This window comes from Pseudescherichia vulneris (assembly GCF_902164725.1).
In the GTDB taxonomy this organism is placed as follows: Bacteria; Pseudomonadota; Gammaproteobacteria; order Enterobacterales; family Enterobacteriaceae; genus Pseudescherichia; species Pseudescherichia vulneris.
Window position 1 is genome coordinate 1,691,327 of the sequence record NZ_LR607338.1, and the last position, 42,688, is coordinate 1,734,014.

At 57.4% G+C, this 42,688-nt stretch carries 35 protein-coding genes and 6 tRNA genes; 9 read left to right on the top strand and 32 right to left on the bottom strand.

The window, feature by feature from the left end; all coding sequences use genetic code 11:
• From lnt to miaB, 5 genes are all read right to left on the bottom strand, one after another.
• Positions 1 to 1,529 (bottom strand): apolipoprotein N-acyltransferase (lnt, locus tag FN633_RS07090; RefSeq protein ID WP_154058852.1); only part of this gene is annotated, 1,529 nt, incomplete at its 3' end.
• A gap of 22 nt (positions 1,530 to 1,551) precedes the next feature.
• Entirely contained in the window at positions 1,552 to 2,433 is an 882-nt protein-coding gene (corC, locus tag FN633_RS07095) for a CNNM family magnesium/cobalt transport protein CorC (RefSeq protein ID WP_154057233.1), read from the bottom strand.
• A gap of 80 nt (positions 2,434 to 2,513) precedes the next feature.
• Positions 2,514 to 2,981, bottom strand: coding sequence for an rRNA maturation RNase YbeY (ybeY, locus tag FN633_RS07100; protein ID WP_042392058.1), 468 nt, complete (start codon positions 2,979 to 2,981; stop codon positions 2,514 to 2,516).
• The gene (locus FN633_RS07105; protein WP_042392059.1) at positions 2,978 to 4,030 is read right to left on the bottom strand and encodes a PhoH family protein; all 1,053 of its coding nucleotides are present in this window, start codon (positions 4,028 to 4,030) and stop codon (positions 2,978 to 2,980) included. Before FN633_RS07105 ends, ybeY begins: the two co-directional genes overlap by 4 nt.
• Positions 4,031 to 4,125: 95 nt before the next feature.
• On the bottom strand, positions 4,126 to 5,550 hold the full coding sequence (gene miaB, locus FN633_RS07110; RefSeq protein ID WP_154057234.1) for a tRNA (N6-isopentenyl adenosine(37)-C2)-methylthiotransferase MiaB: 1,425 nt from the start codon (positions 5,548 to 5,550) through the stop codon (positions 4,126 to 4,128).
• A 140-nt stretch (positions 5,551 to 5,690) separates the two neighbouring features.
• On the opposite strand from miaB, the gene ubiF reads away from it, so the two are divergent.
• Entirely contained in the window at positions 5,691 to 6,866 is a 1,176-nt protein-coding gene (ubiF, locus tag FN633_RS07115; protein ID WP_154057235.1) for a 3-demethoxyubiquinol 3-hydroxylase, read from the top strand.
• An 86-nt stretch (positions 6,867 to 6,952) separates the two neighbouring features.
• Here the strand turns inward: ubiF and FN633_RS07120 are convergent.
• The 10 genes from FN633_RS07120 to nagB all read right to left on the bottom strand — a co-directional run bounded on the left by FN633_RS07120 (position 6,953) and on the right by nagB (position 13,005).
• Positions 6,953 to 7,027 (bottom strand) — tRNA-Gln (locus FN633_RS07120).
• 37 nt (positions 7,028 to 7,064) lie between these two features.
• Positions 7,065 to 7,139: transfer RNA gene (locus FN633_RS07125), tRNA-Gln, on the bottom strand.
• Between the two features lie 51 nt (positions 7,140 to 7,190).
• Positions 7,191 to 7,264: transfer RNA gene (locus FN633_RS07130), tRNA-Met, on the bottom strand.
• Between the two features lie 55 nt (positions 7,265 to 7,319).
• Positions 7,320 to 7,394, bottom strand: a tRNA-Gln gene (locus tag FN633_RS07135).
• A gap of 22 nt (positions 7,395 to 7,416) precedes the next feature.
• Positions 7,417 to 7,501 (bottom strand) — tRNA-Leu (locus FN633_RS07140).
• Positions 7,502 to 7,510: 9 nt separating this feature from the next.
• Positions 7,511 to 7,587: transfer RNA gene (locus FN633_RS07145), tRNA-Met, on the bottom strand.
• A gap of 240 nt (positions 7,588 to 7,827) precedes the next feature.
• The gene (gene asnB, locus FN633_RS07150; protein ID WP_154057236.1) at positions 7,828 to 9,489 is read right to left on the bottom strand and encodes an asparagine synthase B; all 1,662 of its coding nucleotides are present in this window, start codon (positions 9,487 to 9,489) and stop codon (positions 7,828 to 7,830) included.
• 316 nt (positions 9,490 to 9,805) lie between these two features.
• Positions 9,806 to 11,026 (bottom strand): DNA-binding transcriptional regulator NagC, encoded by a 1,221-nt coding sequence (gene nagC, locus FN633_RS07155; RefSeq protein WP_154057237.1) that lies wholly within the window; start codon positions 11,024 to 11,026, stop codon positions 9,806 to 9,808.
• An 8-nt stretch (positions 11,027 to 11,034) separates the two neighbouring features.
• Positions 11,035 to 12,183, bottom strand: a complete 1,149-nt coding sequence (nagA, locus tag FN633_RS07160; RefSeq protein ID WP_154057238.1) for an N-acetylglucosamine-6-phosphate deacetylase — start codon at positions 12,181 to 12,183, stop codon at positions 11,035 to 11,037.
• A gap of 21 nt (positions 12,184 to 12,204) precedes the next feature.
• Entirely contained in the window at positions 12,205 to 13,005 is an 801-nt protein-coding gene (gene nagB, locus FN633_RS07165; protein WP_154057239.1) for a glucosamine-6-phosphate deaminase, read from the bottom strand.
• 326 nt (positions 13,006 to 13,331) lie between these two features.
• On the opposite strand from nagB, the gene nagE reads away from it, so the two are divergent.
• Together nagE and glnS are read left to right on the top strand one after the other, a co-directional pair.
• Complete coding sequence (gene nagE / locus FN633_RS07170) at positions 13,332 to 15,284, top strand: PTS N-acetyl glucosamine transporter subunit IIABC (RefSeq protein WP_154057240.1); 1,953 nt, start codon at positions 13,332 to 13,334, stop codon at positions 15,282 to 15,284.
• A gap of 170 nt (positions 15,285 to 15,454) precedes the next feature.
• Complete coding sequence (glnS, locus tag FN633_RS07175; RefSeq protein WP_154057241.1) at positions 15,455 to 17,122, top strand: glutamine--tRNA ligase; 1,668 nt, start codon at positions 15,455 to 15,457, stop codon at positions 17,120 to 17,122.
• A 65-nt stretch (positions 17,123 to 17,187) separates the two neighbouring features.
• Here glnS and FN633_RS07180 read toward each other — a convergent pair whose 3' ends face one another.
• From FN633_RS07180 to FN633_RS07205, 6 genes are all read right to left on the bottom strand, one after another.
• On the bottom strand, positions 17,188 to 18,237 hold the full coding sequence (locus tag FN633_RS07180; protein WP_154057242.1) for an ABC transporter permease: 1,050 nt from the start codon (positions 18,235 to 18,237) through the stop codon (positions 17,188 to 17,190).
• Between the two features lie 18 nt (positions 18,238 to 18,255).
• Positions 18,256 to 19,785 (bottom strand): sugar ABC transporter ATP-binding protein, encoded by a 1,530-nt coding sequence (locus FN633_RS07185; RefSeq protein ID WP_154057243.1) that lies wholly within the window; start codon positions 19,783 to 19,785, stop codon positions 18,256 to 18,258.
• Between the two features lie 10 nt (positions 19,786 to 19,795).
• On the bottom strand, positions 19,796 to 20,407 hold the full coding sequence (locus FN633_RS07190) for a DUF2291 family protein (protein WP_042392080.1): 612 nt from the start codon (positions 20,405 to 20,407) through the stop codon (positions 19,796 to 19,798).
• Between the two features lie 45 nt (positions 20,408 to 20,452).
• The gene (locus FN633_RS07195; protein WP_154057244.1) at positions 20,453 to 21,388 is read right to left on the bottom strand and encodes a D-ribose ABC transporter substrate-binding protein; all 936 of its coding nucleotides are present in this window, start codon (positions 21,386 to 21,388) and stop codon (positions 20,453 to 20,455) included.
• A gap of 77 nt (positions 21,389 to 21,465) precedes the next feature.
• Positions 21,466 to 22,407, bottom strand: coding sequence for a transketolase family protein (locus FN633_RS07200; RefSeq protein WP_154057245.1), 942 nt, complete (start codon positions 22,405 to 22,407; stop codon positions 21,466 to 21,468).
• A complete protein-coding gene (locus FN633_RS07205) occupies positions 22,400 to 23,254 on the bottom strand; it encodes a transketolase (RefSeq protein WP_154057246.1) in 855 nt (284 codons plus the stop codon). Before FN633_RS07205 ends, FN633_RS07200 begins: the two co-directional genes overlap by 8 nt.
• Before the next feature lie 327 nt (positions 23,255 to 23,581).
• On the opposite strand from FN633_RS07205, the gene FN633_RS07210 reads away from it, so the two are divergent.
• From FN633_RS07210 to FN633_RS07220, 3 genes are read left to right on the top strand one after another with little or no spacing between them, the layout of a single operon-like run.
• The gene (locus FN633_RS07210; RefSeq protein ID WP_154057247.1) at positions 23,582 to 25,087 is read left to right on the top strand and encodes an FGGY family carbohydrate kinase; all 1,506 of its coding nucleotides are present in this window, start codon (positions 23,582 to 23,584) and stop codon (positions 25,085 to 25,087) included.
• A gap of 21 nt (positions 25,088 to 25,108) precedes the next feature.
• Positions 25,109 to 25,906: an SDR family oxidoreductase gene (locus FN633_RS07215; protein WP_042392090.1), complete on the top strand. Its 798-nt coding sequence runs from the start codon at positions 25,109 to 25,111 to the stop codon at positions 25,904 to 25,906.
• A gap of 18 nt (positions 25,907 to 25,924) precedes the next feature.
• Positions 25,925 to 26,707, top strand: coding sequence for an SDR family oxidoreductase (locus FN633_RS07220; RefSeq protein WP_425049146.1), 783 nt, complete (start codon positions 25,925 to 25,927; stop codon positions 26,705 to 26,707).
• Positions 26,708 to 26,772: 65 nt separating this feature from the next.
• Here FN633_RS07220 and fur read toward each other — a convergent pair whose 3' ends face one another.
• From fur to ybfF, 4 genes are all read right to left on the bottom strand, one after another.
• Positions 26,773 to 27,231, bottom strand: a complete 459-nt coding sequence (gene fur / locus FN633_RS07225) for a ferric iron uptake transcriptional regulator (protein WP_042392094.1) — start codon at positions 27,229 to 27,231, stop codon at positions 26,773 to 26,775.
• Positions 27,232 to 27,521: 290 nt separating this feature from the next.
• On the bottom strand, positions 27,522 to 28,052 hold the full coding sequence (fldA, locus tag FN633_RS07235) for a flavodoxin FldA (RefSeq protein WP_042392096.1): 531 nt from the start codon (positions 28,050 to 28,052) through the stop codon (positions 27,522 to 27,524).
• 149 nt (positions 28,053 to 28,201) lie between these two features.
• Positions 28,202 to 28,495 (bottom strand): LexA regulated protein, encoded by a 294-nt coding sequence (ybfE, locus tag FN633_RS07240; RefSeq protein ID WP_042392097.1) that lies wholly within the window; start codon positions 28,493 to 28,495, stop codon positions 28,202 to 28,204.
• 130 nt (positions 28,496 to 28,625) lie between these two features.
• The gene (gene ybfF, locus FN633_RS07245) at positions 28,626 to 29,399 is read right to left on the bottom strand and encodes an esterase (protein WP_154057249.1); all 774 of its coding nucleotides are present in this window, start codon (positions 29,397 to 29,399) and stop codon (positions 28,626 to 28,628) included.
• 170 nt (positions 29,400 to 29,569) lie between these two features.
• Between ybfF and seqA the strand changes: the two genes are divergently transcribed.
• Together seqA and pgm are read left to right on the top strand one after the other, a co-directional pair.
• Positions 29,570 to 30,115 carry a replication initiation negative regulator SeqA gene (gene seqA, locus FN633_RS07250; protein ID WP_154057250.1) on the top strand — a complete coding sequence of 182 codons (546 nt, stop codon included), beginning with the start codon at positions 29,570 to 29,572 and terminating at the stop codon, positions 30,113 to 30,115.
• A 24-nt stretch (positions 30,116 to 30,139) separates the two neighbouring features.
• Positions 30,140 to 31,780, top strand: a complete 1,641-nt coding sequence (gene pgm, locus FN633_RS07255) for a phosphoglucomutase (alpha-D-glucose-1,6-bisphosphate-dependent) (protein WP_154057251.1) — start codon at positions 30,140 to 30,142, stop codon at positions 31,778 to 31,780.
• Positions 31,781 to 31,837: 57 nt separating this feature from the next.
• Here pgm and speF read toward each other — a convergent pair whose 3' ends face one another.
• The 7 genes from speF to kdpF all read right to left on the bottom strand — a co-directional run bounded on the left by speF (position 31,838) and on the right by kdpF (position 42,038).
• Positions 31,838 to 33,997, bottom strand: coding sequence for an ornithine decarboxylase SpeF (speF, locus tag FN633_RS07260; RefSeq protein WP_154057252.1), 2,160 nt, complete (start codon positions 33,995 to 33,997; stop codon positions 31,838 to 31,840).
• Between the two features lie 254 nt (positions 33,998 to 34,251).
• Entirely contained in the window at positions 34,252 to 34,929 is a 678-nt protein-coding gene (gene kdpE, locus FN633_RS07265) for a two-component system response regulator KdpE (protein WP_154057253.1), read from the bottom strand.
• On the bottom strand, positions 34,926 to 37,613 hold the full coding sequence (kdpD, locus tag FN633_RS07270) for a two-component system sensor histidine kinase KdpD (protein ID WP_154057254.1): 2,688 nt from the start codon (positions 37,611 to 37,613) through the stop codon (positions 34,926 to 34,928). Before kdpD ends, kdpE begins: the two co-directional genes overlap by 4 nt.
• Entirely contained in the window at positions 37,610 to 38,191 is a 582-nt protein-coding gene (gene kdpC / locus FN633_RS07275; protein ID WP_154057255.1) for a potassium-transporting ATPase subunit KdpC, read from the bottom strand. Before kdpC ends, kdpD begins: the two co-directional genes overlap by 4 nt.
• A 12-nt stretch (positions 38,192 to 38,203) precedes the next feature.
• On the bottom strand, positions 38,204 to 40,252 hold the full coding sequence (gene kdpB / locus FN633_RS07280) for a potassium-transporting ATPase subunit KdpB (RefSeq protein WP_154057256.1): 2,049 nt from the start codon (positions 40,250 to 40,252) through the stop codon (positions 38,204 to 38,206).
• Positions 40,253 to 40,269: 17 nt separating this feature from the next.
• The gene (kdpA, locus tag FN633_RS07285; protein WP_154057257.1) at positions 40,270 to 41,949 is read right to left on the bottom strand and encodes a potassium-transporting ATPase subunit KdpA; all 1,680 of its coding nucleotides are present in this window, start codon (positions 41,947 to 41,949) and stop codon (positions 40,270 to 40,272) included.
• Positions 41,949 to 42,038, bottom strand: coding sequence for a K(+)-transporting ATPase subunit F (gene kdpF / locus FN633_RS07290; protein WP_042392117.1), 90 nt, complete (start codon positions 42,036 to 42,038; stop codon positions 41,949 to 41,951). The genes kdpA and kdpF overlap by 1 nt, the downstream gene beginning before the upstream one ends.
• 334 nt (positions 42,039 to 42,372) lie before the next feature.
• Between kdpF and FN633_RS07295 the strand changes: the two genes are divergently transcribed.
• On the top strand, positions 42,373 to 42,579 hold the full coding sequence (locus FN633_RS07295; RefSeq protein ID WP_154057258.1) for a DUF2517 family protein: 207 nt from the start codon (positions 42,373 to 42,375) through the stop codon (positions 42,577 to 42,579).
• Positions 42,580 to 42,688 lie beyond the last annotated feature (109 nt).

The following is a 42,688-nucleotide window of genomic DNA, read 5'->3' on the forward strand; positions in this document are numbered from 1 at the left end:
CGCTGGCGCAGGCTCATCAACACTGCGCCAAAGCCGAACAGCGCGGTGAGGATCCACACCGGCCAGTTGCCCATACGGGCATACGGCGTCAACCCAGTGGTCGGCGTGACCTTGGTGGTCAGTACCTGGCGGGTGAACTGCGGCAGCATGGCCTGAATTTCACCCTGCGGGCCAATCACGGCGGTGATGCCGTTGTTGGTGCTGCGCAGCAGCGGACGCGCCAGCTCCAGAGAGCGCATCCGCGCCATCTGGAAATGCTGCCACGGACCGATGGACTTACCGAACCAGGCATCGTTAGAGATGGTCAGCAGGAAGTCGGTGTTCGGCCGGAAGTTATCCCGCACCTGCTCGCCGAGGATGATCTCATAGCAGATGGCCGGGGTCAGCTCGAAGCCGTGGGCCGAGAGCTGCGGCTGCACGTAGGGACCGCGGCTGAACGAGGACATCGGCAGATCGAAGAACGGGGCCAGCGGACGCAAAATAGACTCCAGCGGCACGAACTCGCCAAACGGCACCAGATGGTTTTTATTGTAGCGATTCGTGGAGTTGTAGTTATACGCGCTGTCTTTGCCCAGCGTAATGATGGTGTTATAGGTGTCGTAGCGGTTCTGCTTGTTCAGGCGCGCGTCGACGATGCCGGTAATCAGCGTCGTGTCCTTCGCCCGCAGCAGATCGTCCATCGTGCTTAAGAAGCGCTGCTGGTTGATCTCCAGATCCGGAATGGCAGACTCCGGCCAGATAATCAGCTGCGACTTGCCCATCTCCCGCTCGGTAGCGTCGAGATAGATATTCAGCGTATTCTCCAGCTGTCCCTCATCCCACTTCAGGGACTGCGGAATATTACCCTGCACCAGGGAGACCTGGGTGGTGCGATCCGTTACCGGAGTAAACCACTGGATGTAGCGCAGCGGGAAGGGAAGGGCAAAGAGCACCACCGCCACCGCCAGGGTGCGCCAGCTGCGATGAGCCGCCGCCAGCACCAGCAGGCCGCTGACCACCATCAGCAGGAAGTTGATCGCCTCAACGCCCATCACCGGGGCCAGACCCTTCAGCGGGCCGTCAATCTGGCTGTAGCCAAACTGCAACCACGGGAAGCCGGTTAACACCCAACCGCGCAGGAACTCGGTGAGCTGCCAGACCACCGGCGCAGCGATAGCTACGCGGATGACGCTGGTACGCGGCCAGAGGCGGGAGAGGATCCCGGCGAACAGACCGGTATAGAGCGACAGATAGGCCGCCAGCAGCACCACAAGAAAGACGTTGACTGGCCCCGGCATGCCGCCAAACTGGGCGATGCTGACGTAGACCCAGTTAATCCCGGTGCCAAAGAGACCCAACCCCCACGCATAGCCAATCGCCGCCGCCTGTAGCGGGCGACGGTTTAGCGTCAGCCCTTGCAGGCCGATAAGGGAGATAAGCGCGGCGGGCCAGAAGTCATAAGGAGAAAAAGCCAGCGTTCCGCTGGCTCCTAGTAACAGCGCCAGCAGCAAACGCATGCGCTGACGCTCAAACAGTGAGGCAAATACCATTTACATTACTCGTCCAGGTGGATTACTCGTCCAGTTTAGGCTGCGCTGCGTCTTCTGGCATTTTTACGTGAACCTGAATTATACGACGGCTGTCGGCCATGGCGACTTTGAACTGATAACCATCGATGTCGATGGATTCGCCTCGCGCTGGCAGATGGCCAAAGGCCTGCATCACCAGCCCGCCGATGGTGTCCACCTCTTCATCGCTGAAGTGGGTACCAAAGGACTCATTGAAATCTTCAATAGAGGCCAGGGCGCGCACCGTCCAGGTGTGACGGCTTAGCTGGCGGAAGTCGATATCTTCCTCTTCGTCGTACTCATCTTCAATTTCGCCGACGATCAGCTCAAGAATATCTTCGATGGTCACGAGGCCCGAGACGCCACCAAACTCATCAATAACGATAGCCATATGATAGCGCTGTGAGCGGAACTCTTTCAGCATCCGGTCAACCCGTTTGCTCTCCGGGACGACAACCGCCGGACGTAGCACTTTTTCCATGCTGAAGGCTTCGGCATCGCTGAGCATAAAGGGCAGCAGATCCTTGGCCATCAAAATCCCTTCGATGTGATCCTTATCTTCGCTGATCACCGGGAAGCGGGAGTGGGCAGACTCGATAATCACATCGAGGCACTCATCCAGCGTCTGGTTACGTTTCAGGGTGATCATCTGCGAGCGGGGGATCATGATGTCGCGAACGCGCTGGTCGGCAATATCCATTACTCCTTCGAGCATGTCGCGCGTATCTTCGTCGATAAGCTCGTTCTGCCCGGAGTCACGGATCAGCGCCAGAAGTTCGTCACGGTTTTTCGGTTCGCCGTGAAAGAGCTGGCTCAGTAAGAGGGAGAAGAATCCCTTTTTGCTGCTGTTAAGTGGGTCGCTACTGTGTGAATTGTCGTCGCTCATGGCGTCGTATGGGTTCTCATGTTAATAAATGTGTTGTCCGGCGCGCAAACTCAGCGCCAGACGGCTCAGAAGTAGCCAAGCTACTCCTTCTCGGCAATGTACGGATCCTCATAGCCCAGAGCAAGCATTATCTCTGTTTCCAGGCTCTCCATCTCTTCGGCCTCGTCATCTTCAATATGATCGTAGCCCAGCAGGTGCAGACTGCCATGCACCACCATGTGCGCCCAGTGCGCCTCCAGCGGCTTTTCCTGCTCGCGGGCCTCCTGCTCTACTACCTGACGGCAGATGATCAGGTCGCCGAGCAGCGGCAGCTCGATGCCCGGGGGTGCCTCAAACGGGAACGAGAGCACGTTGGTGGGCTTGTCCTTGCCGCGATAGGTCAGGTTAAGCTCGTGGCTCTCCGCCTCGTCCACGAGGCGGATCGTCACTTCGGACTCCTCCTGAAACTGCGGGATAACCGCGTTCAGCCAGCCCTGAAACTGTGCTTCGTCTGGCAGGCCGCTCGCGTCATCACACGCCAGCTGTAAATCGAGGATAACCGAACTCATTTTTGCTCATGCTCCTGGTGCTGGGCTTCACGCTTACGCTCGGCGGCCAGCTCGGCTTTACGTTTCTGCTCTGTCTCTTCCCACGCCTCATAGGCGGTCACGATACGGGCAACCACCGGGTGGCGTACCACGTCTTCGCTGTGGAAGAAGTTAAAGCTGATCTCATCCACCTCTGCCAGCACTTCAATAGCGTGGCGCAGGCCGGATTTGGTGCTGCGCGGCAGGTCAACCTGGGTGATATCCCCGGTGATCACCGCTTTCGAGTTAAAGCCAATACGCGTCAGGAACATCTTCATCTGTTCGATGGTGGTGTTCTGGCTCTCATCGAGGATGATAAACGCATCGTTCAGCGTGCGGCCGCGCATGTAAGCCAGCGGCGCAACTTCAATCACGTTACGCTCCATCAGCTTCTCGACTTTCTCAAAGCCCAGCATCTCAAACAGCGCGTCGTACAGCGGACGCAGATACGGGTCAACCTTCTGGCTCAGATCCCCTGGCAGGAAGCCGAGCTTCTCACCGGCTTCTACCGCCGGACGGGTCAGCAGAATACGGCGAACGTCCTGACGCTCCAGGGCATCCACTGCAGCGGCGACGGCGAGATAGGTTTTCCCTGTCCCTGCTGGCCCCACGCCAAAAGTGATGTCATGGTCGAGGATATTGGCAATATACTGCGCCTGGTTTGGCGTACGCGGTTTGATCACGCCGCGCTTGGTTTTGATATTGACCGCTTTACCATACTCCGGCACGCTCTCGGCGCTCTGCTCAAGCACGCGGGCCTCTTTGATGGCGAGATGGATCTGCTCAGGTTCAATATCCTGAGTTTGGCCGCGCATCGGGGCGGTATCAACGTAGAGGCTGCGCAGGATATCTGCTGCGGCATTCACGCTAATGGTGCGTCCGGTGAGTTTAAAGTGATTATCGCGGCGGTTAATTTCGATGCCCAGTCGACGTTCAAGCTGTTTGATGTTGTCGTCAAACGGGCCGCATAAACTCAGCAGACGGGCATTGTCAGCTGGTTCGAGATTGATTTCACGGGTTTCAGTATTCAATCGATTCCTCTTTTACCTGACGGGCCGGATGGAGTAAGGATATGGGGGCGATGGGCGGAAAAAACAAGGCCCGCCGGAGGGGCAGGCCGAGGGGATTAGGGCTGGTAGAGACCGACGCCCAGTTCGTTCTCTTTACGGGTGCGGGCAATCACCGATTCCGGCGTTTCGGTTACACGCAGGCCCATCTCCGCTTCGGTGCGCACAACGTTACCGCGCAATGAATTAGTATAGACATCGGTGATCTCAACGTCCACGAACTTGCCGATCATGTCCGGCGTGCCCTCAAAGTTAACCACGCGGTTGTTCTCGGTACGGCCCGACAGCTCCATAATGCTCTTACGGGAGGTGCCCTCCACCAGGATACGCTGGGTGGTGCCGATCATTTTGCGGCTCCAGGCCATCGCCTGCTGGTTGATACGCTCCTGCAGAATGTAGAGACGCTGCTTCTTATCCGCTTCCGGCACATCATCGACCATATCGGCAGCTGGCGTACCCGGACGGGCAGAGAAGATAAAGCTGAAGCTCACGTCAAAGTTCACCTCGGCAATCAGCTTCATGGTCTGCTCGAAGTCTTGGGTGGTCTCCCCCGGGAAGCCGACGATAAAGTCGGAGCTGATCTGGATATCCGGACGCGCCGCGCGCAGTTTACGGATAATCGCCTTATACTCCAGCGCGGTATGGGTCCGGCCCATCAGGTTCAGGACGCGATCTGCGCCGCTCTGTACCGGCAGGTGCAGGAAGCTTACCAGCTCCGGCGTATCGCGGTAGACCTCAATGATATCGTCGGTGAACTCAATCGGGTGGCTGGTGGTAAAGCGGATGCGGTCGATACCGTCGATAGCGGCCACCAGCCGCAGCAGCTCGGCGAAGGAGCCGGTGGTGCCATCGTAGTTCTCGCCGCGCCAGGCGTTCACGTTCTGGCCCAGCAGGTTAACCTCACGCACGCCCTGTGCCGCCAGCTGGGCGATCTCAAACAGGATGTCGTCGCAGGGACGGCTCACCTCTTCACCGCGGGTGTAGGGCACCACGCAGTAGGTGCAGTATTTATTGCAGCCTTCCATGATAGAGACGAAGGCGGTCGGACCGTCGGCACGCGGCTCCGGCAGGCGGTCAAATTTTTCGATCTCTGGGAAGCTGATATCGACGATCGGGCTGCGGTTGCCGCGCACTGAGTTGATCATCTCCGGCAGGCGGTGCAGGGTCTGTGGCCCAAACACGATGTCGACGCAGCGAGCGCGCTGGCGAATAAGGTCGCCCTCCTGGGAGGCCACGCAGCCGCCGACGCCAATAATCAGATCCGGATTCTTCTCTTTCAGGAGCTTCCAGCGCCCGAGCAGATGGAATACTTTCTCCTGAGCCTTCTCGCGGATAGAGCAGGTGTTAAGCAGCAGTAAATCCGCCTCTTCCGCTACCTCCGTCAACTGATAGCCGTGAGTAGCATCCAGCAGATCGGCCATCTTCGATGAATCGTACTCGTTCATCTGACAGCCCCAGGTTTTAATATGGAGTTTTTTGGTCATCGACTTGCTCTATTAAACGCGAGGATTTCAGGCCGCGTATTGTAATGCTTTGGTCGGGCGCTGACCATAGTTCATCTCCCGACCCCATAAAATCGAAAATCCTGTAAACTTAAGGGAATTACAAATAAGGACAATTGACCATGGTAAATCAACCAACTGAAGTTGCCGTAGTTGGCGGCGGGATGGTCGGCGGCGCACTGGCCCTTGGCCTGGCGCAGCAGGGTTTTGCGGTCACGGTGATCGAGCAGGCCGCACCGCCCGCGTTTGACGCCAGTATAGCGCCGGACGTGCGCATTTCTGCGATAAGCACCGCATCTGTGGCACTGCTGCGCGGGCTGGGCGTCTGGGATAGCGTACTGGCGATGCGCTGCCATCCCTGGCGTCGACTGGAGACCTGGGAGTGGGAGAACGCCCACGTGGTCTTTGACGCCAGCGATCTTAAGCTGCCGCACCTCGGCTATATGGTTGAGAATAATGTGTTACAGCGCGCGCTGTGGGAGGCGCTGGAGGCCCATCCGCAGGTCACGCTGCGGGCTCCGGCGATGCTCAAGGCGATGCACACCCATGGTCATCAGCATGAGCTGGTGTTTGACAATGACGAGACGCTGCTGGCAAGGCTGGTGATTGGCGCAGACGGTGCAAACTCGCAGGTGCGGCAGTGGGCGGGGATTGGCGTTCACGCCTGGCAGTATCAGCAGTCCTGTATGCTGATCACCGTGGAGTGTGAAAACGCGCCTGGCGACAGTACCTGGCAGCAGTTTACCCCGCACGGGCCGCACGCCTTCCTGCCGCTGTTCGACCGCTGGGCATCGCTGGTGTGGTACGACACGCCGGCGCGCATTCGCCAGCTTCGTACCCTGACCATGCCACAGCTGCAACGGGAGATTGAAACCTTCTTCCCGGCCCGGCTGGGCAAGGTTACGCCGGTCGCGGCGGGTGCCTTCCCGCTGACCCGCCGCCACGCCCTACAGTATGTGAAGCCGGGATTGGCGCTGGTAGGCGATGCCGCCCACACGATCCATCCCCTGGCGGGGCAGGGGGTAAACCTTGGCTATCGCGACGTGGATGCGCTGCTAGAGGTGTTGATTAATGCCCGTAGCCAGGGCGAGGAGTGGGCCAGCCAGCGCGTGCTTAAGCGCTACCAGACGCGACGGATGATGGACAACTACATTATGCAGAGCGGTATGGATCTCTTCTACGCTGGATTTAGCAATAATCTTGGTCCGCTGCGGGTGCTGCGCAACATGGGGCTGATGGCTGCTCAGCGTGCGGGTATACTAAAAACCCAGGCGCTGAAGTATGCGCTAGGGCTGTAACGCCGGTGCCGGGACTGCCCGGCACGCTAATTTTAAATAAGTACAAAAACAAAAAAGCCCGCCGAAGCGAGCTTTTTTGTTTTATGTGGCTGGGGTACGAGGATTCGAACCTCGGAATGCTGGAATCAGAATCCAGTGCCTTACCGCTTGGCGATACCCCAACAGGGTGCGTTCGCGTGAGCAAACGTCTTTTTAAATTGGCTGGGGTACGAGGATTCGAACCTCGGAATGCTGGAATCAGAATCCAGTGCCTTACCGCTTGGCGATACCCCAACAATTTTTTACGTCATAAGCATCTTATGCAAGATACTCATCAGAATATAGTGGCTACTACGGGAATCGAACCTGTGACCCCATCATTATGAGTGATGTGCTCTAACCAGCTGAGCTAAGTAGCCAAATTGTACTGCTAGTTACTCAAGACAAACGTGATAACACGAGAGTCGAAAAAAATGGCTGGGGTACCTGGATTCGAACCAGGGAATGCCGGTATCAAAAACCGGTGCCTTACCGCTTGGCGATACCCCATCCGTGCAACGCTTACTGGGAATGGTGCGGGAGGCGAGACTTGAACTCGCACACCTTGCGGCGCCAGAACCTAAATCTGGTGCGTCTACCAATTTCGCCACTCCCGCAAAAAAAGATGGTGGCTACGACGGGATTTGAACCTGTGACCCCATCATTATGAGTGATGTGCTCTAACCAGCTGAGCTACGTAGCCATCTTTTTTTCGCGATACCTTATCGGCGTTGCGGGGCGCATTATGCGTATTGGGCCTTTCAGCGTCAACACCTTTTTCATCGAAAATTGCCGGAATGTGACTGTTTGGTTAGGTTGCGAACAGCCTGACGTATTATTCGGCAATTATTGGTTATATCTTGATTTTAATTGAGAGATAACAAGAGTAAAACCAACAGAAACGGGCCCCGCAGGACCCGTTATCATCATACGATTTTATCTGTTAATAGGCGGACTGGTGAACGCCTACCGCACGGCCTGATGGATCGTTCATGGTTTTGAACGCTTCATCCCACTCAATGGCTTTTGCGGAGGAGCAGGCGACGGACGGACCGCCCGGCACGCACTCGGCTGCGCTGGCAACCGGGAACAGCTCTTCAAAGACTTCACGGTACAGGTACGCCTCTTTAGAGGTCGGCGTGTTGTACGGGAAGCGGTAGCTGGCGGTTTCCAGCTGCTGGTCGCTGACCTGCTGTGCCGCCACCTCTTTCAGGGTGTCGATCCAGCTGTAGCCTACGCCATCAGAGAACTGCTCTTTCTGACGCCATGCTACGCTTGCCGGCAGGTAGGACTCGAAGCACTCACGCAGCACGTGTTTTTCCATTTTACCGTTGCCGCACATCTTATCCTGCGGGTTGATACGCATCGCCACGTCGAGGAAGTTCTTATCCAGGAAGGGCACGCGTGCCTCCACGCCCCAGGCTGACATCGCTTTGTTGGCACGGGCGCAGTCAAACATATGCAGCGCCTGCAGCTTACGCACGGTCTCTTCATGCAGCTCTTTAGCATCCGGCGCTTTGTGGAAGTAGAGGTAGCCGCCAAACACTTCGTCAGAACCTTCGCCCGACAGCACCATCTTGATGCCCATCGCTTTGATTTTACGTGACATCAGGTACATCGGCGTTGAAGCGCGGATGGTGGTCACGTCATAAGTCTCAATGTGGTAAATCACGTCGCGGATGGCATCCAGACCTTCCTGCACGGTGAAGTGGATCTCGTGGTGCACGGTACCCAGATGCTCAGCAACGGCCTGGGCGGCTTTCAGATCCGGCGCGCCTTCAAGGCCCACGGCAAAGGAGTGCAGCTGCGGCCACCAGGCCTCTGATTGCTCCTGATCTTCTACGCGGCGTGCGGCAAACTTTTTAGTGATGGCGGAAATGATAGAGGAATCCAGGCCGCCGGAGAGCAGCACGCCGTATGGCACGTCTGACATCAGGTGGCTCTTCACCGCATCTTCCAGCGCCTGACGCAGCTTGGCTTTGTCAGTCACGTTATCTTTTACCGCGTCGTACTCAAACCAGTCGCGCTGGTAGTAGCTACGGATCTCGCCGTCCTGGCTCCACAGGTAGCTGCCCGCCGGGAACTCTTTAATGGTACGGCAGACCGGTACCAGGGCTTTCATTTCAGACGCCACGTACATGTTGCCGTGCTCGTCGTAGCCCATGTACAGCGGGATGATACCGATATGGTCACGGCCAATCAGGTAGGCATCTTTTTCGCTATCGTAGAGTACGAAGGCAAACATGCCCTGCAGCTCGTCGAGGAACTCCGGGCCTTTCTCCTGATAGAGCGCCAGGATCACTTCGCAGTCGGAGCCGGTCTGGAAATCGTAGCGATCGCCGTACTCGGCACGCAGTGCCTGATGGTTATAGATTTCACCGTTAACGGCCAGGGCATGGGTTTTTTGGGCGTTGTAGAGCGGCTGTGCGCCAGCGTTGACGTCAACAATAGAGAGACGTTCGTGGCACAGAATCGCTTTATCGCTTGCGTATACGCCGGACCAGTCAGGACCGCGATGGCGCATCAGGCGAGAGAGCTCCAGCGCTTTCTTACGCAGTTCACCTGCATCCGTTTTAATATCCAGTACGCCAAAAATTGAACACATAACCTTCTCCATTAACCCTGTTAGTTTGCCGACGTTGCGTCATCGCGTTGTCTTATTGCTTGATTAAGAAAATGCCGCAAAGCAGGGGCGGGCGCAAGGGTTTTAGCAAGGTGAAATTAAAAAGTGCAATCACGATTGCCGAATAGTGAAAAAAGCACAGAGTTTCGCGCTGATTATTAATGATTATGCATTTTTAAGCCGCTTTTTTTGATGCAGGTTATCTTATGGATAGGTAAAAATGGAAAAACCACGTCATGAGACGTGGTTCGGTCTGGTAGGCTCGCGCAAGCGGAGTGCCGCCGGGCAATGAGCAGGGTTACTCCTCCAGCAGATGCTGTAGCAGCGAGCCGTTGAGCATGGCGCGCTTCACCAGCGCAAAGGCACCGATGGCAGAGCGGTGATCCAGCGTAGAACGCACCACCGGCAGGTTTTTGCGAAACGCCTTCAGCGCCTGGGTATTGATGCAGCCCTCGATGGCGGGCAGCAGCACCTTCTCCGCCTCGACAATCTCACCGGCAATCACAATCTTCTGCGGGTTAAAGAGGTTAATGGCGATAGCAATGGTTTTGCCAAGGTGGCGGCCAACATGCTCGATGACCTCGCAGGCTAGCGCGTCGCCTTTATTAGCCGCTTTACAGATGGCTTTAATTGAGCAGTCGTCCAGCGTGATGCGGCTCTGGTAACCCTGCTCCAGCAGGTGGCGCACTCGCTGCTCAATTGCGGCATTTGCCGCCACGGTCTCCAGACAGCCAAAATTACCGCAGTGGCAACGCTCTCCCAGCGGCTCGACCTGAATATGGCCGATCTCACCGACGTTGCCGTTGCGGCCAATAAAAATGCGTCCGTTAGAGATAATGCCCGCCCCCGTACCGCGATGGACGCGCACCAGAATAGAGTCCTCGCAGTCCTGGCTTGCACCAAAGTAGTGCTCGGCCAGCGCCAGGCTGCGGATATCGTGCCCGACAAAACAGGCCACCTTGAAGCGTTTCTCCAGCGCGCTCACCAGGCCCCAGTTCTCCACCTGAATATGCGGCATATAGCGGATCACCCCGCTCTCCGGATCCACCAGCCCCGGCAGGATCACCGAGATAGCAATCAGCTCGCGGGTCTTACGCTGGCAGGTATCAATAAAGGTGGCGATGGTGTTCAGCAGGGCGTGCTCTAACGTCTCCTGGGTGCGCTCCGGCAGGGGATAGTGCTCTTCCGCCAGCACCTTGCTGCTCAGATCGTAGAGCGTCAGGGTGGTATCGTGACGACCCAGGCGCACGCCAATGGCATTGAAATTACGCGTCTCGGTAATAATAGAGATGGCGCGGCGACCACCGGTCGAGGCCTGCTGATCGACCTCTTTAATTAAACCGCGCTCAATAAGCTGTCGCGTGATTTTCGTCACGCTAGCGGGGGCAAGCTGGCTCTGCTCGGCAATTTGGATCCGCGAGATCGGCCCAAGCTGGTCGATCAGGCGGTAAACAGCCGCGCTATTAAGTTGTTTTACGAGGTCAACGTTACCAATTTGAGCTTGTCCGCCTGATGTCATACTTTTACTTACTCAGTCATGACCTCGTTACCATTAACGATGGTCTTAATTACTTTAAAGTCGTGGGTAAACGCGGTCAGGTTCGCCACCATGCCGGGTGCGATGCTGCCTAACTGTTTATCAACGCCGATGGCGCGGGCCGGGTAGAGCGTCGCCATACGCAGCGCTTCATCCAGCGCAACGCCGACGTGCTCGACAAGATTAGCCACCCCTTCGATCATGGTTAATGCCGAACCGCTCAGGGTACCGTTCTCGTCTACACAGAGTCCATTACGGTAGTATATTGTTTTACCAGCAAAAATGAATTCGTCAATGACCGCACCCGCCGCCGCAGTCGCGTCGGTAACCAGGCAGAGCTTATCGCCCTTCAGGCGCTTCGCCATCCGAACGTTAGTGAAATCAACGTGTAAGCCATCAACGATAATGCCGCAGTAGACGTCAGCATCGTCAAGAACCGCGCCGGTAAGACCGGGTTCGCGCCCGGTGATGTAGGGCATGGCGTTGAAAAGGTGGGTAGCAAAGGTAATACCTGCGCGGAAACCGGCTTTCGCCTCGACAAGGGTCGAATTAGAGTGGCCGGCTGAAACCACAATCCCGGCCGCGGCCAGCTTGCGGATCACAGCAGGATCAACCATTTCCGGCGCTAAGGTCAGCTTGGTAATCACATCGGCATTGGCGCAGAGGAAATCCACCAGATCGCTGTCCGGGCGGCGCACAAAGTCAGGATCGTGGGTGCCTTTTTTCACTACGTTGAGCCACGGCCCTTCGAGATGCAGACCCAGCGCCTGGTGCGGATGCTTCGCCAGGTAGTCGCGCATCACCTGCACACCCTGTTTCATCAGGTCATCGCTGGTGGTGATGAGGGTCGGTAAAAAGCTGGTGCAGCCCGACCGTTCGTTGGCGCGCTGCATTATCTCCAGCGTCTCTACGCTGACGGCGTCGGCAGTGTCGTTAAACTGTACGCCGCCGCAGCCGTTCAGCTGGAGGTCGATAAAACCGGGGGCCAGATAAGCGCCATTGAGCGAGCGCTGCTCAATCGTTGGCGGCAGGTCTGCCTGCGGGCAGAGGCGGTCGATAAGACCATCAACGACAATCAGCGCGTGATCGTCCAGAACTTCATGGCCGCTAAAGATACGGCACTGGGTTAAAGCATACATAACAACCCCCGGGTAAAAATGTTACAGACCTTTGATATTTTCCGCTTCTAGCTCAGTGAAGTATTTGAGTGTCTTCACCTTTAGCTCCATGGTTGACGGTTCGTCGCACACTACTACCGCTTTCGGATGCAGCTGCAGACAGCTAATCGTCCACATGTGGTTAACGTTGCCTTCCACCGCCGCCTGCAGGGCCTGCGCCTTGACGTTGCCCAGCACGAGGATCATCACCTCTTCGGCATCCAGCAGGGTGCCCACGCCAACGGTCAGCGCATATTTCGGTACCTGATCGACATCGCCGTCAAAAAAGCGGGAGTTTGCCACGCGGGTGTCATGGGTCAAGGTTTTAATGCGAGTGCGGGAAGCCAGCGAAGAGGCCGGTTCGTTAAACGCGATGTGCCCATCGTTGCCTACGCCACCCATGAACAGGTGAATTTTACCGTAGGCGCGAATTTTTTCTTCATAACGGCGGCATTCTGCGTCAATATCCGGCGCATTACCATTGAGCAGGTTGATGTTTTCTGCGGGAATATCAACGTGATCGAAAAAGTTGCGGTGCATAAAGCTGTGGTAGCTCTCTGGGTGCTCTTTTGCCAGGCCGACATATTCGTCCATGTTAAAGGTCACGACGTTCTGAAAGCTAACCTGGCCCGCTTTGTGCATTTCTACCAGCGCTTTATAAGCGGTAAGCGGGGTGCCGCCGGTGGGCAGACCCAGAACAAACGGACGATCCGCAGTCGGTTTAAATGCGTTGATGCGGTTAACGATATGGCGGGCAGCCCATTTACCGACCTGTTCGGCACTCGTCAGGGGGATCAGTCTCATTGTTTACCTCTACAAAGGGTGAAATTAACATTGGCGAACGGCACTCTGTACGCTGTTAAGCGTAACTCAGATTGCGCTATAAGCGGCGGCAGTTCGCCTTGATTTTTTGAATCATAAAATAAGTTTTCGTTCTTAGCCAGTAACAAGGAGTGCAAATAACGATATTTGGTGATTGTAATCACAAAAAATGCGCGTTTAATTTGCGAGGCGAATTAAATTTCCACACACTTGAACAGTCTGCGTAAATCGACCGCGTTACAGGGTTAGTTTAACTATAAAAAATGGTTAGTGATGAGGCTCAGCGGAGTTTCATAGGGGGTATAAAAATGAATATTCTTGGTTTCTTCCAGCGACTGGGGCGGGCGTTACAGCTTCCTATCGCTGTGCTGCCCGTCGCGGCGCTGCTGCTGCGATTCGGCCAGCCCGATCTGCTTGACGTCCCGTTTATCGCCCAGGCGGGCGGGGCAATTTTTGACAACCTTGCCCTGATCTTCGCTATCGGTGTGGCCTCGTCGTGGTCGAAAGACAGCGCGGGTGCGGCGGCGCTGGCGGGTGCGGTAGGCTACTTTGTGATGACCAAAGCGATGGTCACCATCAACCCGGCTATCAACATGGGCGTGCTCTCCGGTATCATCACCGGTCTGGTGGGCGGCGCGGTCTACAACCGCTGGTCCAACATCAAGCTGCCTGAGTTCCTGAGCTTCTTCGGCGGCAAACGCTTTGTGCCGATTGCTACGGGCTTCTTCTGCCTGATCCTGGCGGCGATTTTTGGCTATGTCTGGCCGCCGGTACAGAACGCTATTCACGCGGGCGGGGAGTGGATCGTCTCCATGGGGGCAGTGGGGTCCGGCATCTTCGGCTTCGTTAACCGTCTGCTGATCCCGACCGGCCTGCATCAGGTGCTGAATACCATCGCCTGGTTCCAGATTGGCGAATTCACTAACGCCGCAGGCACCGTCTTCCACGGCGATATCAACCGCTTCTACGCGGGTGACGGCACCGCAGGCATGTTCATGTCCGGCTTCTTCCCGATCATGATGTTCGGTCTGCCTGGCGCGGCGCTGGCGATGTACTTCGCCGCCCCGAAAGCGCGTCGTCCAATGATTGGCGGCATGCTGCTCTCCGTGGCTATCACCGCGTTCCTGACCGGGGTCACCGAGCCGCTGGAATTCCTGTTCATGTTCCTGGCTCCGCTGCTGTATCTCCTGCACGCCGTGCTGACGGGTATCAGCCTGTTTGTGGCAACCGCGCTGGGGATCCATGCCGGCTTCTCCTTCTCTGCGGGCGCCATCGACTATGCGCTGATGTATAACCTGCCTGCCGCCAGCCGTAACGTCTGGATGCTGGTGGTGATGGGCCTGATCTTCTTCGCCATCTACTTCGTGGTCTTTACCTTCGTTATCCGCGCGTTCAACCTGAAAACGCCGGGTCGTGAAGAGAGCGATGATGCCGTGGTCACCTCTGAAGCCAACAGCAATACCGACGAAGGCCTCGATCAGCTGGCAACCAACTACATTGCCGCTATCGGCGGTACTGACAACCTGAAAGCCATCGATGCCTGTATTACCCGTCTGCGTTTGACGGTGGTGGACTCCGCGCGCGTGAACGACGTGCAGTGTAAGCGTCTGGGCGCATCCGGCGTGGTGAAGCTGAACAAGCAGAGCATTCAGGTGATTGTGGGTGCAAAAGCGGAATCCGTAGGCGATGCGATGAAGCGTGTGGTTGCCCGTGGCCCGGTGGCCGCAGCCGCCAGCGTCCAGCCCGCTGCTAACGCCCCGGCCGCTGCGGTTAAACCGCAGGCCGTTCCGAACGCTGTAACCGTTGCCGCGCTGGTATCGCCGGTGACCGGTGAGGTTGTTCCGCTGGAGCAGGTGCCTGATGAAGCCTTTGCCAGCAAAGCGGTGGGTGACGGCGTAGCGGTGAAACCGACGGGTAAAACCGTGGTCTCCCCGGCTGCCGGCACCATCGTGAAGATCTTCAACACTAATCACGCCTTCTGTCTGGAAACCGAAAAAGGCGCGGAGATCGTGGTCCACATGGGCATCGACACCGTTGCACTGAACGGCCAGGGCTTTACCCGCCTGGTAGAAGAGGGCGCGGACGTGGTCGCGGGCCAGCCGGTGCTGGAGATGGATCTCGACTATCTCAATGCCAACGCGCGCTCAATGATTAGCCCGGTCGTGTGCAGCAACATCGACGATTTCAGCGGTCTGGTCTTCCAGGCACAGGGGCAGGTCGTTGCTGGCCAAACCCCGCTGTTTGAGGTGAAGGGTAAATAGCCGTAAACTGCGGTTAATTCGCGGCGGAGCCTCTCTCCGCCGCTTTTTTTTGTCCTCCGTACGCCAATCCCCTCGCCATTCACGCTTTTTGTTGATCTAAGGGTTGTCTCCGCGTCCCGCTTATAAGATCATACTCCGTTATACGTTGTTTACGCTTTGAGGAACCCGCGATGAGTGAGGCAGAAGCCCGCCCGACTAACTTTATTCGCCAGATTATTGATGAGGATCTGGCCAGTGGTAAGCACAGCACGGTTTGCACCCGTTTTCCGCCGGAGCCGAACGGCTACCTGCATATCGGCCATGCAAAATCTATCTGCCTGAACTTCGGTATCGCCCAGGACTATCAGGGGCAGTGCAACCTGCGCTTTGACGACACCAACCCGGTTAAAGAAGATATCGAATACGTTGATTCGATCAAAAACGACGTTCAGTGGCTGGGCTTCCACTGGTCGGGTGACGTGCGCTACTCCTCTAACTATTTCGACCAGCTGCATAGCTACGCCGTAGAGCTGATCAACAAAGGCCTGGCCTACGTTGACGAGCTGTCGCCGGAGCAGATCCGCGAATACCGTGGCACCCTGACCGCACCGGGTAAAAACAGCCCGTTCCGCGATCGTAGCGTGGAAGAGAACCTGGCGCTGTTTGAGAAGATGCGTGCCGGTGGCTTTGAAGAGGGCACCGCCTGTCTGCGTGCCAAAATCGACATGGCGTCGCCGTTTATCGTGATGCGCGATCCGGTTCTGTACCGCATTAAGTTTGCCGAGCACCACCAGACCGGCAACAAGTGGTGCATCTACCCGATGTACGATTTCACCCACTGCATCAGCGATGCGCTGGAAGGCATTACCCATTCACTCTGTACGCTGGAGTTCCAGGACAACCGTCGTCTCTACGACTGGGTGCTGGATAACATCACCATTCCGGTTCACCCGCGCCAGTACGAGTTCTCGCGCCTGAATCTGGAATATGCCGTGATGTCCAAGCGTAAGCTGAACCTGCTGGTGACGGATAAAATCGTCGAGGGCTGGGACGATCCGCGTATGCCGACCATCTCTGGTCTGCGCCGTCGCGGCTATACCGCTGCCTCTATCCGCGAGTTCTGCAAACGCATTGGCGTGACTAAGCAGGACAATACCATCGAGATGGCATCGCTGGAGTCCTGCATTCGTGAGGATCTCAACGAGAACGCCCCGCGTGCGATGGCGGTTATCGATCCGGTGAAGCTGGTGATCGAGAACTACCCGCAGGGTGAGAGCGAAGTGGTGACCATGCCGAATCATCCGAACAAGCCGGAGATGGGCAGCCGCGACGTGCCGTTTAGCGCTGAGATCTGGATCGATCGTGCTGACTTCCGTGAAGAAGCGAACAAGCAGTACAAGCGTCTGGTGCTGGGTAAAGAGGTGCGTCTGCGCAACGCCTACGTGATTAAAGCCGAGCGCGTAGAGAAAGATGCGGAAGGCAACATCATCACCATCTTCTGCTCCTACGATGCCGAGACCCTAAGCAAGGATCCGGCCGACGGTCGCAAGGTGAAAGGGGTGATCCACTGGGTCAGCGCTGCCCATGCACTGCCGGTTGAGATCCGTCTCTACGATCGCCTGTTCAGCGTGGCGAACCCGGGTGCGGCGGAGGATTTCCTCGCTACCATCAACCCGGAGTCGCTGGTGATCAAGCAGGGCTATGCCGAGCCGTCCCTGAACGCTGCCGAAGCCGGTAAGGCTTACCAGTTCGAGCGTGAAGGCTACTTCTGCCTCGACAGCCGCTACTCCACGGCGGAGAAGCTGGTGTTTAACCGCACCGTTGGCCTGCGCGATACCTGGACTAAGATCGGCGAGTAATTTGCTCCCGCTCGGAAAAGAAAAACGCCGCTCATGCGGCGTTTTTTATTGGTGACGTCAGCGTATTACGTTGCCTCGGCCTGTAATTTTTTATCGTGACGGCGCAGCAGCACGACTTTGCTTTGCAGGCGCTGCTGGAACTGATCGATCACCACCGCGGTGACAATCACCAGGCCCTTAATCACCATCTGCCAGAAGTCGCTGACCCCCATCATCACCATGCCGTCCGCGAGGAAAACGATGACGAAGGCACCAATGATAGAGCCGGAGACCCTGCCTCGTCCGCCTGCCAGCGCGGTTCCGCCCAGTACGGTTGCGCCGATAGCGTCCATCTCAAACATATTCCCGGTCATCGGGTGCGCGGTTTGCAGCTGGGATGCCACAATCAGCCCCACCAGCGCCGCGCACAGGCCCGAGAAGGCGTAGACGAACACTTTAACCTTGATGATAGGGACACCTGCCAGCCGCGCAGCGGACTCATTCCCGCCGATGGCGTAAATGTAGCGGCCCAGCGGGGTTTTGCGGGTCATGTAGAGACCCAGTAGCAGGAAGCCCACCATCAGCCAGATCGGGATATAGATGCCGAGGATCGTACCGGAGCCTAAAATCGCGAATCCGGTATTGCCTAACTCAGGCATGCCCACCAGGTTGGCATAGGTGCTGCCGTCGTTGAACAGCAGCGCCGCGCCGCGGGCTACGTACATCATGCCGAGGGTACAGATAAAGGGTGCAACGCCCAGGCGAGTGATCACCGCCCCGTTAATCAATCCCAACAGAATACCGAATCCCGCCACCAGCAAAATGACTTCCGGCACGTTGAAGAAGATAATCTGCGAGCCCCAGATCGGCAGGCCGTTGGTTAACAGCGCCCCGGCAACCATGCCGCACATGCCCGCCACCGCACCAACGGAGAGGTCGATCCCGCCGGTGAGAATGACAAGGGTCATGCCAATCGCCAGCAGGCCGGTAATCGCCACGTGCTGGGTCATGATCAGCAGGTTCGACATGGTCAGAAAGTTAGGCACCATCACGCTGAAGAAGCCCATGACGATCAGCAGGGCGATGAAGGTGCGCGCTTTGAGCAAATACATGTAGATCATATACTTTTTGTTCATTTCTCTCTCCAGCAGACATCAGTCCTGCGGTGTAGAAGCGCTGATTAATTTTTCCCGCGTCACGGAAGCGCGCGGCAAATCTGCGGTGATACGTCCATCGGCCATAACCAAAACCCGGTCAGCCAGCGCCATGACCTCATCCAGCTCGGAGGAAGAGAACATAACCGCCAGCCCCTGATGCGCCATTTTGCCAATCAGGTGATAAACATCGGTTTTCGCACCCACGTCGATACCGCGCGTCGGCTCATCCAGCAGGACCACTTTGGGCCCGGTCATTAACGCCTTACCCAGCACCACCTTTTGCTGATTGCCGCCGCTTAGCGAGGTAATCGGCAGCTCCGTATCACCGGCCTTAATCGCCAGCTGCTCCACCATGTGATTGACCTGCTTCTCTTCTTTAACTGGGCTGAGCATGCGCAGGGCGCGGCGAAAGCCGAGCAGGCTCAGGTCGGTCAGCGTCATATTGCTTTTGATCGACATAAGCTGCACCACGCCTTCACCCTGACGATCCTCCGGCACAAGGGTAATGCCGCGCTTGAGCCGCTGCTGGAACGAGCGCTTGTCCAGGCTCTCACCATCCAGACTGATGGTGCCCGACTGGCAGCCCATCATCCCCACCAGGCCTTTAAACAGCTCGGTACGTCCCGCGCCAAGCAGGCCATAGATGCCAATCACCTCCCCCTTGCGCAGGTCAAACGTGACGTCGTTTAATTTATACCCGCCGTTCTGGTGGAGGGCGGTCAGGCCATTCACCTTCAGGATGGTTTCGCCGTGCGCGGCAGGGCTGTAGTCAAAGTGCTTTTTCTTATCTCCAACCATCTGCTCGATGATCCAGGGCACGCTGGCCTGCTGGACGGGACGCTCGCTGATAAAGCGGCCATCGCGGAAGATGGTGATGTGATCGCCAATCTCCATCAGCTCTTCCAGCCGGTGAGAGATGTAGATAATGGTGACGCCACGGCGCTTAAGCTGGGCGATAACGTTAAACAGCACCCGCACTTCCGACTGGCTCAGCGCGCTGGTGGGTTCGTCCATAATCAGCACCCGGGTATCTTTGGAGAGTGCACGGGCGATCTCGACCAGCTGCTGATGACCAATTCCCAGCTCACCTAACGAGGCGTAGGGATCAACATTCAGCTCCAGCCGCTCAAGCAGGGATTTAGCCAGCTCATACTGGTATTTTTCGTTAATCACGCCGCGCTGGAAGAACTCGTTGCCAATGAAGATGTTGTCCATCACGTTCATATTGGGGAAGAGGTTCAGCTCCTGGAAAATAATACTGATACCGTGTTTTTCCGCCTGGTGAGTGGAGCCGAGCGTGACCCGCTGCCCGTCCAGCAATATCTCGCCGGAGGAGGGCGTCTCAACGCCAGCCAGCATTTTCATCATCGTCGATTTGCCCGCGCCGTTCTCGCCAATCAGCACGTTGACCTGATTACGGTAGACGCGGTAGTTAACGCGATCGAGCGCGACTACCCCAGGGTAAATGCGGGAGAGGTCGCGAGTTTCAATAATGACCTCATTCGGCTGGGTCTGTTGCTCATTCATAGCCCTCTCCTCACTGCCGTACGATGTGTGCTGCGGTAACATCCGGGATGGTTTGTGGAATATCCCAGGCGGCAAATACCCCGGAAACAGTGACCTTATCCCCGACGACAGGCTTGAAGTTGATGATCATCTCCGACGCTTGCTGATTAATTGCTTTGCCATAGTCGCCATACAGCACCTGATCGTTGAAGTCCTGGTAGCTCGCGCCTTTATACCCGTCCCGCAGGCTAGTGCCGCGAATGATAGGGCCCATCTGCACCACGATGTCGCCGCCTTGCTCATCGCGCACCGTCATCTTCCCGCTGCGGGATTTGGTATTCACCTTGATCACTTCCCCAGTGATACGCACGCTAAAGACACAGGGGTTTTCGCTCTGGCTGCGGTAGCCGTCTTTGCTACAGGCCTCATCAAAGCTCTTTTCGCCCTGCAAGGTTTTCAGTAATTCAGCGACAGGTTTCGCCTCACGCACATACTGCGGCACAATTTTTTGCTGCCAGGTTTGCTGAATATTGGCCATTTGTGGATTGGGGGGATTTTTAAGATCGGCCAACTCTTTCTGCGATACGATGCGGCAACCGCCAAGCGCTAAAACGATCGCCACCAGCGCAAGTTTTCTGTGCATTATGTCCTCCTTTGCGCCCGCCGAAGCGGGCGCTGCAACGTGTCATCAGGATTTGAAATTGAAGTCTTGCACTCCGGAGGCGTTGTCAGGGGTGATCAAAATGCCGCGGAACATCACGCGCTGTTTCTCAGGCTTGGTGCCTTTTTGGATGAAATTATCCAGATCGGTCACGCCCTGGGCGGCAATGGCCTGGGCCTGCAGCATCACCGTGGCTTTCAGGGTGCCCGCTTTAACGGCTTCGCGCTCGTCGTTGCTGCCGTCGATGCCGACGACAATGACATCGTCACGGCCAGCGGATTTCAGCGCGGCAATCGCGCCCAGCGCCACGGGGCCGTTGCCGCAGATAACGCCTTTCACGTCCGGGTGCGCCTGCAGAATGCTGTCCATAATGCGCTTGCCGTCAATCAGGGTGCCTTTCGCATCCTGTCGCGCAACGCTCTGCATATCCGGATATTGATCCAGCACCTGGTGGAAGGATTTCGAGCGCGTAACGCAGTTGTTGTCGGCCAGGTTACAGGTCAGCTCGGCATATTTGCCTGCCTCTTCCATTTTTTCGACAAAGACGTTAGCCACGTCAGAGCCGGCCTGGAAGTTATTATGGGTGATCTGTTCGAGGGCGATGTTATCAACCGGGATTTCACGGTTGATTAACACCACCGGAATGCCTGCGTCTTTGGCTTTTTGAATGGCCGCCACGCTGGCGGTTGAGTCGGCGTTATCCAGAATAATGCCCTGAACTTTTTTACCGATAGCGGCGTCGATTAGCTCGCTCTGCTTTTTAACATCTTCGCCGTGGGACAGCACGCTGGTGGTGTAGCCCAGCTCTTTCGCTTTCTGATCGGCCCCTTTCGCCTCCGCCGCGTAGTAAGGATTATCCAGCGAGTTGACCATAATCATGATCGTGCCTTTTTCAGCGGCAAACGCATTTGCCGAAAATGCACAGGCTGCTGCCACACTTAAAAACAGGAATTTAGTTTTCATAAGATGTTCTCTCAAAATGTAATGTATGGCGATTCGACAGGTGTAGGGTTGTCGTTAATGTCGTACTGTTGTTACAGCTATCTATTAATAAGCGCCAGGGTCTGATTAACGATCCCGGCTACATCAAGACCATGATATGCCCGCATATCTTTGCGATCGGCGGCAATCGCATAATCACCGTCAGGAATACCCAAACGTTTAAGCACCGCGCCATGGCCGTTCTCTGCCAGAACCTCCGCGACAATGCTGCCCACGCCGCCATTCACGTTGTGCTCTTCAACGCTGATGATATGTTTGACGCTTTGTAACGCGGCAAACAGCGCGTCGCGATCTAAGGGGCGAATGGAGGGAACGTTGATGACCCTTGCGGAAATACCCTGTTCCGCCAGCTGTTCGGCGGCATCGACGGCTTCGTGAACGGTAGAGCCCATGGCGACCAGCGCGATGTCATTGCCTTCGCGCAGCATATCTATCGCACCGGCTACAAAGGTGTAATTTTCATCGTGCAGCTCGGGTAACGCTTTACCGTCCATGCGGATATAGACCGGGCCGACATGCTCAAGGGCGTACTCAATAATCTGGCGGCACTCCAGCGGGGAGGAGGGGGCAAAGATCTGGATATTACCGAAGCCGCGCATCACCGAGATATCATCAATGGCGTGGTGGGTACTGGCCAGCGGCCCATAGCTGGCCCCGGCGTTGAGGCCAAACAGCTTCACGTTGGTGTTGTTGTAGCAGATATCCACTTTAACCTGCTCGTTGGCACGCGAAACCAGAAACGGCGCGGCGTTACAGGTTACGGCGATTTTTCCGCCCAGCGCCAGCCCGGCGGCGGCACCCACCAGGGTCTGCTCGGCGATCCCGACGTTGACGATCCGATCCGGATACTGTTTTACGAAGGGCGAGATCTTGGCGGTTGAGGTCGAGTCGGCCACAACGGGAACCAGATCGACGCCTCTCTCAACCGCATCAATGAAAGCTTCAACCATCACGTTTGCAAGATGTTCTGAATTACTCACTTTTCATGCCCTCTTCGATCAGATCGTTCAGTTCGCTCATTGCCAGCCCGATTTCGTCACCCTTCGGAACGCGGTGGTGCCATTCCGGCTTGCCGGCGATAAAGGAGACGCCTGCGCCCTTGGTGGTGTGGGCGATAATGACGTTCGGTTTTCCCGTCTGGGGCAGGTTCTCCAGCGCATTGACCACGGACGCCATATCATTGCCTTTGCACTCGGTCACCTCCATGCCAAAGGCACGCCATTTTTCGTCCAGCGGATCGGTGCACATAATGTCTTTGGTGGCTCCCGCCAGCTGCAGGCCATTTTTGTCATTGATAATGACCAGGTTATCCAGCTTGTAATGGGCCGCCACCATGGCAGCTTCCCAGTTGCTGCCTTCCGCCAGTTCACCATCGCCGGTGATCAGGAAAATACGGCGTTTGCTGTTGCTGCGCTTAGCAGCCAGTGCCAGACCGACGGCCACCGGGAAACCATGCCCCAGCGCACCGGTATTCAGCTCAATCCCCGGCGTCTTCTGCTTAACCGGATGCCCTGGCAGATGGGAGTTGGCATGCTGGTAGGTTGCGAGCCACTCCACCGGAAAATAGCCCGCCTCGGCGAGAACGCAGTAGTAGCAGCCTACGGCGTGGCCTTTGGACTGGATGTAGATATCACGCTCCTCATCATCCTGGCGGTTAGCTGCGCAATCGAGTACACGAAAATAGAGCGCCGTTAACAGCTCCACCTGAGAGAGATCGGCCCCGGTATGGCCGCCAGCGGGACTGTTGGCATTCAGGGAGATAATGTGGCGGCGCACCGCGCGAGCTTTGTTTTCAAGTTCGGGTACAGAAAGTAAGAACGGATTCATCGAACTCCTCCGAATTAATATGCGACACTGAATATATATTCAGGTTGGTTCAAAAAAATGGACGCCTGGCTGTTGATCCAAGTTTCCCTGACCCTGAGTGAATAGGCTTTCTGAGGTCTTCAGAATATATATTCACGCATGACTTTATATTCAATCATACTAGCGTCTCTGCTGTTGAGTTGTCCAGAGTGAATGAGTGATTTGTGATGACCTACGCATTTGTGACGTTTGCCTGTAGATGCGCAAAGCAATCCTCGCTATCGTTTACAAAATAAATAATCAGTGTTGAATATATATTCATGGAAGGTCTTGCTTCCGGAGAAACCTATGTCTTCGCACAAAAATATTATTATTGCTCTCGACGAGGGTACGACCAATGCCAAGGCCGTGGCCCTGGACGCTGCGGGTAAGGTGATCGTTAAATTCAACCAGCCGCTATCTATTCAGACGCCTCGCGAGGGGTGGGTCGAACAGTCAGGCACGGTGCTGGTAGAGGCCTCGGTGAAGGTTATCGCGCAAGCGATTGAGGCGGTAGGCGCTGAAAACGTGGTGGCGCTAGCCATCAGCAACCAGCGCGAGACGGCGATAGGCTGGTACCGCAGCAACGGCACACCGCTGCATGCAGCAATCAGCTGGCAATGCTCGCGCACGGCGGATTTTTGCGATGCGCTGCGTCGTGATAATAAAGAGCAGGCAATTAAAGCCGTCACCGGTCTGCCGGTCGCGCCGCTCTTCTCCGGCTCCAAGATGCGCTGGCTCATCGAGTCGACGCCAAACGGGCAGGCGCTGGCGGCCAACGGTGATATTTGCCTTGGAACTATCGACAGCTGGCTGCTCTGGAACCTGACCGCTGGCGCAAGCTTCTACTGCGATTACTCAAACGCCGCTCGTACTCAGCTCCTCGATCTGCAAAGCGGACGCTGGAGCCCAGAGATGCTGGATATTTTCCAGATCCCGGCTGCCGCGCTGCCGGAAATCAAACCCTCCAGCGGCCTTTTTGGCTACACCAAAAACGTGGTGGGCATTCCAGACGGCATTCCCATCATGTCCATGGTCGGTGACTCGCACGCCGCGCTGTTCGGCCATGCGCTGGGGGAGGCGGGCTGCGTCAAGGCCACCTACGGCACGGGGTCATCGGTTATGGCCCCGGTTACCTCGGCGCAGTGCAACATCCACTCTCTGGCAACCACGCTGGCCTGGCATGATGGCGAGCAGCTGATCTACGGCCTGGAGGGGAACATTCCCCATACCGGAGATGGTGTCGCGTGGATGGCTGACAGCACGGGCCTGAGCGAACTCCCTGAAGCCGAGCTGGCAGCAGAGCTGAATTCCCTCCCCGCCTCGGTGGAGTCAACGCTTGGCGTCTATTTTGTTCCGGCGCTGACGGGGTTAGGCGCGCCCTGGTGGGATGAAAATGCCCGCGGGGTGATCTGCGGCCTGAGCCGAGGCGTAAAACGCGCGCACCTGATCCGGGCTGCGCTGGAGGCCATTACCTACCAGATCGCCGATGTGGTCACGGCGATGCGGCAGCACAACGATTTTTCACTGACCGCGTTGATGGTCGATGGTGGGCCAACCAAAAATGACTGGCTGATGCAGTATCAGTCAGACCTGCTGGGTTGCCCGGTTATGCGCAGCGACGTGCCTGAACTCTCTGCAATCGGTGCGGCACTCTTAGCGCGCAAGGCCGTGGGGCAACTCTCACTCGATGAGCTGAAACAGTACCTTTACCCGCACAGTGAATTTCGTCCCAACATGGAGCGTCATGGCCGTTTACAAAAACGCTGGCGGGAGTGGCAACAAGCCGTCGAAAGAACCCTACACAAATTTTGAATAGCGGGTGAGGAGAGAAGTATGGGCTATGTATTCGAAAATAAAACGGTCGTCATTACCGGGGCTGCAAAAGGTATTGGCGAGGGCATCGCCAGAAAGTTTGCCGATGCGGGCGCGAATCTGGTGCTGTCGGATTACTCAGCAGAGGTCATAGAGACCGCCGAGCGACTGAGAGAGGAGTACCATGAAAATATTATCTCCTTCGTCGCCGACGTCACCAACGAAGAGCAGGTTACTGAGCTCTACAGCCTCGCGCATCGCACCTTTGGCAGTATCGATGTCTCTATCCAAAACGCCGGCATTATCACCATCGATCGCTTCGATAAAATGACGCGGCAGGAGTTTGATAACGTACTCAGCGTGAACACCACCGGCGTATGGCTATGCTGCCGCGAGGCCGCGAAGTATATGGTCAAACAGCAGGGCGGACGTTTGATCAACACCTCCTCCGGCCAGGGCCGCGTTGGCTTTATCTACACCCCGCACTACGCGGCCAGCAAAATGGGCGTGATCGGCATTACTCAAAGCCTCGCGCTTGAGCTGGCCCAGCACAACATTACGGTCAACGCATTCTGCCCTGGGATCATCGAAACCAATATGTGGGATTACAACGACCGCGTCTGGGGCGAGATCCTGAGCACGCCAGAGAAGCAGTATAAAAAAGGCGAGCTTATGGACGAATGGGTGCAGGGGATCCCCCTCAAGCGGGCGGGCAAACCTGCCGACGTTGCCGGGCTGGTGGCGTTTCTGGCATCCGAAGATGCGGCCTACATTACGGGGCAAACCATCAACGTTGATGGCGGCTTGATCATGTCGTAACACATTTGGAGTGAAATCATGGATAAACACTTTTCCCAAAGACTGTTTGATTTAAGCGATCGCGTCGCGTTTGTCACCGGGGCAGGCAGCGGTATTGGTCAAATGATTGCTTACGGCTTTGCCAGTGCGGGGGCAAAGGTGGCCTGCTTCGATCTGCGCGAGGATGGCGGCCTGTTGGAAACCGTAAGCACGATTCAGGAGATGGGCGGCAGCGCCTTTGCCTATACCGGCGATGTACGCGATATTACCCATCTGCGCGCTGCCATCGCCGAGGTGAAGAGACAGTTCGGTCGTCTTGATGTGGCGCTCAACGCCGCCGGGATTGCCAACGCTAATCCGGCGCTGGAGATGGAGCACGATCAGTGGCAGCGGGTTATCGATATCAACCTGACCGGCATCTGGAACAGCTGTAAAGCCGAGGCGGAGCTGATGCTGGAGAGCGGCGGCGGCTCGATCATCAATATCGCCTCCATGTCCGGCGTGATTGTAAACCGCGGGCTGGAGCAGGCTCATTACAACTGCTCCAAGGCGGGGGTGATCCACTTAAGCAAAAGCCTGGCGATGGAGTGGGCGGAGAAAAATATCCGCGTTAACACGATTAGCCCAGGCTACACGGCGACGCCGATGAACACCCGTCCAGAGATGGTGCACCAGACAAAATCGTTTGAGAGCCAGACGCCTATGCAGCGTATGGCAAAGATTGAAGAGATGGCGGGCCCGGCAATTTTCCTTGCCGCGGATGCCTCGTCGTTCTGCACCGGCGTGGATCTACTGGTCGATGGCGGGTTTGTTTGCTGGTAGCAAAGAGCAGGCAATAGATAAAAAAAGGGTCACTCTTAAGTGACCCTTTTTCGTTACCATTTCAATTACAGCTTACGCGGCGTGGTCTCATGCGCGTGTTCATTTTCACGGCAGTCGCCTTCAGCGCAATGACCGTAGAGATAGAGGCTGTGGTTCGTCAGGCGGATGCCGTGCTTAGTGGCGATTTCACGCTGGCGAGCTTCGATAGAATCATCGCTGAACTCGATCACTTTGCCACAGTCGAGGCAGATCAGATGATCGTGGTGATGCTGCTGGGTCAGTTCGAAAACGGATTTGCCGCCTTCAAAGTTATGACGGGTGACAATCCCGGCATCATCAAACTGGTTAAGCACACGATACACGGTAGCCAGACCAATTTCCTCGCCCATGTCGATCAGTCGCTTGTATAAGTCTTCCGCACTGACATGATGGTTATCCGGTCCCTGAAGCACTTCCAGAATTTTTAAACGAGGAAGCGTGACTTTCAAGCCGGCCTTCTTTAATGCGGTGTTATTGTCAGTCATGCGGAGTCTGTCCTGTTGCTAATCGATTCACTTCCGAGGCGGAAGTTAATGAGAATGACCTTGAGTTAATGCGTCTCATTATAGAATTGCCACTTCTTAATGAAAACTACAAGTCCTCAAGTAAAGTATGCGTATAAAACGTGGTCTCGCCAACAAACAATCGTTGCGCAACCCGTTTGACCAGGGGATATTGTACAGGTATGTACGCGAAAGTTAAAAATTTGTAGCAATTATTTCTATTGCTTTTATCTATCAATAGCAGCGCAGCACTTAGGCTGCGCCGTCTATAATCAGGCGTTAACGATCTCATCCAGGTGCAGCTCTTCAGAGATCTGCTTCACCCACTTCTCAACGCGTTCGGCGGTCAGTTCCGGCTGGCGATCTTCGTCAATGGCCAGGCCCACGAAGTGATCGTCATCGGCCAGGCCTTTAGACGCTTCGAAGTGGTAACCGGCGGTTGGCCAGTGGCCGACGATGGTCGCGCCGTTAGGCTCAATGATATCACGAATGGTGCCGAGGGCATCACAGAAGTACTCTGCGTAGTCTTCCTGGTCGCCACAGCCGAACAGCGCTACCAGCTTACCGTTGAAGTCTACCTCTTCCAGCGTCGGGAAGAAGTCGTCCCAGTCGCACTGCGCTTCACCATAGTACCAGGTTGGAATGCCCAGCAGCAGGATATCATAGCCTTCCAGATCTTCTTTGCTGCTCTTGGCAATGTCATGCACGTCAGCAACGTCTGGACCAAGCTGCTTTTGGATCATCTTCGCGATATTTTCGGTGTTACCGGTGTCGCTACCGAAAAAAATGCCTGTAATTGCCATGAGTAAAATAACCTCTTGAAACTTAATGATATGGTGGTGGAGCACGGCCCACGGATAAGGGCAATAATAGCAGAACAGCGGCGTACGCGAAATTCGTAATCGCCCAGACTGCACTCTGTGCTACATGAAAGTGTGATTTGAAGTGATTTTCAGACGTCGCCCTGGCGGTGCAGGGCCTTGAGCTGGGTGAGCAACAGCTCTTCGATCAGCTCGCTACGGCTCATCTGCCGGGCATCGGCCAGCGCGTTGAGCGCCTCTACGGCGTCGGCGTTCATCTTCAGCTCGACGCGCTTAAGTCCACGAACTTTATCGCGTTTAAGCTGGTTGCGCTTGTTGATGCGTAGCTGCTCGTCACGCGAAAGCGGATTCGTTTTCGGTCGTCCCGGGCGACGCTCGTTCGCGAACAGATCTAGTGTCGTACGGTCCGTTTGTTCTTTTGCCATGATTTTGGGTGACGTCGAGGGAAAACAGGCTGCCAGGGTATCCCTGCGCGATTAGCGCGCCATCATACATCAGCAGAGCAGGGACGCCAACGACCGTAAGCCTCGCCGCGTCCGGTCGCCGGGTTTTTAATCAGCCCGCATCGTTGGCCAGGTAGCGGCGGATCGCCCGCAGCACCGCCTCAGGCTTTTCAGCGTGCACCCAGTGGCCAGCCCCGGCAATCACGTGCGCCCGCGCCTGCGGGAACTGGGCGAGCAGCGCATCGCGATGGGCCTCGGTGACGTAGGGCGACTGGCCGCCGCGAACAAACAGCGCCGGGCGATCCCAGGCTGGCACGGTCTGCCAGCCAATAATCTCTTCGTAGCACTCCCACAGCGTCGGCACGTTGAAGCGCCACTCGCCATCGATAAAGGATTTCAAAAGAAACTGAATAACGCCCTCTTCATGCAGCGTCTGGCGCATCAGGGCAGCGGCCTGCTGGCGGCTGGTGGCCCCGGCAGCCGTCACCGCCTTGATAGCGGCAAAAATCTCGTCGTGGCGGCGTACCTGATAGGCAACCGGGGCAATATCAATGGCAACCAGCTGGTCAATCCGTTCAGGGGCGAGTGCGGTAAGCGCCATGACCGCTTTGCCGCCCATGGAGTGGCCGATAAACGTCGCCTTCTCCAGGCCCTGCGTATCAAGGGTGTCCAGCAGGTCCTGCGCCATGGCCGGGTAGTTCATCTCCGGCGAGCGGGGAGAGAGACCATGGTTGCGCATATCGACCTGAATGATATCGTGATCGTTTACCAGATCGCGTGCCAGCACGCCGAGGTTGTCCAGGCTGCCAAACAGACCGTGGACAAGGACAATGGGAGAATTGTTGTGCGGATGTTGTGCAGATTGCGCTCGGGTATTCAATTTCATGGCAAAGTTCTTTTTTTCGCTCTGTCGGGTTAGGGTATTATGTTGACCATTCTACCGCCCGGCTGCAAGGGGTCGACGCGAACCGACTTTTGCCTGACGTTAACCGTTGTTGAGATTTCGCCTATAATCCCAACAGCTTGTATTCAGATAAGATACTCCACTGGATTAAAATGAAAACGATCGAAGTTGATGATGAGCTTTACAGCTATATTGCCAGCCACACCAAACACATCGGCGAGAGCGCATCCGAGATTTTACGCCGGATGCTGAAGTTTACCGCCAACGGCAGCAGGCCAGCGGCCACCGCCCCGAAAGAGGCCGCCATTGTCAACGTCCCGGCCGAGGTGAAGCCGGCTAATCCTGTGAAAGACAAAGTCCGTGCCATGCGCGAGCTGCTGCTGTCTGATGAATATGCAGAACAGAGAAAAGCGGTTAACCGCTTCATGCTGGTGCTGTCTACACTCTATTCATTGGATGAGAAAGCGTTTGCCGAGGCGACGGAGTCCCTGCATGGCCGTACCCGCGTCTACTTTGCGGGCGATCAGCAGACGCTGCTGCAAAACGGGGCACAGACCAAACCTAAGCACCTGGCAAATACGCCATACTGGGTGATCACAAATACGAATACGGACCGCAAACGTAGCATGGTGGAGCATATCATGCAGTCGATGCAGTTCCCGGTGGAGCTGATTGACAAGGTTTGCGGCACAATCTAACCCTTGCATAAGAAGGATCAGGCAATGGCAAATCATGAACGCGCAGGACAGCCTGCACAACAGAGCGATCTGATTAACGTCGCTCAGCTTACCGCGCAGTACTACGTGCTGAAGCCAGAAACGGGCAATAGCGAACATGCGGTAAAATTCGGTACCTCCGGGCACCGCGGCAGTTCGGTACGCCATAGCTTCAACGAGCCGCACATTCTGGCCATTGCACAGGCGATTGCCGAAGAGCGCGCTAAAAACGGTATCACCGGGCCGTGCTATGTCGGTAAGGATACCCACGCGCTCTCCGAGCCGGCGTTTATCTCCGTGCTGGAAGTGCTGGCTGCCAACGGCGTCGATATCATCGTGCAGGAGAACAACGGCTATACGCCAACGCCTGCGGTATCGAATGCTATCCTGGAGCACAACAAGCAGGGCGGCGTACAGGCTGACGGCATCGTCATTACCCCTTCGCACAACCCGCCGGAAGATGGCGGTATTAAATATAACCCACCTAACGGTGGCCCGGCCGACACCAACGTCACCAAGGTCGTTGAAGATCGCGCCAACGCTCTGCTGGCAGCCGGTCTGGAAGGGGTTAAGCGCATCTCTCTTGATGAAGCCATGGCCTCTGGCCGCGTGACCGAAAAAGATCTGGTTCAGCCGTTTATCGAAGGGCTGGCCGAGATCGTCGACATGGCCGCGATCCAAAAAGCCGGTCTGAAGCTGGGCGTCGACCCGCTGGGCGGCTCCGGTATCGAGTACTGGAAGCGCATTGCCGACTTCTACAAGCTGGATCTGACCATCGTTAACGATCAGGTCGATCAGACCTTCCGCTTTATGCATCTCGACAAAGATGGCGCGATCCGTATGGACTGCTCCTCTGAGTGTGCGATGGCTGGCCTGTTGGCGCTGCGCGATAAGTTCGATCTGGCTTTTGCCAACGATCCCGACTATGACCGTCACGGCATCGTCACCCCGGCAGGGCTGATGAACCCGAACCACTACCTGGCGGTAGCGATCAACTACCTGTTCCAGCACCGTCCGCAGTGGGGCAAAGAGGTAGCGGTAGGCAAGACGCTGGTCTCCTCGGCGATGATTGACCGCGTAGTCAACGATCTGGGCCGCAAGCTGGTAGAAGTGCCGGTTGGCTTCAAGTGGTTTGTTGACGGTCTGCACGACGGCAGCTTTGGTTTCGGCGGCGAAGAGAGCGCCGGGGCTTCGTTCCTGCGCTTTGACGGCACGCCGTGGTCCACCGATAAAGACGGTATCATCATGTGCCTGCTGGCTGCGGAAATCACCGCCGTTACCGGCAAAAACCCGCAGCAGCACTACGATGAGCTGGCCGAGCGCTTTGGCGCGCCGAGCTATAACCGCTTGCAGGCCGGAGCGACCTCCGCTCAAAAAGCGGCGCTGTCGAAGCTGTCGCCAGAGATGGTCAGCGCCAGCCAGCTGGCAGGGGATCCGATCACGGCGCGTCTGACGGCGGCACCGGGTAACGGTGCTTCTATTGGCGGGCTGAAGGTAATGACCGACAACGGCTGGTTTGCCGCACGTCCGTCCGGCACGGAAGATGCCTACAAGATTTACTGCGAAAGCTTCCTCGGTGAAGAGCACCGTAAGCTGATTGAGAAAGAAGCGGTAGAGATTGTCAGCGAAGTGCTGAAAAACGCCTGATGCTGTTAAGCGCCCGGCGGCAACGCGCTGCCGGGCGTTATTCTTTCCGGGTAATGTTTACTGTTTGATCACGTTACACCACACCGCCTTACGTCCCTCATGCTCCTGAATGTAGACCCCCTGTAGCTCCGGCGCGAAGCCTGGCAGCAGATTGATCCCCTCCTCAAGCGCGGTAAAGTAGCGCAGTACGGATCCGCCCCAAACTTCCCCCGGCACGACGCACAGTACGCCTGGCGGGTAGGGAAGCGCGCCCTCGGCGGCAATGCGTCCCTCGGCCTCGCTCAGCAGCACCAGCTCGCTCTCGCCGCGGATAAAGGCGTAGTTGGCCTCCTGAGGCGACATGCGCACCGGCGGTAAGCAGGCTTTACGGAACATCTCTTTCTGCAGCTGCTTAACGTTGTTGCGCGCATAGAGATCGTGCATCTCCTGGCAGAGCTGACGCAGGGTGTAACCGGCGTAGCGCGCCGGGTGCTGATGGTAGATTGACGGCAGCACCTCCTGTAGCGGCGCATCGCTGGCCAGCAGCGTCTCAAACTGCGCCAGCCGGGCCACCAGCTGCTGCAGCTTGCCCATATCTTCCGCAGGCGTAAGCAGGAAGAGGATGGAGTTAAGATCGCACTTCTCCGGCACCACGCCGTTTTCACGCAGATAGTTGGCGAGAATGGTCGCCGGGACGCCAAACTCCTCATATTCGCCGGTCGCCGCATCGATGCCCGGCGTGGTCAGCAGCAGCTTGCAGGGATCGATAAAGTACTGGTGCGGAGCATAGCCCTCGAAGGCGTGCCAGTTCTCACCGGGTACGAAGTGGAAGAAGCGCAGATCGCGGGCGATCTCGGCGGTTTTGTAAGAGTCCCACGGACGATTGTCTACGGTTGTGGGCACGAAAGGACGGATAAACCGGCACTGATCGAGGATCATCTTACGGGCCTCGATGCCCTGCTCAACGCAGCGCATCCACATCCGTTTCCCGCTCTCACCCTCGTGCATCCGGGCGTTAACGTCTAGCGCGGCAAAGAGCGGATAGAAGGGGCTGGTGGAGGCGTGCATCATAAAGGCATTGTTCAAACGCTTGTGCGGAACGTAGCGCGGCTGCCCCTTGATGTGGCTATCCTTTTTGTGGATCTGCGAGGTCTGGGAGAAGCCCGCCTGCTGCTTGTGCACCGACTGGGTAACCAGAATGCCGGGATCGTTCTCGTTGAGATCCAGCAGCAGCGGCGAGCAGTCGGCCATCATCGGAATAAACTGCTCGTAGCCCACCCATGCAGAGTCGAACAGGATGTAGTCGCAGAGGTGGCCAATGGTGTCCACAACCTGACGGGCGTTGTAAATGGTGCCGTCATAGGTGCCGAGCTGGATCACCGCCAGACGGAACGGGCGCTGGCGCTGGGTATGTTCAGGGGAGACCTCTGCCACCAATTCGCGGAGGTAGGGCTCTTCAAAGCAATGGGCATCAATGCCGCCGATAAAGCCGTAGGGATTACGCGCCGTCTCCAGGTAGACCGGCGTGGCCCCGGCCTGCAGCAGCGCGCCGTGATGGTTAGACTTGTGGTTGTTGCGATCGAACAGCACCAGATCGCCCGGTGCCAGCAGGGCGTTAAGCACCACCTTGTTCGCCGACGAGGTGCCATTGAGAACGAAGTAGGTCTTATCGGCGTTAAACACCTTGGCCGCATGCTGCTGGGCCAGGCAGGGAGCACCCTCGTGGATCAGCAGATCGCCCATCGCCACGTCGGCATTGCAGAGATCGGCCCGGAACAGCGCTTCGCCAAAGAAATCCACAAACTGGCTGCCGGTAGGATGGCGGCGGAAAAATTGCCCGCCCTGGTGGCCCGGGCAGTCAAAGGCGCTGTTGCCCTGCTTGACATAGTCCATGAGGGCGCTGAAAAAGGGCGGACGCAGCCCGCGCTCATATTTCAGCGCGGCGGCCTCAAGCTGACGGCTATAATATTCACGGTTGGCGTTACCGTATTGAAAGACGCCGTAGATGTCGGGCAGGTAAGTTGCCGGAACAAATTCTGCCTCATGGGTCATCACAAAAACAGGAATATTAAATCCGGTCTCCTCAATTTTTTCCACCATCCCTTTATGGATGTCGTTAATAGAGAGTACGGCAGCAGCGACGTCAATAAAGTCGCTGTCGTGCAGATCGATAATATCACGGCGGGTAGAAATAGAGTCGTGACAGGCCCGGCTGGCCGCTATTTTCAAGCGTTGCATAGTACGTCCTTATTTTAGGTAAAAGCCATCCCTCAACTCTTATAATGAATTGATTTTACAGGTTGGGATATAGCGTGAAGCTAACTGATGTCGGGGCCATTCTATCGACGGATTTAATTTTCACCGTGAGGTTGATCAATAAAAATAGCGCGCAGAGGAGATATTTAAATTTAATTTTGAGTTATTACACCGTTATTTAAAAGGTTGGAATTAACCTGTGGAATTAAATGTCAGCGTAAAAGGAAAATAAATATTTACAGCATAAAGCGGTAACCAATTCCGGTTTCGGTAATAAAGTGTCGCGGGCGGGCCGGATCGTTTTCCAGCTTTTGGCGCAGGTGGCCCATATAAATACGCAAATAGTGGCTGTGTTCAACCGCGTTAGGACCCCACACCTCGCGCAGCAGCTGTCGCTGGGTGAGCACCTTACCGTGATGGCCTATCAGCACCGCCAGCAGGCGAAACTCAATGGGCGTCAGATGGATCTCCTCCTCGCCACGCTGAATGCGCCTGGCGACCAGGTCAACGCGCACATCAGAGAAGGTTATCAGCGGATCGCTCTGACTGGCGCTGCCGTGGCGGCGAAGCGCCACCCGCAGGCGCGCCTGTAGCTCCCCAATGCCAAACGGCTTGCTGAGATAGTCATCCGCCCCGGCGTCGAGGGCAGCGATTTTATCCTGCTCCTCGACGCGGGCCGAGAGCACGATGATCGGCGTCTGGCTCCACTGGCGGAGATCGCGAATAAAATCGAGGCCGTCACCGTCGGGCAGGCCAAGATCGAGGATAATCGCATCGGGTTTGCGCGTTGCCGCTTCCAGCAGGCCGCGCTGTAGGGTCTGCGCCTCGTGTACCCGCAGGCCATCAGCCTCCAGCGCGGCGCGCACAAAGCGAACGATAGCCTGCTCATCCTCTACGATTAAAATGTTAATCACGCTTCTCCGGTTAACTCGTCAAGCGCTGGCGGCGCGGTTTGCGGGAGTGTAACACGAAAGCACGCTCCCCCCTCGGGTCGGTTGACAACGGCGATCGTGCCGCCGTGAACCTCAACAATGGCTTCGCAGATAGCCAGCCCCAGCCCCACGCCGGGAATAGCAGACTCTTTGTTACCCCGGGCGAATTTAGCAAAAATGGCCTGCTCTTGCCCCGCCGGGATCCCCGGCCCGCTATCCCACACCTCCAGCCGGAGCTGGTTCTCCTCCCGGCAGGCGTTAATGCCGATCGTCGCCGCAGGCCCGGCATATTTCATGGCGTTCTCTAACAGGTTAACCAGCACGCGCTCAAACAGCGGGCCGTCGACCCGTACCAGCATCAGTGGGTCGGGCAGGGCCAGCTGTACCGGCCGCCCGCCGCTGATTGCATCCAGCGCTTGCAGGGCGCTACCGACGATCTCCTCCAGCGTTAGCCACTCCAGCTTCAGGCTGAAACCGCCGGACTGGATGCGCGCCATATCAAGCAGGTTATTCACCAGCCGGGTCATGCTCAATACCTGCTGGCGGATCTCGCTGGCCTGCGGAGCATGTTTTGAACCGTTGCTGGCTAGATCGAGGGTCAAAATCTCCGCCTGACCAAACAGCACGGTGAGCGGAGTACGCAGATCGTGAGAGAGCGCCGCCAGCAGCGAGTGACGAATGCTCTCCCGCTCGCTGGTGAGCCTGGCGTGCTGTTCGCTGGTGGTTAATGCCAGTCGCTCCAGCGCGCTGGTCACCAGCAGGGCGAAGGTCTCCAGCAGGCGCTGCTGCTCGGGGATCATCAGCTGACGCAGGCTGGCTGGCTCGACGATCGCCACCCCCCAGGTTTTATCCCCGTTTTTCAGGGGCAAAATAAGGTAGGGCACGCCGGGCAGGGTATCGGTGCCAGCACCGGCGGGCAGGCCTTTACTCAGGCTCCACTGAGCGATGGCTTCATCCCACGGGGTCATGCTCTGCGCAGGCGTTACCGCCCGCAGCTTACCGCTCTCGTCCGGGAGCAGGATCTGGCTACGGGCATGGAAGGTTGACTGGATAAACTTTTCGCCGGTGAGGGCGATATCCTGCTCGCTGCGACCCACCGCCAGCGCTTTTGACATCTCATACAGATGGCGGGTCCGCTGCTCGCGGTAGCGGGCGATGCGGGCCTGATAGCGAACCCCTGCGGTCAGGTTGCCGATCACCAGCCCTACCGTTAGCATCACGCCAAAGGTCAGCAGGTATTGGACGTCGGAGACCGCCAGCGTGCCGCGCGGAGCAATAAAAAAGAGATCGAAGCTGATGACATTAATGATGGTCGCCAGCACCGATGGCCAGCGCCCGTAGAGCAGGGCCACGATCACTACCCCGAGCAGGTAGAGCATCACCAGGTTGGCGGCGTCGAAAGCGATCAGCCACTGGCTGGCAATAAAAGTGATCAGGGCGCAGAGCGCAATCGCCACCAGTCCGCCGGTGATCTGTACCCGCCACTTCTCCATCAATGGACGGGCGTCGACGGGGCGCGACAAATAAGAAGAGGCGCTCTCTTCAACGGCAACGACCAGCAGATCGAGATCGGGCGCGTGGCGGGCAAGGCGCTCGGCGAAAGAGGGGGGATGCCACCAGCGGCGCTGGCCCTGGCGGCCAATGACGATTTTGCCCAGGTTATGCTCCCGGGCGTAGCGCAGCACGGCCCGCTCCTCCGCGGGATCGGCAAGGGTGGCGGTCTCCGCCCCCAGCGACTGCGCCAGCCGCAGGGCGCTTAAAATGGCCCGCCGCTGCTGGGCGGGCAGCTTGTGCAGGGTGGGCGTCTCAACGTAGACCGCATGCCAGACGCTGCCCAGCTTCGCCGCCAGCCGCGCGGCGGTACGCACTAGCTTCTCATTGCCCTGACCGTGACCGATGCAGAGCAAAATGGCGTCGCGGGTATGCCAGACCTTCTCCAGGCCCTCGTTGTCGCGCCAGGCACGCATCTGGGAATCAACGCGGTCGGCGGTGCGCCGCAGAGCCAGCTCGCGCAGGGCGATCAGGTTGCCCTTGCGAAAGAAGTGCTCGATAGCGCGCTCGGCCTGGCCGCCGATATAGACCTTACCCTCGTGCAGGCGCTGACGAAGATCGTCCGGCGGCAGGTCAACCAGCACCACGTCGTTGGCGGCATCAAAAAAGGGATCCGGCACGGTCTCCCGCACCTGGATCCCGGTCACGCCGCTCACCACATCGTTCAGGCTCTCCAGATGCTGCACGTTGAGGGTGGTAAAGACGTCAATGCCCGCCTCCAGCAGCTCGTCGACATCCTGCCAGCGCTTCGGATGGCGGGAGCCGGGAGCGTTGGTGTGGGCCAGTTCGTCCATCAGGATCAGCGCCGGACGCCGGGCCAGCGCCCCGTCGAGGTCGAACTCTGCCAGACGCCGCCCCCGATGGTTAATGGCGTTGAGCGGCAGGATCGCCAGGTTTTCCAGCATTGCCGCCGTCTCCTGACGGCCGTGGGTCTCAACCACGCCCGCCACGATATCCAGCCCCTGCGCCCGCAGCCGTTGCGCTTCGGCGAGCATGGCGAAGGTTTTGCCCACCCCCGCACAGGCCCCGAAAAAGATCTTCAGCTTGCCGCGATGCGTGCTGCTGGCCTGCTCAAGCAGGCGATCGGGATCGGGACGCAACGGCTCGTCTGTCATTTAGGTGTGTCCTTATACGCATCAAGGGCGAGGTTTAGCTCCACAATATTCACTCCCGGCTCGCCGGTAAAGCTCAGCAGCGGTTTGTGGGTGTGTTTGGCGACCAACTCTGCAACCTGCGCAGTCGACAGGTTACGCGCCGCCGCTATACGTGGGATCTGCCAGGCCGCGGCCTGCGGCGACAGGCCGTAATCCAGCCCGCTGGCGGAGGCGGTAACCAGCTCAACCGGCACGCGCGGGTTAGCCTGCGGATTGGCGGCGCGCAACGCCGCGATGCGGGCGGTGAACGCCTCATCCAGCGCCGGATTGCTGCCCGCCAGATTGCTGCCCCCCGACGCCTGCGGATTATAGGGCGCGTCGGCGGTGGCGGAAGGGCGGCCATGGAAGTAGCCCGGCGCGCTAAACTCCTGGCCGATCAGGCGCGACCCACGGATCTGGTTATCCTCCAGGATCAGCGAGCCGTTGGCCTGCGCTGGAAACAGCCCCTGGCCGAGCAGGGTAGTGACCAGCGGATAGAGCCCGCCGGTGATCAGCGTTAACAGCAGCAGGAGAAGAAACGCGGAACGAAGTGACGTCATGGTGTGATCCTCTTAAACCAGGCCGAAAAGCGTTAACAGCAGATCGATCGCTTTGATGCCGATAAAGGGCACGATCAGCCCACCGAGACCGTAGATCCACAGATTACGGCGCAGCATCGCCTGGGCTGAAAGCGGCGTATAGCTCACCCCTTTTAAGGCCAGCGGGATCAGGACGATAATGATCAGCGCATTAAAAATCACCGCGCTGAGGATCGCCGAGCTGGGTGAATGGAGGTGCATAATATTCAGGGCGTTCAGCGGCGGATAGGTCACCGCAAACGCAGCGGGAATGATGGCAAAGTACTTCGCCACGTCGTTGGCGATGCTGAAGGTCGTCAGCGAGCCACGGGTCATCAGCATCTGTTTGCCAATATGCACCACCTCGATCAGCTTGGTGGGGTTGGAGTCGAGATCCACCATGTTGCCCGCCTCCTTGGCCGCCTGAGTCCCGGAGTTCATCGCCACCGCCACGTCGGCCTGGGCCAGCGCTGGGGCATCGTTGGTGCCGTCTCCGGTCATTGCAACCAGCCGACCTTCGGCCTGGTACTGGCGGATCAGCGCCAGCTTGGCTTCCGGCGTCGCCTCGGCCAGAAAGTCATCCACCCCTGCCTCGGCGGCAATGGCGGCGGCGGTCAGGCGGTTATCCCCGGTGATCATCACCGTTTTAATGCCCATCTTGCGCAGCTGGGCAAAGCGCGCCTTGATCCCGCCTTTGACCACATCCTTCAGAGGGATCACCCCCAGCACCCGGTTGCCCTCGGCGACCACCAGCGGCGTCGCGCCCCGGCTCGCCACCTGTTCAACCAGGGCGTCGACCTCGGCAGGAAACTCGCCGCCGTTGGCGGCAATGTGACGGCGCAGAGCATCGACCGAGCCCTTACGGATCTGCCGATCCTGAATGTTGATGCCGCTCATTCGTGTCTGGGCGGTGAAGGGGACAAAGGTGGCGTTCAGGCTCTGGACGTCGCGCTCGCGCAGATTAAAGCGCTGCTTCGCCAGCACCACGATGCTGCGCCCCTCTGGGGTCTCATCCGCCAGCGACGCCAGCTGGGCCGCATCGGCCAGGGTTTGCTCGTCCACGCCTTTAGCCGGTAAAAATTCGGCGGCCTGGCGGTTGCCAAGGGTGATGGTGCCGGTTTTATCCAGCAGCAGCACGTCGATATCCCCCGCCGCCTCTACCGCCCGGCCGCTGGTGGCGATGACGTTCGCCCCGAGCATCCGGCTCATCCCGGCGACGCCGATGGCAGAGAGCAGGCCCCCGATAGTGGTCGGGATCAGACACACCAGCAGGGCGACCAGCACGGTGACGCTCACCGCTGTTCCACCCCAGGCGGAGAAGGGCCAGAGGGTAGCGGTGGCCAGCAGGAAGACAATCGTCAGGGCTACCAGCAGAATGGTCAGCGCGATCTCGTTGGGCGTTTTTCGCCGCTGCGCGCCTTCGACCATGGCAATCATCCGGTCGAGGAAGGTCTCGCCGGGGTTGACGCTGCAGCGGATCACCAGCCAGTCAGAAAGGATGCGCGTCCCACCGGTAACCGAGGCAAAATCACCCCCGGATTCACGGATCACCGGGGCAGACTCGCCGGTAATGGCACTCTCATCCACCGACGCGCCGCCCTCAATGGCCTCGCCGTCGCAGGGGATGATATCGCCTGCTTCCACCAGCACCACGTCGCCCCGGCGCAGGTCGGCTGCAGGGATGCGATCGGTTGCTGCACCATACTGCGGGGAGCGCAGTTTGCGGGCGAAGGCGGTTTTATTGACGCCTTTCAGGCTGCTGGCCTGGGCTTTACTCCGCCCCTCGGCCAGCGCTTCGGCGACGTTGGCAAACAGCACGGTAAACCACAGCCAGAGGCTAATCGCGCCGGTAAAGGCCGCGCTGCCGCTGAGATAACCTGTGGCCATGGCAATCGCCAGCAGGGTAGTGAGCAGGCTGCCGATCCAGACGATAAACATCACTGGGTTACGCCACTGCACCCGTGGGTTGAGTTTTACAAAAGAGGCTATTAGTGCCTCGCGAACCAGTGCGGGTTCAAACAGGGCAAGTTGCTTACGACTCATAAAGGCTCCCGCCAGGCTTAGCGTAAGGAAAGGTGTTCCGCGATTGGACCTAAGGCCAGCGCGGGGATAAAGGTCAGCGCGCCAACGAGCAGCACGGTGCCGATCAGCAGGCCAACAAACAGCGCGCCGTGGGTAGGCAGCGTACCGGGGCTGACGGGCTGGCTCTTTTTCATCACCAGCGAGCCGGCGATGGCCATGACCGGGACGATCACGCCAAAGCGGCCGACAAACATGCAGAACGCCAGCAGACAGTTCCAGAACGGGGTATTGGCGCTGAGACCGGCAAAGGCGCTACCGTTGTTGTTGGCTGCGGACGAGACGGCGTAGAGCACCTCGCTAAAGCCATGCGCCCCAGGGTTTAGCATGCCCGCGCGTCCGACGTCGGTCATCATTGCCAGCGCCGTACCGAGCAGCACCAGCGCAGGGGTAACGAGGATCGCCAGCGCGGTCATCTTCATCTCCCGCACGTCGATCTTTTTCCCCAGATACTCCGGCGTGCGGCCGATCATCAGCCCGGCGATAAATACCGCCAAAAGCACAAAGAGCAGCATGCCGTAGAGGCCCGAACCGACCCCGCCGAAGACTACCTCGCCAATCTGCATCAGCCACAGCGGCACCATGCCCCCCAGCGCGGTAAAGGAGTCGTGCATCGCATTGACCGCGCCGCAGGAGGCCGCGGTGGTCACTACCGCAAAGAGGCTGCTGGCGAGGATGCCAAAGCGGCTCTCTTTCCCCTCCATATTGGCGGTGCCGTCCGCCCCCAGCGTCAGCAGATGCGGGTTGCCGTTCAGCTCGGCCCACATCACCAGCCCGGCGCAAATGACAAAAATAATCGACATCGCCCAGAGGATGGCGTGGCCCTGCCGACGGTCGCCTACCGCATCACCGAAGGCGAAGCACAGCGCCGTGGGGATCAGGAAAATGGCCAGCATCTGGAGGAAGTTGGTCAGCGCCGTCGGGTTCTCAAACGGATGTGCGGAGTTGGCGTTAAAGAAGCCCCCGCCGTTGGTCCCTAGCATCTTGATCGCCTCCTGCGAGGCGACCGGCCCCATTGGCAGCAGACCCTTGACGCCCTCCAGCGAGGTGTAGGGCTGATACGCATTGAGGTTTTGCAGCGCACCCTGCTGGATAAAAATCAGCGCCAGCAGCAAGGAGAGGGGCAGCAGGATCCACAGGGTGATACGGGTGATATCTATCCAGGCATTACCCAGCGTGTTAACGCTTTTGCGGGAAAAGGCGCGGATCAGGGCGAAGATCACCGCCATCCCGCTGGCAGCAGAGAGAAAGTTCTGCACCGTCAGGCCGACCATCTGGCTGAAGTAGCTCAGCGTGCTCTCGCCGCTATAGGATTGCCAGTTGGTGTTCGCCACAAAGCTTACGGCGGTATTCAGTGCCAGATGCCACGACAGTCCAGGCAGCTGCTGTGGGTTAAACGGCAGCTGCGCCTGAAACGTCAGGATCAAAAACAGAACCAGCACGCCGAGCAGGTTGATGGCGAGGATCGCCAGTAAATAGTGACGCCACGTCATCTCCTTCGGCTGGATGCCGGTGATGCGCCAGATGCCACGCTCAATCGCCGCGGTGCCGGGCAACGATCTGTCCGCAATCAGCCTCGCCAGCAGCGTCCCCAGCGGACGCGCCAGCAGAAACAGCACCAGTAAAAAGCTGGCAATCAGTAAAAACGCCTGTGCCGCCATTAGAAGGCCTCCGCGTTAATCAGGGCATAAACCAGATAGCCCAACAACAGGAAAACCAGTACCACACCGGTTATCACGCCTGCACTCACACTCCACCTCCGTGGTGTTCTTAGGATGTGCAGTGAAGGTAGGATTTTCGGCGCAAAGATTTTGCAAAAATTGGCGAGGCGGGTGTAAAAAAAGTATAAAAATCAGAAAGGCACAATTTAACTAATGTTTAGTATTAATTTAACTATTCTGTAACTTTCCTACGCGACAAGGGTAAATATTTCGGCAACAGTGAAAAAATAGTGGTCGGATGAGTAGTAAAATTACAGCCAAAGCGGTACTATTTTAACCAGTAAAGTAAGTTGATTATTTCGGTGAACATTACCGGCACGCCAGCCTCGTGAAGGATAGCGGGGTAAAAAGGGGGAAAAACGTATGTCTCTATATCATGATTATCCAGTGCATGTGATCTTAGCCCGGCGCGTTTTTGCCGTGGTGGTAGGCGTAGCGGCGCTGCCGTTTATGCTGTTCTGGAAAGATCGCGCTCGTTTCTACAGCTATCTGCACCGCGTCTGGGCGAAAACCAGCGATAAGCCGGTATGGATGGATCAGGCCGAAAAAGTAGCCTGCGATTTCTATTAAATAAAAGGGCAAAGCCCACACAGCAGCTAAGCAAACCGCCCTTCGGGGCGGTTTTTTTATGCGTGGAATGTGAAAAACCTTAAGGGCTGTAGGCCTGATAAGCGTAGCG

Coding starts and splice junctions, on each gene's coding strand:
- corC (WP_154057233.1), bottom strand. CDS start 2,433: ATGAGCGACGACAATTCACACAGTAGCGACCCACTTAACAGCAGCAAA.
- ybeY (WP_042392058.1), bottom strand. CDS start 2,981: ATGAGTTCGGTTATCCTCGATTTACAGCTGGCGTGTGATGACGCGAGC.
- miaB (WP_154057234.1), bottom strand. CDS start 5,550: ATGACCAAAAAACTCCATATTAAAACCTGGGGCTGTCAGATGAACGAG.
- ubiF (WP_154057235.1), top strand. CDS start 5,691: ATGGTAAATCAACCAACTGAAGTTGCCGTAGTTGGCGGCGGGATGGTC.
- asnB (WP_154057236.1), bottom strand. CDS start 9,489: ATGTGTTCAATTTTTGGCGTACTGGATATTAAAACGGATGCAGGTGAA.
- nagC (WP_154057237.1), bottom strand. CDS start 11,026: ATGACATCAGGCGGACAAGCTCAAATTGGTAACGTTGACCTCGTAAAA.
- nagA (WP_154057238.1), bottom strand. CDS start 12,183: ATGTATGCTTTAACCCAGTGCCGTATCTTTAGCGGCCATGAAGTTCTG.
- nagB (WP_154057239.1), bottom strand. CDS start 13,005: ATGAGACTGATCCCCCTGACGAGTGCCGAACAGGTCGGTAAATGGGCT.
- nagE (WP_154057240.1), top strand. CDS start 13,332: ATGAATATTCTTGGTTTCTTCCAGCGACTGGGGCGGGCGTTACAGCTT.
- glnS (WP_154057241.1), top strand. CDS start 15,455: ATGAGTGAGGCAGAAGCCCGCCCGACTAACTTTATTCGCCAGATTATT.
- FN633_RS07180 (WP_154057242.1), bottom strand. CDS start 18,237: ATGAACAAAAAGTATATGATCTACATGTATTTGCTCAAAGCGCGCACC.
- FN633_RS07185 (WP_154057243.1), bottom strand. CDS start 19,785: ATGAATGAGCAACAGACCCAGCCGAATGAGGTCATTATTGAAACTCGC.
- FN633_RS07190 (WP_042392080.1), bottom strand. CDS start 20,407: ATGCACAGAAAACTTGCGCTGGTGGCGATCGTTTTAGCGCTTGGCGGT.
- FN633_RS07195 (WP_154057244.1), bottom strand. CDS start 21,388: ATGAAAACTAAATTCCTGTTTTTAAGTGTGGCAGCAGCCTGTGCATTT.
- FN633_RS07205 (WP_154057246.1), bottom strand. CDS start 23,254: ATGAATCCGTTCTTACTTTCTGTACCCGAACTTGAAAACAAAGCTCGC.
- FN633_RS07210 (WP_154057247.1), top strand. CDS start 23,582: ATGTCTTCGCACAAAAATATTATTATTGCTCTCGACGAGGGTACGACC.
- FN633_RS07215 (WP_042392090.1), top strand. CDS start 25,109: ATGGGCTATGTATTCGAAAATAAAACGGTCGTCATTACCGGGGCTGCA.
- FN633_RS07220 (WP_425049146.1), top strand. CDS start 25,925: ATGGATAAACACTTTTCCCAAAGACTGTTTGATTTAAGCGATCGCGTC.
- fur (WP_042392094.1), bottom strand. CDS start 27,231: ATGACTGACAATAACACCGCATTAAAGAAGGCCGGCTTGAAAGTCACG.
- fldA (WP_042392096.1), bottom strand. CDS start 28,052: ATGGCAATTACAGGCATTTTTTTCGGTAGCGACACCGGTAACACCGAA.
- ybfE (WP_042392097.1), bottom strand. CDS start 28,495: ATGGCAAAAGAACAAACGGACCGTACGACACTAGATCTGTTCGCGAAC.
- ybfF (WP_154057249.1), bottom strand. CDS start 29,399: ATGAAATTGAATACCCGAGCGCAATCTGCACAACATCCGCACAACAAT.
- seqA (WP_154057250.1), top strand. CDS start 29,570: ATGAAAACGATCGAAGTTGATGATGAGCTTTACAGCTATATTGCCAGC.
- pgm (WP_154057251.1), top strand. CDS start 30,140: ATGGCAAATCATGAACGCGCAGGACAGCCTGCACAACAGAGCGATCTG.
- speF (WP_154057252.1), bottom strand. CDS start 33,997: ATGCAACGCTTGAAAATAGCGGCCAGCCGGGCCTGTCACGACTCTATT.
- kdpD (WP_154057254.1), bottom strand. CDS start 37,613: ATGACAGACGAGCCGTTGCGTCCCGATCCCGATCGCCTGCTTGAGCAG.
- kdpC (WP_154057255.1), bottom strand. CDS start 38,191: ATGACGTCACTTCGTTCCGCGTTTCTTCTCCTGCTGCTGTTAACGCTG.
- kdpB (WP_154057256.1), bottom strand. CDS start 40,252: ATGAGTCGTAAGCAACTTGCCCTGTTTGAACCCGCACTGGTTCGCGAG.
- kdpA (WP_154057257.1), bottom strand. CDS start 41,949: ATGGCGGCACAGGCGTTTTTACTGATTGCCAGCTTTTTACTGGTGCTG.
- FN633_RS07295 (WP_154057258.1), top strand. CDS start 42,373: ATGTCTCTATATCATGATTATCCAGTGCATGTGATCTTAGCCCGGCGC.